Source organism: Altererythrobacter sp. TH136 (assembly GCF_007065885.1).
Taxonomy (GTDB): domain Bacteria; phylum Pseudomonadota; class Alphaproteobacteria; order Sphingomonadales; family Sphingomonadaceae; genus Tsuneonella.
The window spans coordinates 1397643-1455313 of the sequence record NZ_CP041409.1 but is presented as its reverse complement, the minus strand read 5'-3'; the positions used below and the strand labels follow the sequence as shown (position 1 = coordinate 1455313).

Annotated in this window: 40 protein-coding genes (2 of these 40 cut by a window edge); 28 read left to right on the top strand and 12 right to left on the bottom strand. The window is 62.8% G+C overall.

The window, feature by feature from the left end; all coding sequences use genetic code 11:
- The 6 genes from C0V74_RS07010 to brxL all read left to right on the top strand — a co-directional run.
- Positions 1 to 1737: the 3' portion of an AIPR family protein gene (locus tag C0V74_RS07010; protein WP_143251173.1), read on the top strand. Its footprint begins 159 nt before the window's first position; only the last 1737 of its 1896 coding nucleotides appear in the window; the start codon falls outside the window, past its left edge; its stop codon occupies positions 1735 to 1737.
- A 903-nt stretch (positions 1738 to 2640) separates the two neighbouring features.
- A complete protein-coding gene (locus C0V74_RS07005) occupies positions 2641 to 3186 on the top strand; it encodes a DUF1788 domain-containing protein (RefSeq protein WP_143251172.1) in 546 nt (181 codons plus the stop codon).
- Between the two features lie 6 nt (positions 3187 to 3192).
- Positions 3193 to 6618 (top strand): BREX system P-loop protein BrxC, encoded by a 3426-nt coding sequence (brxC, locus tag C0V74_RS07000; protein WP_143251171.1) that lies wholly within the window; start codon positions 3193 to 3195, stop codon positions 6616 to 6618.
- 2 nt (positions 6619 to 6620) lie between these two features.
- Positions 6621 to 9971: an SAM-dependent DNA methyltransferase gene (locus tag C0V74_RS06995; RefSeq protein WP_143251170.1), complete on the top strand. Its 3351-nt coding sequence runs from the start codon at positions 6621 to 6623 to the stop codon at positions 9969 to 9971.
- A gap of 10 nt (positions 9972 to 9981) precedes the next feature.
- The gene (pglZ, locus tag C0V74_RS06990) at positions 9982 to 12279 is read left to right on the top strand and encodes a BREX-1 system phosphatase PglZ type B (protein WP_168194176.1); all 2298 of its coding nucleotides are present in this window, start codon (positions 9982 to 9984) and stop codon (positions 12277 to 12279) included.
- Positions 12276 to 14324 carry a protease Lon-related BREX system protein BrxL gene (gene brxL / locus C0V74_RS06985; RefSeq protein ID WP_210413392.1) on the top strand — a complete coding sequence of 683 codons (2049 nt, stop codon included), beginning with the start codon at positions 12276 to 12278 and terminating at the stop codon, positions 14322 to 14324. Before pglZ ends, brxL begins: the two co-directional genes overlap by 4 nt.
- A gap of 1868 nt (positions 14325 to 16192) precedes the next feature.
- On the opposite strand, the gene C0V74_RS06970 is transcribed toward brxL, so the two are convergent.
- Positions 16193 to 18637 carry a TonB-dependent receptor gene (locus C0V74_RS06970; protein WP_143251165.1) on the bottom strand — a complete coding sequence of 815 codons (2445 nt, stop codon included), beginning with the start codon at positions 18635 to 18637 and terminating at the stop codon, positions 16193 to 16195.
- Between the two features lie 193 nt (positions 18638 to 18830).
- On the opposite strand from C0V74_RS06970, the gene C0V74_RS06965 reads away from it, so the two are divergent.
- Positions 18831 to 19577, top strand: a complete 747-nt coding sequence (locus C0V74_RS06965; protein WP_143251164.1) for a helix-turn-helix transcriptional regulator — start codon at positions 18831 to 18833, stop codon at positions 19575 to 19577.
- 12 nt (positions 19578 to 19589) lie between these two features.
- Complete coding sequence (locus C0V74_RS06960) at positions 19590 to 20762, top strand: acyl-CoA dehydrogenase family protein (RefSeq protein WP_246844788.1); 1173 nt, start codon at positions 19590 to 19592, stop codon at positions 20760 to 20762.
- Here the strand turns inward: C0V74_RS06960 and C0V74_RS06955 are convergent.
- The 3 genes from C0V74_RS06955 to C0V74_RS06945 form a co-directional block, all read right to left on the bottom strand.
- Positions 20759 to 21499 carry an acyl-CoA dehydrogenase family protein gene (locus C0V74_RS06955; RefSeq protein ID WP_168194175.1) on the bottom strand — a complete coding sequence of 247 codons (741 nt, stop codon included), beginning with the start codon at positions 21497 to 21499 and terminating at the stop codon, positions 20759 to 20761. The two genes, C0V74_RS06960 and C0V74_RS06955, sit on opposite strands and share 4 nt — an antisense overlap.
- 42 nt (positions 21500 to 21541) lie before the next feature.
- A complete protein-coding gene (locus C0V74_RS06950; RefSeq protein WP_143251162.1) occupies positions 21542 to 23101 on the bottom strand; it encodes a long-chain-fatty-acid--CoA ligase in 1560 nt (519 codons plus the stop codon).
- 229 nt (positions 23102 to 23330) lie between these two features.
- Positions 23331 to 24623 (bottom strand): GGDEF domain-containing protein, encoded by a 1293-nt coding sequence (locus C0V74_RS06945; protein WP_246844787.1) that lies wholly within the window; start codon positions 24621 to 24623, stop codon positions 23331 to 23333.
- Positions 24624 to 24994: 371 nt separating this feature from the next.
- Between C0V74_RS06945 and C0V74_RS06940 the strand changes: the two genes are divergently transcribed.
- Positions 24995 to 25552, top strand: coding sequence for a DUF305 domain-containing protein (locus C0V74_RS06940; RefSeq protein WP_143251161.1), 558 nt, complete (start codon positions 24995 to 24997; stop codon positions 25550 to 25552).
- A gap of 664 nt (positions 25553 to 26216) precedes the next feature.
- Here C0V74_RS06940 and C0V74_RS06930 read toward each other — a convergent pair.
- Both C0V74_RS06930 and C0V74_RS06925 read right to left on the bottom strand, forming a co-directional pair.
- Complete coding sequence (locus C0V74_RS06930; RefSeq protein WP_143251160.1) at positions 26217 to 27068, bottom strand: potassium channel family protein; 852 nt, start codon at positions 27066 to 27068, stop codon at positions 26217 to 26219.
- A gap of 329 nt (positions 27069 to 27397) precedes the next feature.
- Positions 27398 to 27811 (bottom strand): MerR family transcriptional regulator, encoded by a 414-nt coding sequence (locus C0V74_RS06925; RefSeq protein ID WP_143251159.1) that lies wholly within the window; start codon positions 27809 to 27811, stop codon positions 27398 to 27400.
- Between the two features lie 47 nt (positions 27812 to 27858).
- Here C0V74_RS06925 and C0V74_RS06920 point away from each other — a divergent pair, with 47 nt between their 5' ends.
- The 10 genes from C0V74_RS06920 (at position 27859) to C0V74_RS06875 (ending at position 37047) form a co-directional block, all read left to right on the top strand.
- Positions 27859 to 28650 (top strand): glutaredoxin family protein, encoded by a 792-nt coding sequence (locus C0V74_RS06920; protein ID WP_143251158.1) that lies wholly within the window; start codon positions 27859 to 27861, stop codon positions 28648 to 28650.
- Between the two features lie 608 nt (positions 28651 to 29258).
- Positions 29259 to 29567: a hypothetical protein gene (locus C0V74_RS06915; protein WP_143251157.1), complete on the top strand. Its 309-nt coding sequence runs from the start codon at positions 29259 to 29261 to the stop codon at positions 29565 to 29567.
- 84 nt (positions 29568 to 29651) lie between these two features.
- Positions 29652 to 31748 (top strand): copper resistance system multicopper oxidase, encoded by a 2097-nt coding sequence (locus C0V74_RS06910; protein WP_143251156.1) that lies wholly within the window; start codon positions 29652 to 29654, stop codon positions 31746 to 31748.
- 712 nt (positions 31749 to 32460) lie between these two features.
- The gene (locus tag C0V74_RS13150; RefSeq protein WP_246844786.1) at positions 32461 to 33180 is read left to right on the top strand and encodes a copper resistance protein B; all 720 of its coding nucleotides are present in this window, start codon (positions 32461 to 32463) and stop codon (positions 33178 to 33180) included.
- Positions 33180 to 33695: a nuclear transport factor 2 family protein gene (locus C0V74_RS06900; RefSeq protein ID WP_246844785.1), complete on the top strand. Its 516-nt coding sequence runs from the start codon at positions 33180 to 33182 to the stop codon at positions 33693 to 33695. Before C0V74_RS13150 ends, C0V74_RS06900 begins: the two co-directional genes overlap by 1 nt.
- Before the next feature lie 177 nt (positions 33696 to 33872).
- On the top strand, positions 33873 to 34352 hold the full coding sequence (locus C0V74_RS06895) for a DUF2231 domain-containing protein (RefSeq protein WP_143251154.1): 480 nt from the start codon (positions 33873 to 33875) through the stop codon (positions 34350 to 34352).
- Between the two features lie 11 nt (positions 34353 to 34363).
- Complete coding sequence (locus C0V74_RS06890; RefSeq protein ID WP_143251153.1) at positions 34364 to 34858, top strand: DUF305 domain-containing protein; 495 nt, start codon at positions 34364 to 34366, stop codon at positions 34856 to 34858.
- Positions 34855 to 35376: a DUF411 domain-containing protein gene (locus C0V74_RS06885; protein ID WP_246844784.1), complete on the top strand. Its 522-nt coding sequence runs from the start codon at positions 34855 to 34857 to the stop codon at positions 35374 to 35376. Before C0V74_RS06890 ends, C0V74_RS06885 begins: the two co-directional genes overlap by 4 nt.
- 10 nt (positions 35377 to 35386) lie before the next feature.
- Positions 35387 to 36160 carry a DUF4198 domain-containing protein gene (locus C0V74_RS06880; RefSeq protein WP_143251152.1) on the top strand — a complete coding sequence of 258 codons (774 nt, stop codon included), beginning with the start codon at positions 35387 to 35389 and terminating at the stop codon, positions 36158 to 36160.
- 44 nt (positions 36161 to 36204) lie between these two features.
- Entirely contained in the window at positions 36205 to 37047 is an 843-nt protein-coding gene (locus C0V74_RS06875; RefSeq protein WP_168194174.1) for a DUF305 domain-containing protein, read from the top strand.
- A gap of 146 nt (positions 37048 to 37193) precedes the next feature.
- On the opposite strand, the gene C0V74_RS06870 is transcribed toward C0V74_RS06875, so the two are convergent.
- Both C0V74_RS06870 and C0V74_RS06865 read right to left on the bottom strand, forming a co-directional pair.
- Positions 37194 to 37487, bottom strand: coding sequence for a hypothetical protein (locus C0V74_RS06870; protein ID WP_143251151.1), 294 nt, complete (start codon positions 37485 to 37487; stop codon positions 37194 to 37196).
- 78 nt (positions 37488 to 37565) lie between these two features.
- The gene (locus C0V74_RS06865) at positions 37566 to 38300 is read right to left on the bottom strand and encodes a PepSY domain-containing protein (RefSeq protein ID WP_143251150.1); all 735 of its coding nucleotides are present in this window, start codon (positions 38298 to 38300) and stop codon (positions 37566 to 37568) included.
- Positions 38301 to 38439: 139 nt separating this feature from the next.
- On the opposite strand from C0V74_RS06865, the gene C0V74_RS13145 reads away from it, so the two are divergent.
- From C0V74_RS13145 to C0V74_RS06840, 5 genes are all read left to right on the top strand, one after another.
- Entirely contained in the window at positions 38440 to 38769 is a 330-nt protein-coding gene (locus C0V74_RS13145; RefSeq protein ID WP_246845015.1) for a hypothetical protein, read from the top strand.
- Complete coding sequence (locus tag C0V74_RS06860) at positions 38667 to 39317, top strand: class I SAM-dependent methyltransferase (RefSeq protein ID WP_246844999.1); 651 nt, start codon at positions 38667 to 38669, stop codon at positions 39315 to 39317. The genes C0V74_RS13145 and C0V74_RS06860 overlap by 103 nt, the downstream gene beginning before the upstream one ends.
- A gap of 876 nt (positions 39318 to 40193) precedes the next feature.
- Positions 40194 to 43334 (top strand): amidohydrolase family protein, encoded by a 3141-nt coding sequence (locus C0V74_RS06855; protein WP_246844783.1) that lies wholly within the window; start codon positions 40194 to 40196, stop codon positions 43332 to 43334.
- Positions 43335 to 43431: 97 nt separating this feature from the next.
- A complete protein-coding gene (locus C0V74_RS06850) occupies positions 43432 to 45240 on the top strand; it encodes a DUF885 domain-containing protein (RefSeq protein WP_143251147.1) in 1809 nt (602 codons plus the stop codon).
- A 270-nt stretch (positions 45241 to 45510) separates the two neighbouring features.
- On the top strand, positions 45511 to 46206 hold the full coding sequence (locus C0V74_RS06840) for a cistern family PEP-CTERM protein (protein ID WP_143251145.1): 696 nt from the start codon (positions 45511 to 45513) through the stop codon (positions 46204 to 46206).
- A 49-nt stretch (positions 46207 to 46255) separates the two neighbouring features.
- Here the strand turns inward: C0V74_RS06840 and C0V74_RS06835 are convergent, their stop codons facing one another.
- Complete coding sequence (locus C0V74_RS06835; RefSeq protein ID WP_143251144.1) at positions 46256 to 47785, bottom strand: tetratricopeptide repeat protein; 1530 nt, start codon at positions 47783 to 47785, stop codon at positions 46256 to 46258.
- Between the two features lie 127 nt (positions 47786 to 47912).
- Here C0V74_RS06835 and C0V74_RS12875 point away from each other — a divergent pair, with 127 nt between their 5' ends.
- Both C0V74_RS12875 and rsgA read left to right on the top strand, forming a co-directional pair.
- Positions 47913 to 48062, top strand: coding sequence for a hypothetical protein (locus C0V74_RS12875; protein WP_168194173.1), 150 nt, complete (start codon positions 47913 to 47915; stop codon positions 48060 to 48062).
- The gene (gene rsgA, locus C0V74_RS06830) at positions 48059 to 49060 is read left to right on the top strand and encodes a ribosome small subunit-dependent GTPase A (protein WP_246844782.1); all 1002 of its coding nucleotides are present in this window, start codon (positions 48059 to 48061) and stop codon (positions 49058 to 49060) included. The genes C0V74_RS12875 and rsgA overlap by 4 nt, the downstream gene beginning before the upstream one ends.
- A 170-nt stretch (positions 49061 to 49230) precedes the next feature.
- Here rsgA and C0V74_RS06825 read toward each other — a convergent pair whose 3' ends face one another.
- From C0V74_RS06825 to C0V74_RS06815, 3 genes are read right to left on the bottom strand one after another with little or no spacing between them, the layout of a single operon-like run.
- Positions 49231 to 50682: an efflux transporter outer membrane subunit gene (locus tag C0V74_RS06825; protein ID WP_143251142.1), complete on the bottom strand. Its 1452-nt coding sequence runs from the start codon at positions 50680 to 50682 to the stop codon at positions 49231 to 49233.
- Positions 50679 to 53879, bottom strand: a complete 3201-nt coding sequence (locus C0V74_RS06820) for a multidrug efflux RND transporter permease subunit (RefSeq protein ID WP_143251141.1) — start codon at positions 53877 to 53879, stop codon at positions 50679 to 50681. Before C0V74_RS06820 ends, C0V74_RS06825 begins: the two co-directional genes overlap by 4 nt.
- Positions 53880 to 53883: 4 nt before the next feature.
- A complete protein-coding gene (locus C0V74_RS06815) occupies positions 53884 to 55083 on the bottom strand; it encodes an efflux RND transporter periplasmic adaptor subunit (RefSeq protein WP_246844781.1) in 1200 nt (399 codons plus the stop codon).
- A gap of 292 nt (positions 55084 to 55375) precedes the next feature.
- Here C0V74_RS06815 and C0V74_RS06810 point away from each other — a divergent pair, with 292 nt between their 5' ends.
- Positions 55376 to 57508, top strand: a complete 2133-nt coding sequence (locus C0V74_RS06810) for a prolyl oligopeptidase family serine peptidase (protein WP_143251140.1) — start codon at positions 55376 to 55378, stop codon at positions 57506 to 57508.
- 155 nt (positions 57509 to 57663) lie between these two features.
- A protein-coding gene (locus C0V74_RS06805; protein WP_207912278.1) for a PaaI family thioesterase crosses the window boundary here: on the top strand, positions 57664 to 57671 show its 5' end (the start). The gene runs 439 nt beyond the window's last position; only the first 8 of its 447 coding nucleotides appear in the window; its start codon is at positions 57664 to 57666; its stop codon lies off the right edge, out of view.

Sequence of the window (57671 nt, the reverse complement as noted above, 5' to 3'; positions counted from 1 at the left end):
GATGGAGCAGGCGACGGCGGTGTGGACCTCGCCATTCTCGACGTAGGTCCGGAAGACGAAAACGAGGGAGAGCAGGGTCATACTTGGTATCTTGTGCAGAGTAAGCACGGGAGCGCCTTTCAGGGCAGCGCCACCCTGATTATCGAGGCGCAGAAGGTGATCGACACCCTGGACGGACGGAGGACGAATTTAAACTCGCTCGCTGAGGGGCTGCTGGAGCGACTGACGATCTTCCGCTCACAAGCGGGGCCCAATGATAAAATCGTACTTGTTTTTGCAACAGAGCGCCCATTGGGTGAAGGCGAAAGGAAGACGCTAGATGACATCCGCGTGCTCGGAAGACAGCATCTTGGCGGAATGTTCGACGTGGAGTCAGTCTCTGTGGAGACTATCTTCATGCGGTTGGGCGATGACGTAGTCGACCCAGAGAGCTGCTTCGCTGTCACTCTTCGTTCCCACGCGGTTCCATCAGGCAGTGAGTTGCTCGTTGGCTCGACTACTTTGGTTGATCTTTATGAATTTCTCCTCGGATATCGCGATGCAACAGGGGACCTAGACCAGATATACGAGAAGAACGTGCGACGCTTTCTCGGAGGGCGAGGCAAGGTAAACAAAGGAATGCAAGACACTCTCCGGGACGCGCCCGAGCGGTTTGGACTTTATAACAATGGCATCACCATTGTTGCTTCTGACTGGAGCCAGGAGGGAGACGCTATAGATCTCGTCGATCCATATATCGTGAATGGGTGTCAAACCTCACGAACGATATGGGAAGTCTTTCACCGCCGTTACAGCGCTGGCGGGACTGGCGTAAATCCCGAAATCGAGGAGTGGAAGGCGCGGGCCGCTGATGGAGCTGTAGTCACCAAGATCGTCAAAGTGGGGGCCGCGGGAGAGCAGCTATTGCAGGCGATCACCCGTTACACGAACAGCCAAAACGCAGTCCGTGAAAAGGATTTCCTGGCACTCTCCAGCGACTTCCGGAGCTGGCAAGTCGGGATGGCAGAAAGCTACGGCATATACTTGGAGGTGCAACGTGGCGGCTGGGACTCTCAACGCGCACTTCAGAACGCCAATCCTTCAACCCATCAGTTTCAAAAACACGTCAATGCGGCCGATCTGATCAAGGTGTTTGGAGCAGGTTGGCTGGGCGAAGCCGGTACGGCCTTCGGCAAAAACCCACCTTTTCTTCCAGAGGGAGCTGTTTTCAAACGAATCGTTGCCGCGTCTGATGAAGGAAGTTCACCTTTCGGAATCGAGGATCTCTATTCTGCCTACCTGCTGCAGGAAGCGGCTGATGCTTACGGCTTTGGTCGGGGCGGACAGATCAGTCGCCGCCAGAGCCGCTTCTTGTTCTACATGGTCGCCGTTTACTTGTTGCGAGACGTGTTGAGTAAAACTGGCATGGCTACCGACAATAGAACTACCTCAGAAGCCATGGCCAAGGTACTCACCGACACGAGTGCGCGTGAAGCGCTGCTCCAAGAGGCTATCGAAGTGATCGATACCTACTTCACTCAGGGTGGCGACCAGAGCGTTTTTCAGGAACCCTCGCTAGTCAATACATTTAATAGTGATCTGAACTCCTTCCTCAAATCTGAGAAGCTGGGAAAGAGTATGGACTTCGCCCCGCGCTTATTCGAAGCGCTTGCGCTTGCCAAAATGGGGATGGGTAAGTCATTCGGCGGACAACCGTCCGCCCGCCAATCGATTAACTCAGCTCTCGCCAACGGATAGGCGATCTATGCATAATGGAGCGCTATTTGCCGCATATTTTATAAATCATTACAACGAAATATCTGAAGAACCATGTATAGAAGTAAAAAGTGATTGATTTGCTAGACCATAGCGGATGGTTTGCTAACATATCCCGCGTGAAGAACCTCGGGTTCCGACTTGTTGAGGGATCGATCCATACATCTCAGACCATACTCGCTGCTAATGCTGCGGCGTTGATCTCAGCTGTTGGAACAGAATCTGATCTATGGAGCAGGGAAAGAATTGCGGAAGTAATCGTTACTGACAATCTCTTCGGCAAGCGCACCGAGTCCGCGAAGTTGGGAAGCTTACGAGACATGGTGGCGTTATATGGTTTCGATCGGCCCCCACCCTTGACCCTCGCCTTGCTGGAGCTTTGGAAATCTTCGCGTAACCATCACCTGTTATTAGGGGTGGCAGGGGTAGCCCGCGATCCGGTCCTGCGATCTTCGGCCGCGGTGATCTTCGCCGCAGAGCCTGGGCAAAAAATCACATATCGCGAGATGGCTTCCTATTTGGAGACGAGATATCCAGGCCGCTTCAGTGCTGGCACTTTGCGCGCGGTAGGCGAAAGGTGCGTATCATCTTGGGCTCAGATGGGACACTTAACCGCCAGCCGGGCTCGCTGCAGGATCCCAGCAGAGCCTGATCCAGCGGTAGCGGCCTTTGGTGTTTTCCTTGCGATCTGCGCGGGTTACGCTGGAGTAGCGGTTCTATCGTCGAGCTGGCTCAGAATGCTCGACGTCGATTATGAGCAAGCCTTAAGCCTGCTTCGTCGTGCTGAGGCTATGGGCGACCTCCGCCTTCGCATGGCGGGACACGTGTTTGACATCGAATTAACCGGGCGACTCGCTACGATCGCAGCCCCAGCGGAGATGGCGGATGGCCTCCTTTGAAGAGATAATGAGTGCCTACCGCCGGCATCTGTCCCTGCCGTGGGCCAGCAATCTCTCAGATGCTGAGCGCACTTGGATACTGTGGTACGCTCCAGCCCTGGAACGCAGGATCACGGCCCAGGCCATCGAGTTCGAGCAGGCGGCTCGTGAGGCCGGCTACGGCTGGCGTCAGGTTGAGCTTTCCTCCTTGATCCCGTCATGGCTCGCGACCAACCGCCACGCACGGCGCCTGATGAAGCGGCCGAACGAGATCGCGGCGCTCTCGGGTGACCTGCTCTCGCACCTGACCCAAGCCATCAGGACCCAAGCTGAGGCACAGTCCGAGCGGGACATCTTGGCCCTGTTCGGGGCAGGCGCGCTTTTCGGCCTGGTGAGCGTCGCCTCGGTGATCGAGACGGCGGCGCCCTTCATCAGAGGCCGGCTGCTCGTAGCCTTCCCCGGCGTCTACGAAGGCGGCCGCTATCGCCTGTTGGACGCGCGCGACAGTTGGAACTATCACGCTACGCCTATTCCTCCGACCTCTTATCTTTGAGCGACTATGATCAATCGCGACGTTTTCGCCATCGACCCGGCCTCATACAAGCTGGCCAACCAGGGTGTCGCGAAGCTCTCATTCCCCCCCATAGGCGACGATTTCCGGACGCTTCAGGCCGAACTCAGCAGCTTTGTCTGCGACGGCGCTTATTCGACAGGGCTCGTGCGCATCTTGGAGGGCTTCAACCGCGCATCGGCGGCGCAGAGCGATATTCCCGGCGTATGGGTTTCCGGCTTCTTTGGATCGGGCAAATCGCACCTCGTCGCCATGCTCGGCGCGTTGTGGACGAACATCGGGTTCCCTGACGGGTCTACGGCCGAAGGGTTGATCCAGGAATTGCCGACGGAGGTAAGAGCCGCGCTGGCGGAGCTTAGGGCGGGAGCCCGTCGTTCCGGCGGAGTGCTCGCTGTCGGCGGAACTATGGGGCGCGGCGCCTCGGATCCGGCCGCCGCCATCGCTGGTTTCGTGCTGCGGGGCGTCGGCCTACCGGACGATCCGCGTGCTGCCGAGGTTGCTCTGTGGCTTGCCCGAGAAGGTTTGCTCGACTCCGTGAAGGCGCGACTCGGTGACGATTTCGACGCCGAGCTGCGGGCCTTCGTCCTTTCGGAGGAGCTCCAGGCCGCGATCCTGCAGGAGCGGCCGAGTCTTGCGGCGAACAACGATGCGCTGTCGGATAAGCTGGCAGCACAATTCCCGGACCGTTCCGGCCAGTCCATGTCCGTCGACGACATGGAGCGGCTGATTGGCGAAGCGCTGCGCCTGGGTCGCAAGGAGATCCCGCTAACCCTCGTCATCCTCGATGAGCTGCAGCAATTCCTCGGCCAGAACCAGGAACTCACGCTACGCGTGCAAACAATCGCGGAGCGTATGTCGCAAAAATTTGGCGGGCGCCTGCTCCTGGTTGCTACCGGCCAACAGGCCTTGACCCAGGTTCCCTACCTTCAGCGAATCCTGGACCGGTTCCCACTGCAGGTGCAGTTGCGAGAGACCGACATCGACTCGGTTATTCGGCAGACGGTTCTTGCCAAAAAAGCGGAGGCGCGGCCTGCGCTGGATGGAATGCTGGCAAGCGTCTCGGGCGAACTGCATCGTCAGTTGCAGGGTGCGAAGATCAAGCACAGCTCGAGCGACGACGCCGACGCTCCGCTGGATTGGCCGTTGCTGCCCGCGCGACGAAGGCTTTGGGAGACGATCCTGCGCGAGCTCGATTCTACCCGGATGCGGTCAAGCCTTCGCGGGCAACTGCGCACCACCCTCGACGCCGCCCGGGAATATGCCGAACGACCGCTCGGCCACGCGGTGCCGCTCGACTTCCTTTATCGCAGCATGGCAGCTGACGCGCTCAACGCAGGCGAGCTGCCACGCGAAACGTGGGAGCGGATCGAACGGCTCCACAATGGCGAGGCCGTAAGCAGGCTCAAGGCGCGGGTGCTGATGGTCGTGTTCCTTCTAGCCCGGATAAGCAAAACGGTTGAGATCCACGGAGTCGCCGCGCGGGCGGACGTGATCGCGGATCTGCTGGTGGAGGATCTTGGCGGCGAACACGCGTTGCGCGGACAGGTGCCGGAAACGCTGGCCCAGCTAGCCGCGGATGGCGCCGTAATCGAGATCGGCGGGGCGTATCGCCTCCAGACCAAGGAAAGCGCAGATTGGGATGCCGCGTTCAAGGGCGAGATGCGAGCGCGGGAGACCGATCCTTCCGCAATCGTCCGCGTCCGGCGTGAAATGATCGTGACCGGGCTGGACAGGAGCCTCGCCGAAGCAGGCAGCGTCACTCAGGGCGCCACCCGAGAAACCCGGTCCGTCCGGCGCATCGGAGCGGATGATCCGGCCCCCACCAACGCAATCGTCGTGCGTCAGCATATCGGCTATGACGTGAGTACGGCAGCGGCGATGAAGGAGATTGCGGCAGCCGCTCCGGCGGATCCTACGATCCACCTCATCGTCGAGGCTCTCGAGCAGGAGGCGCTCGCAACCGCGCTCAAGACCCGCGCGGCGGCGGAAGCGGTTCTGGCACAGCGCGGCCCGGCAGCGACCGAGGATGGCCGTGAAGCCCGGGCCGCGATGCAGGCCCGCCTGCAGGCGGCGGATCGCGACGCGGCTGAGATCGTGAACCGGGCCGTGCAGCGTGCGCGTATCCTCCTTGCTGGGGGCGCCGAGGTTGAGGGCGCAACGCCCGCCGCGGCCTTGAAGACTGCCGCAACACGAGCTGTGCAGCGGCTCTACATCAATTTCGACCAGGGCGACCATGCCGGCTGGCCCGCCGCCTACACGCGGGCAAAGGCGGGCGCTCCGGATGCCTTGAAAGCTGTCGATCACGCCGGTCCGCCGGAAACCCACGCGGTTGGGCAGGCAATCCTAAACGCCGTCGGCGCGGGGCGGCGCGGGATCGACATCAAAGCGGACCTCAATTCGCCGCCTCACGGCTGGTCCGACGATGCCATCGATGCCATGCTTCTTATGCTCGCCCGCGACCATCTGGTCGTTACCGGCGCAGACGGGCAGGCTGTCGCCACCCCCACGTCTCTGCCTCGCGCGACTTTCCGTGGCTGCTCCTTCCGGCGCAATACCCGGCCGGTAACGACGCCCGAGCGGCTTCGCGTCCGCAAGCTTCTTAGTGAAGCGGGCGTGCACTTCACCGCGGGACAAGAAGGGGACGCCCTGTCCGACCTTTTCCAACGCCTCGACTCGCTCGCTTCAAGTTCCGGAGGGGAGGCGCCGGCGCCTGCCGCTCCGCGCTTCGAAGGATTGGACGAGGTGCGTGCCCAAGGCGGCGCGGCCCGTCTAGGCGCAGTTGCCGACCATGCCGAGCAATGGCGGGCGATGGTACCCGCTTGCCGGGCGGACGCGGCGAAGATCGCGGCGCGGCGCCCGGTTTTCGCCTTGTTGAAGCGCCTCGTGGGCCAAGGTGCTGCGGACCAGCAGCCTGGGCTTGACGCGATCGTCGCCCAGCGCGCTCTGATTGCCGAGCCGGATTCAGTTTCTCCGTTGATCAACGCGGCGGCGGACGCGCTGCGCACCCATGTCAATAAAGATCAAGCGGCGTGGGCGGCAGCGTGGAACGGGGCCGAGCACGCGCTGCACAACGACCCAAATTGGTCGCGGCTCAGCCCCGATCAGCGACGCGACATCCGGCAACGCAATCGCTTGCTGCCGCTCGATCCGCCGAAGGTCGGAACCCCGCTAGAGGTGGCGGATTCGCTGGATCAATGCTCGCTTGCACAGCGCCGGGCAGAGACGTCGGCGATCAAGGGACGCGTAGAGGACGCGCTCCTGGAGGCGGCGCAGGTCTTCGCTCCCAAAGTGAGATCGGTCCCGCTCAGCCGGACGACCATCGAGGATGAGGCTGCGCTCGATGCCTGGCTCGTCAAGGTGCGTGCCGATCTGCTTGCGGCGCTGGCCGACGGCCCCGTCCGTCCGGGCTTCTGACGATGCCGACGCTGGCGCCCGCAGATCGCCGCACCTTGGAGCGTGCCGTAAAGGAAGCCAGGATCGTTGCTGAAGCTGCGATCCGCGAGGAGGTGGTCCGGCTCGGCATTATCGCCGACCGCGCACCGGACCATGTCCATGCCGATCGGGACCTCGCAGCGCTTCGCCGGGCGCTGCGCGAGCACGCCCGGGCCCTCGGGGACCGGGTGGCCGCCGACGGTTCGCTCGACCGCCTTACCGAGGCGGCAGCCTATCTGCGCTGGCACCGGCTGCTGTTCGTCGGCTTTCTCAATGCGCGCGGGCTGCTGCGCCACCCGGACGGCGACCCGCTGACCCTGGACGATTGCCATGCTCTTGCAGCGGAAGAGGGGGCAAGCGACGGCTGGTCGCTCGCGGCCCGCTACGCCGCCCACATTTTGCCGGCGGCCTTTGCGGAGAACGATCCGGCGGTGCAGCTGACGCTTGCGCCTGAGCATGAGGCGCGGCTGCGGCGGATCGTCGGCGAACTTCCCGCGGAAGTCTTTGCCGCGACGGACGCGCTTGGTTGGACCTACCAATATTGGCGCGCGGCGGAAAAGGACGCGATCAACGAGCGGAGCGTCAAGATCGGGGCCGACGAGCTGCCGGCGGTGACCCAGCTTTTCACCGAGCCCTACATGGTTGGCTTCCTGATCGACAACACCCTGGGCGCCTGGTGGGCGGGCAAGCGCTTCGCCGCCGATCCTGCGCTGGCGCAGGCGCCCGACGAAGAGACGCTGCGCGCGCGGCTGACGCTGCCTGGTGTGAATTGGGCGTGGCTGCGCTTCGTGCGCGAAGGGGAGGACGGGCCCTGGCGTCCGGCGGCGGGCACCTTCCCTGGTTGGCCGGAGCAGGCGGCGGCGATCAACATGCTTGATCCGTGCTGCGGATCGGGCCACTTCCTGACCGAAGCTCTGCCGGTCCTGGTAGCATTACGCTGCGCCGAGGACGAACGGCTGGACCCGGCATACGCGGTCGCGGCAGTGCTACGCGACAATCTCCACGGTTTGGAGATCGATGGTCGCTGTGTGCAGATCGCCGCCTTTGCGGTGGCGCTGGCCGCCTGGGACGTCGGCGGCTGGCAGAACCTGCCCAATCCGCACATAGCATGGGTCGGATCAATGCCGTCCTATACACGCCAGGAGTTCGAAGCGCTGGGCAACGGCGACTCCGACCTCCGGCGCTCGCTTGGTGCACTCTACGACCTCTTCCGCCAGGCGCCCTTGCTCGGCAGCCTTATCGAAGTAACCGGCAGCCTCGACCTCGTCGACCGCGCCAACCTTGACGGCGTCGGCGCCGCCATGGCCCGCCTCGCAGAACGGACGCGCGAGAGCCAACCGGGGCGAGCGGAGGGGGCCATCGCCGCGCGGGGCATGGCGGATGCGGCGGCTTTGCTGGCGCGAAGCTGGGTGCTGCAGCTTACCAACGTCCCGTATCTTGGGCGCGGGAAGCAGAATCCGGACTTAAAGGCGCACCTGGAGCGGCATTTTTCGGATGCCAAAAATGACTTAGCCACCGCAATGACGGTCCGCATGCTCAGGGGGGCCACGCCGGGCGGCAGCGTGGCAGCTGTGACGCCTCAAAACTGGTTGTTTTTAACAAGTTACAGGCGCCTGAGAGAGCGGTTGCTTGAACAAAGCACGCTGAACCTGCTCATCGGCTTGGGCTCTCGAGCTTTTGCGGCGATCAGCGGCGAGGTTGTGAATGCGGCGATGGTTGCTCTCACCGCCTCACGTCCAGGCGAGTTGACCTGTGCTTCAGCTATGGATTTGAACGATGCTAACAATCCCGAAGCCAAAGCTAGCCTCCTCCACGGGGGGCAGATCAACATCGTTGCTCAAGATGCCCAGCGCGGCAACCCGGACTCTCGCATATCCATGGAACAAGCGACGGTAAGTACACTGCTTGGAGCCCACGCGTTGAGTTATGCAGGCGTGAACTGTGGTGACGAGAGTCATTACGCGCGCACCTTCTGGGAGGTGACTGAATTTGGCTCAACCTGGTCACTGCAAGGGGGAGGTGCTGACAAGGTTTCTCCATGGTCAGGCTGCTCTTACGCACTGTTGTGGGAACGCAACCAGGGTAGACTCAGGGCCGAAGTTGAGGAGAAGCTGGGCATTGCCGGCGCTGCTGCTTGGCTGCGTGGAGCAGCAGGTTGGGGACGCCGCGGTGTGTTGGTTCGCCTAATGAGTGATCTCCCAGCCTGCCTTTACGAAGGGGACCTGTGGGACGGTAATTCGGGTGCTATCATTCCCGGTGATCCGCAGAACTTAGCCGCCATTTGGACCTTCTGTTCGTCTTCCGACTTTGAGCGGTCGGTGCGGCGGATAGACCGTAAGATGAACGTGACCCCAGCAACACTGGCGAAAGTCCCCTTTGACCTCGCCCATTGGAGCGCCGTCGCAGCGGAGCGCTACCCCAACGGCCTGCCCGAACCTTACTCTGACGACCCTACTCAGTGGCTGTTCCACGGACACCCTGCACAGGCGGAGACGGGGACTGGCCTCCACGTCGCGCTCGCCCGTCTCTGCGGCTATCGCTGGCCGGCGGAGAGCGATGCGGAGATGCGGCTGTCCGACGAGGCGCGGGGCTGGATTGCGCGGGCGGCGGAGCTTCCTGATGGTGATGCCGACGGGCTGCTGCCGCTGGTCGCCTGTGGGGGCGAGGCGCCGCTGGCCGACCGGTTGCGCGCCTATCTGCGGGCGGCGTTCGGCGCAGAGTGGTCCGCGGATCTCGAGACGAAGCTGGTCGTGGAGGCGGATGCCCAGCTTGGCGGCACGACCCGCCGTTCCGCCGCGACAATCGACGACTGGCTGCGCAACCGCGCCTTCGCCCAGCATGCAAAGCTGTTTCACCAGCGGCCCTTCCTTTGGCAGGTGTGGGACGGGCGTGAGGACGGCTTTTCCGCCTTTCTTCACTACCACCGCCTCGGCCGCGCCGCGCTCGAGAAGCTGACCTACACCCTGCTGGGCGACTGGACCGCCCGTTCCGATGCCGATGGCGAAGGCGGCCGGTCGGAAGCCGCGCGGGCGCTTCAGGCCAAGCTGCGCGCGATCTTGGAAGGCGAGGCGCCCTATGACGTCTTCGTGCGCTGGAAGCCGCTCGCGCGCCAGCCGCTCGGCTGGGAGCCGGACCTAGACGACGGCGTGCGGATGAACATCCGTCCCTTCGTAGCGGTGCAGGTGCTGCGCGCGCCGATCAACATCCACTGGCGGAAGGACCGCGGCACGGATGTCGCTTCCGCGCCCTGGTACGCCTTGCATGGAGGCGAGCGGATCAACGATCACCACACTACGCTCGCGGAGAAACGTGCAGCGCGCGCGCGGAGCGGCTAAGCCGCTTTCGATGACCATCAGAGCCCCCAATGCCGCGCCGCCCGGCGATCCCAGCGCGCTCGACGCTTTGGTCGAGGCGATCGCGACGGCATCGCGCTGGAACGATGCGGTGGAGGCGCGGCCTGCGGCCCTTCTCTGGTGCGATCCCAAAGGCGAATGCGCCCCGCTCCTTCCCTCGCTGCGCACGCGCCTGCCGCACCTGCTGAGCTTTGGCGCCTTCGACCCGGAAACGCGGACGGGCCCGGCGATCTGGCTTCGTGCGGCGGCGGCAGGCGCCTGGCCGGATGTGACGTTCGGCCCCGGCGCGGTGCCGGTGGTCTGGGCGCCCGAAATCGGACGCGACCAGCTTCGCGGGACGGAAGGGACACCACCGGCACTCGCGCCGCTCGTCTGGCTGGCCATCACCGGCAACGTCTGGGGCCACCGCAACGGCCGGGACTGGACGCTGCGGGCGCTGCTCCAGAGCGCACTGAAGCTGGACATCGCGGAGGATGGAGCGACTCGCCTCGCGCTGGCCCGGGCAGCGCCGCGCCTGCTGGCGAGGCCGCTCAGCGAGATCGGGCAGCGCCGCTGGGACGCCGACGCGCTGGACGGCCTGCTCACCCCCGATCTCGATGCGGACCTCCTTGACTGGATCGACGGCACGCTGGACGCCGTCACGGACCCGGAGCGTTTCGCCGCCTTCGCAGGCAAGGCGCAGCGAGAATTCGGCTTCGATCCGAGCACGCAGAGCCGGGACGCCGCGGCTCAACGGCTGGCTGAGCGGAGCGGAGCGTGGGGGCGCCTGTGGGACCGCTTCGGCAAGTCGCACGGATATGCCGGCGTCGTCCATCTTCTCATGGTGCGGGAGCCTCCTGCGGACTTTCTCGCGGACACAAGCGCCTATCCGAGAGCCAATGAGCGCGGCGAAGATCAATTGCGCAACGCTCTGAACGGGCTGAGCGCGCTGGACCTGCCGGCGGCACGCGCCCGCATCCTCGAGCTGGAAGATGCCCATGGCTTGCGGCGTGGATCGGTGTGGGCACAACGCGGCCTGGCGCCACTCGCCTGCGCGCTAGAGCATCTTGCGGCGATCGCGCGGGCCGCCGCCCTGCCGGGCGACGGCGCGGCGCCGCTGGCGGGCGCTTATGTCTCGTCAGGCTGGCGGGTCGACCGCGCCGCGCTCGCCGCGATTGCGGCAGCGCCGCGGGAAGTCGACCGCGCGGGCGTCGTGGCGGCGTTGCTGGCGATCTACAGGCCCTGGGTGGAAGACGGCGCCTGCGCTCTCCAAGCGATCGCCCGCCGGGGCGCGCTCCCATTCGCGCAGCCGGCGGCGTTCGACTCCGATTGCGATACGCTGATCTTCGTGGACGGGCTGCGCTTCGATCTCGCCGCCGAGCTTCACGCGCGCCTCACCTTGTCCGGGGTCGAAGCAACGCTCGGGTGGCGCTGGTCCGGCTGGCCGACGGTGACCGCGACGTGCAAGCCGCTCGCCACCCCTGTCGCCGAGCAGCTCTGCACGGGCCCCGCCGATCCGGCCTTCCGCCCGCTCTTGCCGAGCGGCAAGCCTGCCGACAAAGCGGGCGTGGATGCGCTAATGCGCGGCGCCGGATGGGTAATCGGAGGCTTTCCGCTGGGGGGAGAGCGCTGCTTCATCGAAACGGGGACGGTGGACGAAGACGGGCACAAGCTTGGCGCCCGCCTTGCCGACACGATCGAGCGGGCGCTGGACGACGCTCTCGGCGTAGTGCTCACGCACGTTCGGGCCGGGCGATCGGTGCGGGTCGTGACGGATCACGGGTGGCTGCTCATGCCCGACGGGCTGGAGACCGCGGCACTGCCCGCCGGGCTGGTGGAGCCCGATGGAAAGCGAACCCGCTGCGCCCTTGTCAAGGAAGGTGCAGAGGTGGGGCTGCCGCGCATCCCGTGGACCTGGAACGGCGACATTCATGTCGCCGCCGCTAGCGGCGCGCGCAGCTTCTACAAGGGATATGAATATGCCCATGGCGGGATCAGCCCGCAGGAATGCGTGCTTCCGGTCCTCGACATCGGTGCGGGATCTGCGCGGCGGCAGGCACGGGTCGCCGAGGCGGAGTGGACGGGCCTGAGGGTGCGGATCACGGTCGAGGATGGCGGCGAGCAGATCGTCGACCTGTGCGCCGAGAACGGCGCAAGCCTGCTCCCCGCGCGCCGCGGGTTGAACGCCGAAGGCAAGGCGTCTCTCGTCGTGCGGGACGACCATGAAGGAAAGCGCGCGCGGATCGTGGTGCTCGACGATGAAGGCCTTGAGCTGGCCGAACGGTGGACGGTGATCGGGGGAGCGGAATGAGCGGAATGAGCCTGGACGCGCTGGATGTGAAAGCGGCCGAAGCCTTTGAGGGGCTGCTGGTGCGAAAGGATTTGGTCCGCCGGTTCCGGGGACAGTTCCCCGTTCCGACCTACGTCGTCGAGTTCATGCTCGGCCGTTACTGCGCCTCCACCGACCCGGTAGAGATCGAGGAAGGGGCGGAGATCGTGCGCGAGCAGCTGGGTGCCCGCACGGTCCGCGCAGGAGAGGAGGAATTGCTTAAATCGAAGTCCCGCACGCAAGGATCGACGAAGCTGATCGATGTCGTCACGGCCCGGCTGGACGCGAAGACCGACAGCTTCCTCGCCTCTCTGCCCAGCCTCCAGCTCGCCGACGTGCGCATCGACGATTCAATCGTCCACGCTCACGAGCGGATGCTGACCGGCGGATTCTACGCCGAGGTCGAGCTGGGCTACGACGCCTCAATTGCCCAGGAGAAGAACGGCCGCCCGTTCGACATTCGGACGCTGCGCCCGATCCAGTTGTCGAGCCGCAACGTGCTGGACAGGCTCGCCGCCGGCCGGGCGAAGCTGACGACGGACGAATGGAAAAACCTTCTGATGCGCTCGGTCGGGCTTGAGCCGGAGATGCTGACGCAGCGCGCGCGCGACCTGATGCTGCTTCGCATGGTGCCGTTCGTGGAGCGCAACTACAATCTGGTGGAGCTCGGGCCGCGCGGGACGGGGAAGAGCCACCTCTTCCAGCAGGTCAGCCCCTACGCGCATCTGATCTCCGGCGGCAAGGCGACAGTGGCTCGGATGTTCGTCAACATGGCGAACGGGCAGCGCGGTCTCGTTTGCCAATATGACGTGGTCTGCTTCGACGAGGTGAGCGGCGTTTCCTTTGACCAAAAGGACGGCGTCAACATCATGAAGGGCTATATGGAGTCCGGCGAATTCTCGCGGGGACGCGAAAGCATCCGGGCAGAAGGTGGAATCGTGCTCGTTGGCAACTTCGACGTCGATGTTCAGCATCAGCAGCGAGTTGGGCATCTCTTCAGTCCGCTCCCACCGGAAATGCGTGACGACACCGCCTTTATGGATCGCATCCATGCTTATCTGCCAGGTTGGGACCTTCCGAAGGTTGATCGTTCGATCTTTACGGACCGGTTCGGATTGGTTTCTGATGTGCTTGCGGAAGCCTTCACCCGGCTTCGTGCACAATCCCGAGCGGACGCAGTCTCGGGCCGAGTATTCTATGGCGGCGCGCTTTCCGGCCGGGATCAGAATGCCGTCAACAAAACAATCTCGGGTTTGCTGAAGCTGATCCAGCCCGATTCAAATGCCTTGGTCTCCGACGACGAACTGGAGTGGGCCGTGAAGCTTGCCTTCGAGTGCCGCCGCCGGGTTAAGGAGCAGCAAAAGAGGATTGGATCGGCAGAATTTCGAACCACCCAGTTCAGCTACCAGCTTGGCCTTGACGGCGTCGAAACGTTTGTTGCGACGCCTGAGCTGCAGTCGGACACAATGATCAACGCAGACCCCTTGCCGCCGGGACAGGTATTCGCAATCGGGGAGGGCGGCGACGGTGCGGGGCTGTACCGCATTGAGGTGACGGAGACATCCGGCAGCGGTGTTCGGATCCTCAACCAGTCGCCGCCAGCACCCTTTCGCGAGTCGGTGAAAATCGCGGAGCAGAATCTTTACGCGCGTGCGAAGGAGCTGGTGAGCGATCGCGGACCCAAGGAACATGAGTTCTCGTTACAACTCCGTGCATTAGACAGCGCACGTTCGGGCGCTGCTCTGGGCGTGGGCGTCCTGCTTGCACTATGTTCCGCCCTCCTGGGGCAATCTTGCGTTGGCGGCCTCGCTGTGGTGGGCCACCTCACTCTCGGCGGATCACTCGAGCCGGTGCATAATCCCGTGGCTCTGGTCGAGCTGGCGCTGGAGAAGGGGGCCACTTTGGTTCTGGTTCCTGTATCAGCTAGGCGCCAGCTCCTGGACCTTTCCGACGATGTCGCGACGCGCGTACAGGTGGTCTACTACCTCGATGCGGTGGATGCCTTACGGAAGGTGATCTCCGGTTAGATCTTTTTCATTCGTCCTATCGAAGACGGGATGTCGAGGCCGCCTCCACAGGCATCATTCAATGGGCGTGGCCGTGCTTGCCTGGTGATTACCGCTCAACTCAGGAGCCGGGAGAGATAGGCTCATCCCACCTAGAAAACGACGCTGAACCAATGATTTAGGTGGTGGACGCTGTTGGGTTCGAACCAACGACCCGCTGATTAAGAGGTACCGGTCCCAGTCAATCCCTTGATTGCAGATCCAACTAAGCTGCACGCGGGGCCCCTAAAGGGGGCACTCCTGCGTCTGTCGGATTACTCGCGGGTGACGTTGGGAGTGCGGTAGTAGGACTCGAGTTGAGCATGACCGGTGGCTCACCTCAGACAATACTCGCCAATCAGCTACTTCTTACGGCGGAAGGACCAGACAAGCGTCGAGAGGGCGGTGCAGAGGGTAGCGATGGCGAGCACCATCTGGGGATCAAGGTACATAGCTGAGCCTCTCGAATCATCTTGACGGGCAGCTATATGTTCACACAATGTTCCATGTAGGAAAGCACTCAGTTGACGGAGGTGGTCTGTCGTAGTTGATCGTATCGTTCCGCGACCTGCCTCCACATCGCCACTCCGGCTGGGTCACCGGCTTTTGCCAGCCGCGCAACCTCCTGCGCGATGTGAGCCGGACCTTCGTCACCATGCGTTCTGTCGAGCCAGAGGGCGACGCCCCAGAGTTCTTGGTCACGTGTCATTTGAGCAGCCAGGTGAGTGCCTGCAACGCGGCAATCAGCATCAGCCCACCAAGAGTCCAAGCTTCGATACGAAGCCGCCGCTCTTTATCGAGGCGCATGATCTACTCCGTACATAAGACGGAGCATTGGCTAAGCATCAGTAGAAGCGCAATCCACGTGATCGCCGCTAGCTGCGTAAAGCTGGCTTCAATGTTTCAGGTTTAGCCTCAACCAGATGACCCGCGCACCTCTCTTCCTTCTGCTCGCGACCCTTCTTGCAGCCACCGGCCCGGCCCCGGTAATCGGCACAGCTCAAGTGGTCGACGGCGATACTTTGAGGATCGGCGACACCAAGGTCCGCCTGTTCGGGATTGATGCCCCGGAAACAAACCAGCAGTGCACTCGGGAAGGAGCGAGTTGGGGGTGTGGCGAAGCATCTGCGCGGCAGCTGCGCTCCCTTGTTGAAGGGCAGCAGGTCGCTTGTTTGGTGCGGGGGCTCGATAACTACGGCCGCAGCGTTGCCGTTTGCTCAGCACGGGGAACGGAGCTCAACCGCACCATGGTAGCCGCGGGTTAGGCGGTGGCTTTCCGCAGTTACAGCAGCGACTACGCTGCAGACGAGGTGCGCGCCAAGGCCGATCGTGCCGGCATCTGGAACTCCAGCTTCGTCCTGCCTCAAGATTATCGGCAAGCTGCAGCTTCCGCGGCCCAAGTGGCGCCCGTGGCGCGCGCGCGATCTCCCTCGGCGCGTGTTGCTCAAGCGCCAGCCGTGATGGGCCGCTGTGCAATCAAAGGCAATCACAACCGCAAAGGTCAGTGGATCTACCATGTCCCGGGAATGCCCTACTATGAAGCGACGCGTGCCGAGGAGATCTTCTGCAGTGAGGCGCAAGCTCTAGCCGCCGGGTACCGTCGCGCACTTGTGCGCTAATGTGCTTCCGCTCCTGGCCCGGTTGCAGACTGACTGCCTGCGTCGCGCTTGAGCGCTAGAACGGAAAATCAGCTTTCGACACATTGCAGACGGTGAGACAGACCCAAGCGGTCGGCTGCTTTGCACCCAAGACCGGCTGTTCCGTTCACCGAGTGGCTTTCCTCAAAGTGGCCGCTCGGTGAACTAGCTAGTGGAGGAGGCGCAGGAGGACTTGCGTACCCCCCCGCAGGCCTAGAAGCGAACCCGTCCGGTGACGCCATATCGCCGCGGCGCACCCAGGAAAGCGCCGTATGTGCCGGACTGCAGAGGCTGATCGACGATCACCTGGTAGTATTCGGAGTCGGTGAGATTCTGCGCGAAAAGCTCGAGTGACCACGCTTCGCTCACCGGCTCGATGCCGATCCGTGCATTAACGATGGCGAATGGCTCCTGGATTTTGAGAGGATCAAGGTTCGAGCCGGTGTTGTATCGGGAGGTCCACTTGATCGAAGCGGAAGTGGTCAGTTGGAAGTTGTCGCTGACTGGCTGCTTCGAGGTGAAGCCGCCGGTCACGTTCCACTTCGCCGCGTATGGCAGCCGACTGCCGGACAATCGCGTGAGATTGGGCAAGGGCGGCGGGAAGTCACCGAATCGGGTATCGGCGTATGTGACGCCTGCGTTCAGGGAGAGCCCCTGCACGCCGGTGTTCCATAGCAGATCAAGGTCGACACCCTTCGAAACCACCTTGGGGATGGAGGTGACCACGAAGCTCACGCCCGTGTAGGTGTTGAGCTGAAAATCGGTGTAGGTCTGATGGAACGCGGCAGCATTCGCGAGGACTCGGCGGTTGAACAGCGTCGTCTTTGTGCCGAGTTCGTAGCTCTCCACCTTCTCGGCTGCGAACGACGTATCGGGATTGATCACCCCGGGGCTGAAGCGCGCGCGATCAAGATTGAAGCCGCCCGATTTGAAGCCGTTGGCGTACGATGCGTAAGCCATCACTTCAGGCGAGAAGCGGTACTGGATCTTGGCCGAGCCGGAAAAGCGGCTCTCCGGCCGACGCTGGTTGGTTGTCACGTTGTTGAATGCACTATCGGCATTCGGGGCGCAGATTGCCGCCCGGGCGGCAGCCGGGATGGGCCGCGCCAGCGCCGCAGCGCAAGCGTTAGCCGGTGCGGTGTTGCTGTAGACCGACGTCACCTCTTTGACTTCATCGGTGTAGCGCAGCCCCAGCGACAGGTCCAAACCCTCTGCGATAGTAATGGTGTTGTCGGAGAACACCGCGAATGAGCGGGCTTTGTAGTCGTGGAAATCATTCTGACCGGTTCCGGCGACGAAATTCGTGCCGACTGGAAGACCCGTTAGAGCGGAGACAGTATTAGGATTCGCTCCGCCCGATAGAAGCAGGCCGAAGTACCGCTCGTATGCGGTGCCGAAGAAGGTGTTCTGCCGGCTCTTCAGCCGCTCGTCGGCGAAGAATGCGCCAAGGATCGAATTCAAACGGTCGCTACCGTATGCCAGACGGACTTCCTGACTGAAGACTTTGAACTGGTTCGAGTTACCTTCCCCTTCGCGATACCAAATATCAGCCGACGAATAGTCGATGTCGATGGCGTTGTTCGACTTGTAATAGCGGTAAGCGGTGATCGATGTGAGATCGATTGCCTCCGACAATTCCCAGTCCAGCTGTCCCGAAACACCGCGGTCGCGGATACGGAAGTCGGTCGGTCGGTTGGCATAGGTAAAGCGGTCGAATGGGTCGCCGCGCAGAGTGCCGGCGTCGCTTGCCAGAGCGTCGACGATGGCAGCGGTTGGGCCTGCGATCGAAGGCGCATTGACGCAGCAGTCCTCATCGCGCTCCGACCAGTCCCCGATGAGCTTGAAGTAGATCGTATCTGACGGTTGAAACAGCAGTTGGCCTCGGACGGTCCAATTGTCTTCGTTGTCGGACATGGTGCTCGTGCGCGGCCCAGAACCAGTGCTCAGATCCCAGTAGCCGTCGCGCTTGCGTTTCAGGGCAAAAATGCGGCCTGCAACGACATCGCCAATGATCGGGCCGGTTGCGGCCGCGGAGACGCTCCAAGCGTTGTAGTTGCCATAGCTACCGACGATTTCCGCCGAGGGACTGAAGCTGGGCGCAGCAGTGACGACGTTGATGACGCCGGCCGACATGTTCTTGCCGAACAACGTCGATTGCGGGCCCTTCAAGACCTCAATGCGTTCAAGCTCGCCCAAGTCTCCGAAAGCGACGCCGCTACGGGCACGGTAGACGCCGTCGACGATTGTGCCGACGGACGATTCCAGCCCTGGATTATCGCCCAATGTCCCCACGCCGCGGATGCGGATCGAGGTTTGCGCCGGGCTGGTCGATGAAGTGACGTTCAGACCAGGCGTGATGGTCTGAAGATCCTTGATGTCGCGCACCCCCGAAGCCTCGAGCTGCTGCGCATTCAATACCGACACAACGACCGGCACATCCTGCAAGCTCTGTTCGCGCTTTTGGGCGGTGACGATGATCCCCCCGACGCCATCATCGACGCCAGCGGGTGGCTCTCCCAGGCTTACGCCCGGGTTGCCGGGAGTAGCGGGCGTTTCGTTCTGACCAGGCCTGTCCGCGCTGGCAGCATCCTGAGCGGCCGCAGGCATTCCGATCGCAGATGCCAATGCAGCGATCGACACAGTGTGCAGAAACTTCATCAGGACAATCCTCCTTGGCACCTCTGCCCGCTGCGCGGCTTTGATGCCGCTTCAGCATGCTCGCCCGCGAGGTGGGCGTTGCACGAGCAGTCTAGCTCGCCGCGCGCCAGATAAACCACCTGTCAACAGTGACAGGCGGCGGGCTGAGGACGCGGCGTTGAGGAAAGGTGCGCAGCGTGGCACGATCAGCATCATGGCCGGACAAGAACTCTCGAGCTGGGACAACATCGACGCCCTGGCTCGCGCGGTTCGGGATGCCGGGCGGGCACTCGGCTTCCCCTTCGTGGCGGCGCAAAGCGACCTGGGCGACCCCCAGCCGATGTCGGACAGGAACTGCGAGCCCTATGCGGCTACCGTATTCGACTGGCCCGGTCACTCCGAAGCGTACTGGCAGGACCGCAGGTTGGCACTCAAGTCTTCGTTCCTGCACGCGGCGAGGATCTGCGCCGAGCCGATGTGGTACCATCGTGGGCAGATCGGCAGCTGGCGCCCGACCGTTTTGCTCGACCAGATCGACTGCTCCAAGGTCACCGCGCAGTTCGGGTTTACCGCAGCGATCATCGCGCCAACTCACTTGCCCGGCGGTCGCATCGGCGCGGTCGTATGGGTGACGCGCGAGGAGGTGGACCTGCCCACCATCTTCAGCCGGGAATCGGAGCGATTGTTCGCCCTCGCCTTTCGGTTCATCGCAGCCCATGCGGAAGCTTCGGCTCCACTTCGGGCTCACAGCGCCGTCGGCCAACTGACCGGGCGCGAGGTCCAATGCGTACGTTGGGCGGCAGCCGGCAAGACCAATACCGAGATCGGGATGATCCTGTCGCTGTCGGTGTCTACCGTGCGTTTTCATCTGCGAAACGCAGGTGCGAAACTGGGTGCAGCATCTCGCTCCCGGACCATTCAACTTGCGACCGGCCACGGCTTCCTGGGGGCGCGAACCTGACCATTCGGTCAGTTGGCGCACGGACGTGTTCGGGCGACACTTCTGATTATGGATCATCTACTGAGCGCCGACGACCGGGCCTTCCGGGACGAAGTACGCCAATTCCTGCAGACCGAGCTGTTGCCGGAAGCCCGCAGGGCCACTCGTCTCGCGACAAGCGTCTTCACGCATCCAGAAATCTCACTGCCATGGCAGGCAAAGCTCGCAGCGCGCGGCTGGGCGGCGCCGGACTGGCCTGAACAATTTGGAGGTCCGGGCTGGAGCGATGTGCAGCGGTTTATCTTCGCGGATGAATGCGCGCGCGCTCAGGCACCGACACTGGCGCCGATGGGGCTGAAAATGGTGGCGCCGGTGATCATGCACTACGGCAGCGAAGAGCAGCGAGAGACGCTGTTGCCGCGCATTATCTCGGGCGAGGATTATTGGTGTCAGGGTTATTCGGAGCCCGCGTCTGGATCAGACCTCGCTTCGCTGCGGCTAAGGGCCGACCGCGACGGCGATCACTACGTGCTGAACGGCTCGAAGATCTGGACCACGCATGCCCATTTCGCCAACCGGATGTTTTGCCTGGTTCGCACGAACTCCGAAGGTCGCCCGCAAAGCGGCATAACGTTTCTGCTCGTCGACATGACCACTCCGGGCATATCAGTGGCCCCCATAACCACGCTGGCAGGCGAACACGAGTTCAACCAGGTCTTCTTCGACGACGTTCGCGTTCCCGTAGGCGATCGGCTGGGCGCGGAGAACGATGGATGGACTGTCGCCAAGCACCTGCTGACGTTCGAGCGTTCGGGTCGTTACTCTCCAGGGCTGAGGGCGCATCTTGCGCTGATCCAGGAGGCGGCGGAGCAAACCGGCTGGATCGATCTACCTGGAAACCGCGAGCGGCTGGCGCGTGAGGCGATCGCCGCCGATGGCTTGCGCGCGATAGAACTTGCCGGCCTCTACGCGGATTCAGGCGGCGCTGGCGCGATACGTCCCTCCATGCTGAAAATCCTCGGCACTGAAGCCTCGCAGCGGCTCGATCTGCTGGCGCTCGAGATTGCTGCGGAGAGGGAGGTCGATGAAGTACTGCCGTCGGCCATGCCGCGGTTTCTCAACAACCGTGCTGCGACGATCTACGGCGGGTCGAACGAAATTCAGCGCGACATTCTGGCGCGCGCAGTGGTTGACGCTGCGCTTTAGCTGACCATGAGGCCGGCATAGCGGCGCAAGTGCGCCCGCCCCGTGCCGTCGCCTTGCGCCAATGATGAAGCGCGGCGAAACAAGCGGCCGATCCGCAACTCCTCGGTCAGCCCCATCGCGCCGTGAATCTGCACGGCACCGCCACCCACGATCCGGATGGCGTCTTCACAAAGGACCCGGGCTGCGCTGACGGCTTTTCGACGCGCCTCATCGTCGTCGTGATCGATTAGATCGATGGCGTAGCCGGCCATGGCGATCGCCTGTTCCAGCGCGAGCCGCATGTCCACCATGCGGTGCCGCAGCACCTGAAAGGAGGCAATAGTTACGCCGAACTGCCGTCGCTCTTTGGAAAAAGCGACCGTGTCAGCCAGCAACGTTTCGCAGAGACCCGACATTTCGGCGCAATGGACGATCGCCAGCGCATCTTCCGCCCAACCACTCCGTTGTTGCTGCCTGGCCTGGTTCGTCACGTGCGCAGCGGAAGTCGCCAGCGGTCCGGCATCGGCGACACAGGCGCCAAGCCGCGCGGCAACCCAGTGTTCGGCCCACGGCAGACATATGCCCGCCTGGCCAAGGGCTCGGGCGACGATCGCGGCTTCGCGCGTTCCCGTGCCGAGACCGCCGGTCTCTACGCTGCGGCCCAACCCTTCGAGGCCGAACGCCTCGATTGCTGTCTGCCAGCCGGGGGAGCCGTCCGTCGCCAGCCGTGCCAGGAAAGGGGTGAGGCCGGCGTCCATTGCGCGCTGGTCGTCAGTGATCGCAAAGGTCATCGGCTATTGTCAGTTCACGTTGCGGGCATAGCCTGCCCAGTACGGCTCACGCAGGGCGCGTCGCAGGATCTTGCCAGAGGGATTGCGCGGCAAGGTATCGACAAAGTCGATCGACTTGGGGCACTTGAAGCCGGCGATGCGCTCCCGCGCATGGGCGACGATCGAAGCGACATCCGGCTCCACACCTGGCACCGGCACGACGATTGCCTTTATTGCTTCGCCCCACCTGGGATCCGGTATGCCAATGACTGCAACGTCGAGGACATGCGGGTGGCCGTACAGCGCGCTTTCCACCTCTGCCGGGTAGACGTTCTCGGCGCCCGTGATGATCATGTCCTTCATCCGATCCTGGATGAACAGGTAGCCTTCATCGTCGAGGAGCCCGGCGTCCCCGGTACGCAGCCAGCCATCACCGATCAGCGCCAGGCCCGATTCTAACGGGCGCTTCCAGTATCCTGCCATCACGTTGGGAGAGCGGATCGCCACCTCGCCAACGGTATTCGCGGGGAGATCTTCAAGTTCAGGGCTGAGGATGCGCAGTTCTACGCCTGGCAGAGCCTTCCCGGCGGCAGACATCTTGTGGACCCGGTCAGGGCGATGATCTTCCGGCGGCAGAGCGACGACGGAACCCCAGGTTTCGGTCATTCCGTACACCTGGACGAATTCACACCCCATTCGCTCTACCCCCTGCTTCAGCAGGTCGAGCGGAATCGGGCTGGCGCCATAAGTGAAGGTCACCAGCGACGAGAAGTCGGCGTTCTCGGCAGCGGGATGTTGCAGCATCATTCCCAGCGCTGCGGGCACCAGGAACATCCTCTTGATCTGGTATTGGCGGATAGCCTCGATGACTGCGCCAGGCTCGAATTCCCGCTGGATGATCAAGGTCTGGCCGGCGTTCACGGCAAGGAATACGCCGCCGACACCGCCAATATGGCCATAGGGCATGGCAATGATGGTCGTGTCGCCGGGTTCTGCCAGGAGATAAGTGACGCCCGAGGCGATCTGATTGGCGCGTTGACGTATGCCATTGGCGTGAGTCAGCAGCACGCCTTTCGGCTTTCCCGTCGTGCCGGAGGTATAGAGCTGGAGGACCACGTCGTGCTCGTCCACAGTGACCTCAGGGGGCGTGCTGCTCTGCCGATCGCGCCAGGCAACAAAGCTCTCACCGTCGCCGCTCGCCTCGTCGATGATGATGCTGGTCACCCCCGGAGGAGCGCAGGTTTCGAACTCGGGTTCGAGGAACACGGCGCCGGGCGCTGCATCGGCGAGGATCCATGCCACTTCCGGTGTTGCCAAGCGCCAGATCACTGGCACGAAGACCATGCCAGCCTTTGCTACTCCGAATGCCAGTTCGATAGCATAGTCGCTGTTCTTGCCGACGTAGGCCACCCGATCTCCCGGCTTCAGCCCCAATTCCGCCAAGCCATTGGCAATCTGCTTCGCATGCTCTTCGAACGTCGCGTAATTGGTGACCCGGGTACCGAAGACGAGCGCCTCGTCATTTGGTCGCAATCGGGCGTGCTCGGCTAATGCTGCACCGAAAGTCTCAGGCAGTGTAGGTCGCTGCATACTCACCCCAGTCCGCGCCTCACGATCAAGTCGCCGGAGGCTGCCAAATGGTGGTTATCCTATGGTCGTGGGGAAGCGAAACTAACACCTCTGACAGGCGACGGCAGGCTCATGCCGATCGCCTCTACCTCGTGTTCGACGGGGTTCGGCACCAGCCGTGCGAACAGTCGGACCGCGCCGAGATCCGGTCGCGCAAGGTGATCTGGAGACTTAGTGGAGAAGGCGGAGCTTACACCGCACTAAAATTGTGGTGACTCCGCGTGTATTCGACCGATCCGGGTTGCGCCTGCCGCGCAATGAATTTCGTAGCAGGCGACGAACAAGGCGCTTCTTTCAGCGCAAGATGCACTCGGTCTCGGCCACCTGCCTTTGCTTTGCAGAGTGCGGTGTCAGAGCGGTGAGAGAGCTCGTACAGCGTGTCGTCCGATGCCATCTGCGCGACTCCGAACGACGCGGTAACCGTTTGGCCAATGCCCAACCCAAGGAGAGGCTGGGTCGATAGGGACTGGCGCAAAGCCTCGGCGAATCTGCGGCCAGCACTCAAGTCAGTTTTGGCAAGCAGCACGGCAAATTCTTCGCCACCAAGTCGAGCAACGATGCCGTCTTCCCCTGCCGCTTCACTCAGCCGTGCCGCGAATTGGACGATTACCTCGTCCCCCGCTGTGTGGCCAAAGGTGTCGTTCACCGCTTTGAAGTGATCGAGATCTGCGGTTATCAGCGTCAGTTGCTTACCCTGCCGTTGCGCCTCGGCAAGCATTTGGGCGCCATGCACCTCAAGTCCTCGCCGGTTCAGCACGCCTGACAGCGGGTCGGTTTGGGACTGGGCCGCCATCTCGGCCGTGGCATCTCTCATCATCACAAGCAGCAGGACGAGCGCCAATGCGATGAGCGTGACAGAGGCGGAACTTTGCGAGATGGCGGCATAGGTACTTGCCATGTAATCCTGCGGCGTGCGTGCGGTGCCAACGAACCAGGCAACAGCTGGCTTGAGCAGATAAAGCAAAGCCGCAAGGCTACTCAGTGCCATCAGCAGTAAATCGAGCGGCTGGCGCTGCCTTGAGCGGAAGATTACCCAGCCCACAAAAAACTGCATGACAGCGTAGGGGAGTTGGTAAAGCAGGGTTCTCAAGCCGGAGCCGTAGGGCAGGGTGAAAATTACCGGAGTGGTAACCAGGCTGGCAATCCAGATGGCGGTGATTGCCGCCCGCGGAGGCGACAGCCGGTAGTGCTGCGCAACGCCGATCAGGCAGCACGTTGTGGCCGCTAGAAATGCCAGGTATATTCCGATCGAGACCGGTACCGGATCCGCTTGCCAGCGCAGCTCAAACTCCAGCGCCACGTACACCATGCCCAATGCGTAGCCAGCCGCTAACCAGCCTGCGCCGCGGGCGGTGCGGTTCGTCGCCGAGACAACGCCGAACGCCACGGCGAAGATGGCGCCGATGAACATGTTGATGCCAAGGATGAAAGCGGCTGTCATCGACCCCTCGCCATGCGAAGGAGCGGCTTTGACCTGTTTCATCCCAACGTCTGGTTAAAGTGAGTCACGCAATCGTGCGGCTCGCAAATCCAATCACCAGCTGAGCAGAGCGCGGAGCGATCAGTGCATGTCTGCTCTTCAGCCGATTCCTAACAAAACCGGCCATTCCGCTTCCGGCCCAGCTCCGGACGTTCGGATCGACCAGCGGGAACGGCAGCAATTGGGCCGATTGCGGACTGGCAGCTCTTGGCTGCGAATCTCGGATAAGCTGCCGGCGAACTCACGGCTTGTAAGGTAGCCAACTGCCCGACCGTCATAGACTCCAGTCGCCTCGGAAGCGGCAGCCCGCAGCCGGTGAACCATTGCTCCAGCCGCTCGTTGCCTAAGACCAACAGGCCTTAAGGAGATCAGAGATGAACGGCGAAGACCATAGCATGAAGATGGGGTGGAGCCGTTTCGCGGCGATGATAATGACGTCGGTCGTGATCATGTTCTTGCTCATGTATCAGTTGGTCTACAGCAGCGAACACGTCACCTTCAGCCTCAATCGGCTGCTCTCTTCGGTCATCATGGGCGGCGTCATGACTGCCGTCATGCTGGGCTTCATGTGGAGGATGTATCAGCCAACTGCTGCGAAAATCGCGGTGCTGGCAATCGGCCTCGTGGCGGCTGGCGTACTGCTGGCGCTCAACCGGAGCCAGGCCCTTATCGACGACACCCGATTCATGAAGTCGATGATCCCGCACCACTCGATCGCGATCAACAATTCACGAAAGGCACAAATAAGCGATCCTCGCGTGCGGGAGCTGGCGGACAAGATAATCGAAAGCCAGGTCCGGGAGATAGCTGAGATGAAGATGCTGATCAGCGACATCGAGGCGAACGGCGAAAGAGGCCTTGAACCTCTTCCAGCACGTCCAGCGACGCTCACAGTTGAGATGAAGGCCGAAGCAAGACAGGCAATTCAGTAGCCCCGTCAAGCTGCAGGGAGTCTTCTCGCGATGTCGAGCCGCTTCATTTGAGCGAATACGAGCAGTTGCTAAAGGCATCGTTCTAGCTGGCACCTCGCTCCGTTCATCTCAGTCCAGAGCGCATGTTCGCATGAGTGGGAACATCTGTGGGCCCCTTGCCTTCGAGAAATAGCCTCACGGGCTCATCTAACCGACAGGAGAACACGATGCACCATATGCAAGAGATGATTGCCACCCACCCCAGCGTTCAGGGGAGCACGAATGACGCACTGATCCGCTGCCTCGAAGAATGTTACTCGTGCGCGCAGACCTGCATCTCCTGCGCTGATGCCTGCCTAGCGGAGGAGATGGTGGAGCAGCTGCGTCAGTGCATTCGCCTCAACCAGGACTGCGCCGATCTGTGTCTAGCTGCCGGCACCGTGGGCATCCGCCGCACGGGAAGCAACGAGCAAGTCATCGCCGCGGCTATGCAAGCGTGCGCAATTGCCTGCAGGGCGTGTGCAGCAGAGTGTGAGAAGCACGCCGAGATGCACGAGCACTGTCGCATTTGTGCAGAGCACTGCCGGCGCTGCGCCGAGTCATGCGATCAAGCGGCGCAGTCACTTAGCCGCTAATCTCCCGCACCCGCTGAGAGCGCTCCACGGGGCCGCTCTCAGCGGGTGACTCAGATGTCTTCAACTCCCCAGCCATGAGCAATCAGCAAACCGTGCAGCCGCTTACGGCGATCCTGCTCTGAACCGACCTCAATCGCAAACTCATCCTCCGGTACAACTGGCTGCCCCCGGGAGCGCAGTGCATCGAGTGATGGAATCGGAAGAGGGGCGCCCACTGGTTTTGTGAAGTGCTTTGGGAGCGCCTCAAGAACGTTCACAATCGCGGAGCGCGCCGAGTTAAGAATCACTTCTGGTGGTCGGAATCGGTCTGGTACACCGTGCGCTGCGATCATCAGAACTTGATCGAGCCGAGCCAGGCCGACGATCGGCGACTTCCCTGCCTCATCTGAATGGAAGTACTGGAAGACCGGGTAGGCCAGATACTGTTGGCTGAGTTTCGTCAGCTGGCTGGCGATGCTGTTTAAGGGCAGTGACAACCCTGAGTAGCTATTCCCATCCCACCCAGCGGCAACGGCCTCTGCCGGAGTGTTCCCTAGCCCTCGTACTTCAGCGGCAAAGGCGCGCGCAGAGACCGCTGCCGATATGACGGATATCAGATAAGTGATCGCGAGCGTCGCCGTGAACAGTCCGGTGCCTGACGCGAGAGCAGTAGCGACCTGCCAGCTCCCCCCGCTCGGGGAGAAGTCGCCGTTCCCTAAGGTAAAGATTGTGTATCCAACGAAGTAGATGCGGTCGCTGAAGTCTGCGACTGCTTCTGTCGAGCTACTCAGTAGCGACGGTGGGTATGACCAGAACACCAGGAACCACCCAGCCCACAACAGGGACAACCAGGTGGCCACAGTGATCGTTAAAACCAGCGGCCCGGCCATGATCATCAGTCGGTGTGAGTTGATCAAGCTCACGAGACGCCAAGCAAGATAGGAGGCGGCACGGGCTATCGGACCGGCGCCACCCCCGACCCAGAGGGTGGTCCAGATGGTATCGATTAGAGCCGCAATTACGACGACGACGCCTGCTGTGAGACAGAACCAATCCAACTTGTGACCTCCTTCCGCGCACTGCGGCGGCCCGGCATAGCGAATCGCCGGTCTAGCCCCATTCGTGACAGCTCTGCCGGAAGATCTTCTCGCAGAGCAAACCTTGCTTGAGCACCTCACGTTGCTGGGTGTGATGCCTCCCAACCGCGGCGTCGATCATCTCTTGGTCTTCACAGAAGAAACGATGCTTTGCGTCAATCGATCAGGCCATCGAAGGATCTCAGTATCGGACACGGGCCGGTGCTGCCTTCGCTGCACTTCTCTGCCAACGCGCGCAGAGCGTCCCTCGCCTTATTGAGCTCCGCCACCTTTCCGTCGAGTGCTTCGAGGCGCCCGAGCGCCAACTCGCGGGCACGGCTGCGATCCTGCGTTGAGTCGAGCGCTAGAAGCTCCTTGATCTGTTCAAGGGTGAACCCGGCCACCTGTGCCTGCTTGATGAACTGCAACCGACGCAGGTCATCGGCCCCATACCGGCGAATGCCCGTTTCCTGTGCGGGAACCTTGAGAAGCCCGCGCCGCTGATAGAAACGAACGGTTTCGACACCAACTCCACCGGCAGCAGCCAAACGCCCAATTGTCAGTGAAGATATCTCTTGACTCTGTACCATAGTACGCAACCTATATCGGTGCCGACGAGATCACAAGGAGACGTGAAATGTCGGACATGAGCGACCATCCGGCCCCCGTTAACAAGGCGGTCATTTACCGCATGGTGATGCCGAAACACACCTGCCCATATGGCCTGAAGGCGATCCATGTTCTGAAGCGCGCCGGCTACGAAGTGGAAGATCACCACCTCACCACACGCGAGGAAACGGACGCGTTCAAGGCCGACCATGGCGTTGCGACTACGCCGCAAGTCTTCATCGGCGGCCGGCGGATCGGCGGCTACGACGATCTGCGGCGGCACCTGGGCAAACCAGTCGCTGACCCTAAGGCGACGAGCTACCGTCCGGTCATCGCGCTGTTCACCATGACGGCGCTGATGGCGGGCGCCGCGAGTTTCGCCGTGACGGGCAGCCCCCTTACCCTCCGCGCGGCGGAGTGGTTCATCGCCTTCTCGATGATCGTGCTGGCGTTGCTCAAGCTGCAGAACATCGAGACTTTCGCGACGATGTTCCTCAACTACGACCTGCTTGCGAAGCGGTGGGTGCCTTACAGCTACATCTACCCTTATGCCGAAGGCCTCGCCGGAGTTCTCATGGCCGCGGGAGCGCTGACGTGGCTCTCCGCGCCGCTCGCGCTGTTCATCGCCACGATCGGCGCCGTCTCAGTGTTCAAGGCGGTCTACATCGACAAGCGTGAGCTCAAGTGTGCCTGCGTTGGCGGATCGAGCAATGTACCTCTCGGCTTCATCTCGCTGACCGAGAATCTGATGATGATCGCGATGGCCCTCTGGATGAGCTTCGGGGCGCTCGCGATGCTCCCGCTGAGCATGCACCCTTGATCGCTCGAATGGATTGGGTCGCAGGTTGGCTCACACAGTCAGCTCACGTACCGAAGCAGTTTAAGGTCTTCCGCAGCCGCCGTTGAGGCCTGTTTCCCACCATCGAAATGGCCTAGCGAGACCGGCAGTTGCTCCGTCTCAAAAACGGCTTGACTCTGTACTATAGTACATATGGTATTAGGGTCAGCACAATGACCACGCTTCGTTTCCGCGTCTACGTGCCGGAACCATCTTGCCAAGGTAGAGTTAGCGCCACAGGAAAATGATCATTCCGTCTTCCTGGACCCGCCTCCGAAGGCTTCTTGCGGTGTTTGCCGCGCTCACGCTTATGTGGGGGCCCTTGGCTGTTCAAAGCGGCGCCGCGATGGCGATGGCTCCATCGAGTCACCTCGAGCAGATGCAGAAGGGCGGGGAGTGCCACGACGAGAAGTCTGAGCCGAAAGGTCATGCTGGAGCCAAAGTGTGCTGCGCAGCGATGTGCTCTGCGCTCGCCGTGCCGCCGATTGCCTTAATGGTTGGCAGTAGCATAGTTTCCGCTGTTCCCCACACAGTGCTCAGTGAGAACGGGCCAAGCTTCATCATTCATTTGCCCACGCCGCCTCCGCGACGTGCGTGAAATCGACCTTCACGATTTCACGAAAGGCTTCAAGATGAACAAGATATTTGGTGCGATCGCCTTGACGATCGCTCTGCCGACTGTCGCTCACGCGCAAACACCTTCCGCTCCCGCAGCTGAAAAGGGCTGCTGCGCGAAGATGAAGGCCGAGGGCAAAGAATGCGGCTGCTGCAAGGGAATGGACCATTCAAAGATGGACCATTCCTCGATGGGCGACGCCGCTAAGCCTGCCGATCCCCATGCTGGCCACTCTGGCCCAGCTGCGGGTCAAGGCGCCGCACCGGCAGGCCACAAGCACTAGTCGCTGATGTTGCGCGGAGTGGTCTGAAAGGGCCGCTCCGCGCACTGGCGCGATTCTGCACTGTGTCTCCTTCGAGGAACCAAGATGATTGATAAGCTCGCTTTTGAGCGGCGGCAGTTTCTGCGCGCCGTGGCACTCGGCGGAGCCGGCGCTGGTTTTGCAGCCGCTCTGCCCGCATGGGCGCAATCCGGCAGCGCGGGACTCGTGGCGCCCCTGCCCACCGTCACCGGAACCGATATCGCCCTGACGATCGGTCCAGTGAACGTGCGCGTCGATGGTAAATCCGGCCGCGCGATCGGCGTAAATGGGACAGTTCCGGCGCCTCTTGTCAGGCTCAAAGAGGGCCAGCGCGTTCGGTTGAGGGTGCGCAATACGCTAGATGAAGAAAGCTCAATCCATTGGCACGGTCTGCTGGTGCCGTTCGCTATGGATGGGGTGCCGGGGGTAAGTTTCCCCGGGATCATGCCGCGCTCCACCTTCGACTACGAGTTTGATGTGATTCAGTCTGGTACCTACTGGTATCATTCGCACTCCGCCTATCAGGAGGAAGATGGTCTCTACGGGCCAATTGTAATCGATCCAGCCGGTCCTGACCCAGTCGCTTTCGACCGTGAGCATGTCCTGGTGTTGTCCGATCACAGCCCGCTTAGTGGGGCGACTATCTACAAGAAGCTCAAGCAGATGGGCGGCGGGTACTTCAACATGCAGCGTCTGACGCTTTCCGGGTTGCTGGCTGGTCGCGATCTCCCAGCTGAGGAGCGCCGCGAATGGGCAAAGATGCGCATGGACCCCGCCGACATCGCCGATGTCACGGGGTCGACATATACCTTCACGGTCAACGGCCACGGGCCCTTCGACAACTGGACCGCGCTGTTCCAGCCCGGCGAGCGGGTACGCCTGCGGATCATCAACGCGGCGGCCCAGACCAACTTCAATGTGCGAATTCCGGACCTCCCGATGACGGTGGTACAAGCTGACGGCCAAAACGTGCGGCCGGTCACCGTGGACGAGCTCCAGATCGGCGTCGCTGAAACATTCGACGTGGTCGTCAATCCACAGGACCGGGCCTACACCTTTGTAAGCGAGTCCATTGATCGCTCTGGCCTCGGCCGAGCGACCTTGGCCCCGCGCGAGGGCATGTCGGCTCCAGTACCTCCCCTCCGGCCACGGCCCCTGCTCACCATGAAGGACATGGGCATGGGCGACATGAGCGGGATGGAAGGGATGGACCACTCCAATATGGCGGGCATGGCGACGGATGGGCCGAACCAGCCCAACGTCGCCGTAGTGCGCGGTGTTGATCCATCCGCGGAGCAAAACGCTTCACGTAAGCTCTCGCAGCTCACCGGCTGGAGCGGGCCCACCGACCACGGGGCGATCGCAGCAGCAACAGGAGGAGTCGCAGCCGCGGCAGCGATGCCTGCGGCGGGCGCGGCTGCTATGACTGGAATGGATCATGCGGCAATGGGCCACTCGGCCGCGAGCGCAGGATCCGCCGCAACGGCAGCCACGCCAGTGGCGGGCGCGAGCATGGCTGGGATGGACCACAGCACTATGCCCGGGATGACTGGGCAGGGCGAAGCCATGGCCGGCATGGATCACGGTTCAATGAGCATGCGTGATTTCCGCAATGCTCCTCAGGTGGACAAGAACCCGGGCGTCCAGAGCATCTCGCCGATGCCGACGGACCGCACCGCGGAGCCGCCGCAGGGCCTTGAGGGGATGGATCACCGGGTCCTGACCTATAGGGATCTGCGCGCCCTAGATCGCAATCCAGACGTCCGGGCCCCCTCGCGCCAGCTCGAGGTGCACCTGACTGGCAATATGGAACGCTACATGTGGTCTTTCGACGGGGTGAAACTTAGTGAGCCCGCTGAGCCGATCCCCTTCCGCCTTAATGAGCGTGTTCGCGTGACATTGGTCAACGATACGATGATGCCGCACCCGATCCACCTTCACGGACATTTCTTCGAGCTGGTAACGGGCCACGGGGCATACGGGCCGCGCAAGCACACGGTGAACGTTCCACCCGGCGGCAAGATGACCTTCGACGTCACCGCCGATGCCGCGGGTGACTGGGCGTTCCACTGCCACAACCTCTACCACATGACTGCGGGAATGATGCGCGTCGTCACCGTCCGCCCCCTCCAGGGAGACACCCAAAATGACCTCGTTTCTTAAGCTCGCGCTGACGACTGCGGGGATGCTTTGGCTGGCTTCCCCGGTCGGTGCGCAGAGTGAAGTGTCGACTGCTCAACCCGCGGCGGCAGGCGCGACGTGCACGCCCGAGCACGCGGCGGCGGGACATTGCACCCCCGCACCATCGAACGCACGGCCGCCACAGTCTGCGCCACCCTCGCCGACATCCGCGGCAACGCCGGTAGCCGCTGCATGCCTTCCCGAGCACGCCGCCATGGGCCACTGCACGGCGGCGCCCGTCCAGAAAGCGCCTGCCGCGCCGGTCCCAACAACGGCGAGACCGGCTGCGACGGGGTTCCAGACCACTTGTTTGCCAGAGCACGCGGCGATGGGGCATTGCACAACGCCGGCCGCTCAGTCCTCTGCACCGGCTCAGCCGGCTTGTTTGCCGGAGCATGCCGCGATGGGGCATTGCGCTACTCCGGTCCCGAAGCGCGCCGCGCCAGTTCAGACCGCTTGCTTGCCTGAACATGCAGCCATGGGGCATTGTACGACCCGGCCTGCTCCGGCGCCCCCGCCGGCGTGTCTGCCGGAGCACGCGGCGATGGGGCATTGCACGCTTGCGTCTCCGGCGCCGCAAGCCCCCCAACAGCCCGCATGTCTGCCCGAGCACGCCGCGATGGGTCACTGCACACCTGCCGCGTCTCAGGCGCTGGAAGGCACCGATCTGCCTGCAGGAAATGCCCCGGCACCCATGGTGCCGGTCGCCAACGCTGCCGACGCTTTCTTTGGCACTCCGTCCATGGAGATGGGCCGTCATCACCTCAACGAATTCCATGGCGGCCAGAAGCTGTTCCAGGTGCTGGCGAACATCGCCGAGTATCGCGCGGTCAAGGGTGCTGACGGCTACGGCTGGGAAGTGGAAGGATGGTATGGCGGGGACATAAACCGCCTTTGGCTGAAGACCGAGGGCGAGGGAGCCTTCGGCGATAGTGTCGAGAGCGCCGAAGTGCAGGCTCTCTATAGCCACGCGATCGGTCCCTACTGGAACGTGCAGGGCGGCCTTCGCTACGACTTCAGGCCCAACCCCTCCCGGGTGTATGCGACGGTCCAGCTCGAAGGGCTCGCGCCGAGCTTTTTCGACCTTGAGGCGGCCTTGTTCCTGTCTAACAAGGGCGAGCTCATGGCCCGCGCTGGTGGCTATTACGATCAGCGGATCACCCAGCGGCTGATCCTGCAACCACGTTTCGAGTTCGACCTGGCGGCTCAGAACAGTCCAGAGATCGGCGTCGGAGCAGGCCTGTCGGAGGCCGAGCTGGGTGTACGCCTTCGGTACGACATCCGCCGCGAGTTCGCTCCGTATATCGGCGTTCAGTACCAACGTGCCTTCGGAAGGACCGCGCGATATTTGCGCGACGAAGGCGAGGATGTGGGCGGCTTCCAATTCCTCGTTGGCATTAGAACTTGGTTTTGATGGAGGTGACGATGCGATTTTCCTATTTTCTTTGTGCGGCTATGGCGGCGTCGAGCGTCGCAGCGTTCGCCCATCCAGGTCACGACGCCCAACCGCAACCGGCGTTGGTAGACCCCGTCGCCGCTGACAAAGCGGCGATCCAGACCGTCCTTTCGCGCTACAAGAGAGCCTTGGAGACGTTAGACGCACGCGGCACTGAGGACTTGTTCGCCCCGACTTCCGCAATCTACGAAACCGGCGGCGTCGAAGGCACCTATGCCAATTACCTCGCCCACCATCTCGGGCCCGAGCTGGCCGAGTTCAAGTCGTTCGGCTTTTCCGATTACAAGGTCGACGTGCATCTCCTTGGAAAGGAGGCTGCCCACGCCATCGAAACCTACAAATATCGTATCGAGACGAAGTCGGGCGAGGTCATCGACCGGCTCGGGGTCGCCACCAGCGTGTTGATCAAGGAGAACGATCAATGGAAAATCGTCATGATGCACAATTCCGGCCGGCGTCCCAAAGCGTCTTGAGTTACCTTCATCCGGCCAAGGCGCTGCAAGGACTTCGGACTTGGGCGCTCGTGCTGCTCGCAGCCGTGGCTATTTTTTCTGCACCGGCAGCGGCCCATAAGGATGAAGATCATTCCAAAGCGCAGGCAACCCAGCCTGCGGGATCACTGACCGCCCCGGGGGATCCGGCGGCCCCCAATGGCAACGATGGATCACGGCATAATGGGGGGCATGCAGATGGAGGACCCGTCGCAGATGCTGTTTGTCGAGCGGTTCTTTAATTGGCTCGGACGAATTCATCCGTTCCTCGTGCATTTTCCGATCGCCTTTTTCCCTGCGGCGCTGTTGACAGCCATCGTCGGCCGCCGACGGCCATCTTTCGCGGCACCGGTGCAGTTCCTGGTCATAGCAGGGGGCATATTGGCTCCCTTTTCGGCAGCTACTGGCTGGCTCGGCGGGTTGAGCGCGGACCCTGAGCCGATACTCGCATACCACCGGTGGCTCGGGCTCGCGATTGGGCTTGGCGGCTTGGGCCTAGCTATTTGGGCTTGGCGGCGTCCTTGGGAAGACCGCGGCGCAGGCATGATTCTCGCGCTGACAGTCATGACCGTCGCAATCGCGGTGCAAGGTTTTTTAGGTGCGGGCCTGACCCATGGGATTGAACATCTAATGTTCTGAGGAGACGTGCGATGCAGAAGACACAAGAACATGGTTCGATGAACCATCGCGATATGAAAAACGCCTACCCCATGCTCTGGGTAAACCTGATCCTGGGTGCTCTCATCATGTACCTCGGCATGTTCGCGATGATCTGGAGCGGGGGCGAGTTCGTTCAGAACATCAACTTCGTTTACATGGCGCTCATCATGTGGGCCCCAATGTCGGCCGTCATGCTGTGGACCATGCGGTCCATGTACCCCAAGCGCAGATTGAACCTCACCCTCTACGCGCTGTTTGTATTGGTGTTCGCTTTCTCGCTGTGGGGCATGCGCGACCAGGGCTTTGTCGGCGACCGCCAGTTCCTTCGCTCGATGATCCCGCATCACTCGGGCGCGATCCTGATGTGCGAGCGGTCAAGTCTCACGGACCCTGAAATCCGGTCCCTGTGTGATGGAATCGTGCGATCTCAAGCCGAGGAGATTGCCCGAATGAAAGCAATGCTCGCCCGAAAGCAGGGGTCGTGACCGTAACCTCCGAAAACACCCGCCGTAGCGTGCTTGCGGGCATTCCGGCGGCGGGCGCGCTGCTGATCTTTGGATGTGGGCCGGCAGAACGCGCCGAAGGCAGCAAGGCTTCGGGCGAGGGATCTAGTAGAGCCGCGATCAACGCGACCGCGATGACCGTCTATCGCGACCCCAATTGTGGGTGCTGTAAGTCGTGGGCGGAGAACGCCCGTCGTGCGGGATACAAGCCTACCGTCGTCGATCGCCAGGATATGCCTGCAATCAAGGTTAAGCTTGGCGTGCCGGCCGATCTCGCCTCGTGTCACACCACTTTGATTGCAGGTTATGTCGTGGAGGGGCACGTTCCGATGGCGGATGTGAAGCGCCTGGTTGCCGCGCGGCCAAGGGGCGTCAAAGGGATCGCAGTCCCAGGAATGCCGATCGGCTCGCCGGGCATGGAAGCGCCAGACGGGGCCACCGAAGACTTTACTGTCATGGCGTTCGACGAGGCGGGCCGCGCAGTGCCCTTTACAACCTAGGAGCCAGAAAATGAACGCAAAGAGTCTGATGGCGATCCTAATGAGTGGGGCGCTTGCGTCCGCTTCAGCTGCGGCAGCTCACGATTTTTTCCTGATACCTCAGCAATTCGAAGCGGGGACCACTGACCCTGTTCACATTCAAGCGACAATTGGATCGACCTTTCCGACGCCAGAGAATGTCGTTCCCGCCGACCGAGTCGAGTCGCTGCGTGCGATCGGCCCGGGAGACCCGCAGGTCGAAGTAGTCGGACAAGGGCCAAAGGCGCTGGAACTGCATTTGCGTGGCGCGAAGGACGGGGTCGTCGCGGTGGCCGTCACCTCCAAGCCGCGTGAAATCGAGTACAGCGAAGATCGAGTGCCCCTCATTCTTGAGGAGTACCGGGTCGCAGCGGCTGCTGTCGCCGCGGTGGACGCGCTTCCCCGCCCTCGGACCTGGCTCGTCACCTCCCGCCGCTTCGCAAAAACATTCCTATGTGTGCAGACGTGTCAGGATCGTGCGGCAGTCGATCGGGCGTTCGGAGCCGGATTGGAAATCGTGGGGCAAAGATCGTCGAATGACCACTTTCGCTTGTTGGCCGGCGGCCAGCCACTCGGCGAGTATCCGGTCGATCTGGTAACTTCAGACGGGAAGCGCCTGCACCTTATGACCGACAAGAAGGGCGACATTCACCTGCCATCCCAATCACGAGGCACAATGATGCTGTTTGCGGCAAAACTTGAACCGCCTGTAGGGCAAGGCCGTTTCACGCTCGACCTTACTTCGCTCACTTTCAAGCGGAGCTAAGGCGCCTGATCTGCTTTGCCGACTAAAGACCTTGGAGAATTGAGATGAAGAAGCATTTCCTTGCAGTTGCCTTGGCAAGCACGGGCTTACTACTGGCCTCTTGCGGCTCCAACGATGAAGGGGCCCCAGCGCCTGAGACTGAGTCGACGGACCAGGCCATGGCGGCTGACCCCAACAATCCGTTCGTTGAGGCCGAAATGGACATGAACGAAAAGATGATGGCCGCGGTGGGCACCGACGCCGGCGATAGCTGGGCCAAGAAGATGATCGTGCATCATCAGGGCGGGATCGACATGTCGCAAATCATGCTGGAGCAGAACCCGAACCCCGATGTCGAAAAAATGGCGCGAGAGGGGATCGCGAAACAGCAAAAGGATATCGAGGATATCCGCAAGCTGACGAAGGACGGCACGCCCGATCAGAAAAGCGCGGACCTTTACCGGCCGGCCATGATGGACATGCACGAGAAGATGATGGCCGCGAAGGGCGCCGATGCTTCCGAGACGTTCATGCGCAAGATGCTCGAGCATCATCGCGGTGCCGTCGCCATGTCAGACGTCGCCCTGCAAAACGGCGTCACCGGAGCCCTGCGCCAGCAAATCCAGAAAACCATGGACGAGAATCAGAAGGAAGCCGAGATGGTGGAGGCCATGCTTGCCGGAAAAAGCCACGCGGAAGCGATGGCTGCCTCAGGTGCGAAATCCGCAGCCCAGATGAAGGCGGAGCCGGCTCCGGCCGATAAGCCGAAGGCAGCCGCTCCCCGGCCGACGGTAGCCGCGGCCAAGCCCACGCCGAAGCCCACGAAGGCAGCTGGCGGGTCGAGCACCCCGACCCCTGCAGCGACCCCCACGTGCCTACCTGAGCACCGCGCTGCGGGCCATTGCTGAACGAAGGTGCCCTAGCCAGGCGATAAACAGCGGACCCTACTTAGCTAAACGAGAAAGGGCCGCCTGGGTGACCCAGGCGGCCCTTTCTTTAAAGGCGTATGACGTTCCGGCCAGATGGGGCAGACGCCGCGTGCGTTGTGGTACAATCACCAACCGCGATCGTGCTGCCGCTCATGGCGGTCTTCCAAGCGATGGTGGACGCGATGTTCTTGGCGTTCCAGGCGCCGGTGTAGCCGGCGATCCGCTTTCCGCGAGATGCCGTAGTAGTGGGCGGCAGCGTGTTGCTGTTCCAGTCGGTAATCTTCTCGCGCATGCTGGCGCTCTAGCTTCCGGTGCTGGCGGTACTCACGATCAGAGTAACCCTCGTCGTTGGCGACAGCCGGCACAGCCCCGGTGACGGCAATGGCGGAAAAAACGATCATCAGGACTGATTTGCGCATGACACTCTCCTTAAGCGGAGAGATATTGCGGCGAGGTGCCTGAACCGCCCGTGGATGAAGCGGACAGCCCAGATTGGGTCAACTACTGCGTCCTACCTCGCGGCTCTGTAGTCGGCGGCGGCGCCAAGCATTGTAGCCGAGCCTGCTGGGGAAAAGAACGATCCCAGTGAGGATTACGATGAGCCCGAGCGTTGTTGCGGCGATCAACAAAGGTGTATTGAAGTCCTCGTGGTTCTTGAAGTCCATGATGTGGAGCGACCACAGGAAATCAAATACGCGCCATAGCGTTGAGCGTCTCGCGGTGACCGCTCCAGTGTCCTGTGCAACGTAAATCGCCCGCGCAGCCTCGTCGTTGAAATCAATTCTCCACGCAGGAAGAGCGCCCCGGTATTCGGTCGACTCGGTGCTCACGAGGCTCACCTGAGCTGCCTTGTGGTCCCCGATGTAATCCGCATCCGCCACACGCATCGCAACGGACGCAGGAAGCGGGGAGATTTGCTGCCCAGATTTGAGATCATAAAGGCGAGCCCGTCCCTCATGCGGGGCGATCAGGGCGACCGGTTCTCCCAAGAGGGTTTTGATCTCAATCCGCGAACCAGGCTCGGCCCCAGATATTCGATCAAGGCCGTCCGCAGCTTCTTCGATGCGAACCACCGGTGGAGGCTTCATTGCCGTCACGTGTTCGGAACGAACGCGCTCGACCGGGGCGACCGCGAAGAATAGGCCGCTGATGAACCAGAACAGGATCTGGATCGCCATCAGGAAAGCAAGCCATTTATGGACTTTGCTTGCTACCCGTGCAGCCTTCGACATCCCCTGACCCCTTCATTCCCGTTCCTGGCTCGGCAAGCTGCTGTCTCAAGAGAGGCAGCATGGCAATGGGGAGTCCTTAGTTAACCGTCTGTTGGCATCCTCCTGTTACTTGAGTTGGAGGTCGGGCGAGAGCAAAGCGATGAGCGTCAGAGGCGAGATCTGTTATCGGATCAGCAAGGCCCTGATGCGCCCACCGGAAGTCAGCGGAACCCAAAAGGACCAGTACAGCGAATGGCGGGTCGAGGAGATGGTGCGCAGCTGGTCGCACTTCTCCAATCGTTCGATCGACGGCAAGGACGTCTTGGACTTCGGTTGGGCGATGGGCCCCTATCTCTTCACCTGGCCCAGACAGCGGCACCCAGCTCAATCGTTGGCGTCGACCTCGACGAACGCGCGATTGCCCGCGCACGCACCGCACTCACCACATCGCGTCGGGAAAATTGGTCCTGCATTCCCGAATTTCTCTTGAGCGAGCCAACCCGCGTTCCCGTGGACGATACCAGCGTGGACACGATCCTCGCCTTTGATTGCGTCGAACACATCATGGACCCTGAAACTATCATGGCCGAATGGCGGCGCGTTCTTCGACCAACTGGACGCGTTTTGATCGAATGGTGTCCCTTCAAAGGCCCTTGGGGGCCTCATATGCACAACCTGATCCCGATCCCGTGGGCCCACGTCCTTTTCGGCGAGCAGGCGCTCTTCGAGTGCGCCGAGCGCATTTACGAAGATCCACAGTACGTGCGGCGACACTGGGTCTTCGATGAAAACGGCACTCGGCGGCCGAACAGCTGGCGAACTCTGCGCCGCTTCTCGCAAGCTGGATACATCAATCAACTCGATGTATCGGGTTTTCAGCATATCGCCCGTGAGGCCGGGTTTTCGGTCGAGCGGTTTGACGCAAAGGGCATTGGTGCGGAAGGCATGAAGCGAGCCTTGGGCCAGGCCTTACTCGCCGTGCCTTGGGCTAAAGAATATGCGACAAGCTTCGTCGTATGCGAACTGGTCGCGGCTTGAGGGACTTCTCTGGCTGCACTGGCTACCTGGAAACGCAGGAACCTCAGTTTCTTGGGTTCGCCTCCTCTGACCAAGCTTCTAGCGTTGGCTGTCTGTTACGTCCGCCACGCCGAATACAGGGATATGGACCCGGCTGGAGTGGGAACGGCGCGACGGCGTGGTCTTCGGGCGGACAGGCCCGCTTAGCGAGGACCGCAAGGCCGCTTTCGGGAGCGTTCAACGAGTTCCGGAACGACCGATATTGGGCGCAAAGCAGTCATCCGTCCGATCGATTCGGCAGAGGGTTTTGGCGATACGGGACTCGCACCCTATTCACCTTTAGGGCAATGGGGCCACTGTCGGGGCTTCATCAAAATTTGGACCCGAATTAGTGACTATAATCAGATTTTTAGTTGACGAAAGCGAGTCCTCTTCTGGGCACCACTTGTTCTTCCGCCGGGATCCGTCGGCGGTGAGCACACCCTCTCGGTAATAGCACAGAAGTTTAGCCGCCTTGGTCGCTAGTGGGCGGCCCAAAGATACTTTGGCCGAAACGAGCCTTTGTCTGACGCCACTTGGGTGGCGGCTCGCGCTCGGCTGCAATTCCGAACACGGGATCAAGGGGTCGCTTGACCACTTTGTTCTACGTTCCCCTCAGCCATGTATTTTCGCGCAAAGCGCGCTAAAGCTGGCCCTTCACTGCGTGCAGGTCGAAGGGAAGATATGTCCAAGAAGTTCGCACTCGCATCTGTGTTGTTGGCAAGCGCTGCAGGCATTCAGGCCCAGGATCCTTCGCCCCCGACAGAGTCGCCGAGTGAAGCGGCCACGCAGCACGCCCCGCCTCCCGCGAGCGTTCAAGAGGCGGTTCGGGACAGTGACGCAGACGCCTGGGATGTCATGGCGCCGCGCGGACTGGAACTGCGCAAAGTGCCCATCAACACCAGCGAAGGCACCTGGATGAATGTGGACGTCTCGCCCGACGGGACACGCGTGGCGTTCGACATGCTGGGCGACATCTACGTCATGCCGATCACGGGCGGTTCTCCGACCCGTATTGCCGAAGGCCTGGCCTACGAGCAGCAGCCGCGCTGGTCGCCCGACGGCAGCCGCATCGCGTTCGTTTCGGACAGGGCCGGCGGCGACAACATCTGGATCATGCAAGCCGATGGCTCGGACAAGAAGCAGCTGACGAAGGAAGATTTCCGGCTGCTCAATCAGCCGAGCTGGAGTCCTGACGGTCGCTACATCGTGGCCAAGAAGCATTTCACCACCACCCGCTCGCTCGGAACGGGAGAGGTCTGGCTCTATCATGTCGACGGCGGCAGCGGCGTGCTGCTGGTCAAGCGGACCGACGAGAAATTCCAGAAGGAGCTGGGCGAACCGACCTTTTCCCCGAATGGCAAACACGTTTACTTCACCCGCAATATCACCCCGGGCGGGACGTTCGAGTACGCGCAGGATTCCAACCGGGGTCTGTTTGCGATCGAGCGATACGAGCTGGATTCAGGCGAAACCCACCGCGTAACGGGCGGCAACGGGGGCGCGGTCCGCCCGAACCCTTCGCCCGATGGCAAGCACCTCGCGTTTGTTCGGCGAGAGCGCGCCAAATCGAAGCTGTTCGTCCGCGAGCTCGCCAGTGGCAATGAACGCAAGCTCTTGGACCTGCCCGACCAAGACATGCAGGAGACCTGGGCGGTGACCGGGGTCTATCCGAACATGGACTGGACGGCGGACAGCAAGGACATCGTTCTCTGGTCCGGCGGAAAAATCCGACGTGTGCCGGTCGCAGGCGGACCGCCGCAAGATATTCCCTTCCAGATTGCCGACGACCGCGTGGTTGCGCGGTCGCTGCATCCGCAGGTGGAGGTGGCACCCGATACGTTCGACGCCAAGATGATCCGCTGGGCGCAGGTGTCCCCGACGGGCGATCAAGTCATCTACGAATCGCTCGGGAAGATCTGGTTGCGCCCTGTGAGCGGCGGACAGCCGCGCAGGTTGACCCGATCGGCGGCCGACCGGCTGGAAGCGTGGCCGAGCTGGTCGCGCGACGGACGCTCGATCGCATTCGTCGACTGGACCGATCAGGACCTGGGCCGGATCATGGTCGCACCCGTCGCCGGAGGCACCGCGCGCGTGGTGACGAGCGAACCCGGGCATTATGCGCGTCCCGTGTTCTCGCCCGACGGACGGACCATAGCATTCAGTGCCGGGTCCGGTGGTGGCATTACCGCTGACCGCTGGAATCGCGACGAGGGGAGCTACACGGTCCCGACGAGTGGAGGACGCCCGCGCCTCGTGAAGCGGGGGGCGGGGAACCCACAGTTCGGCGCGACCTCCGATCGTTTGTTCATGACCATGCGGGCAAGCGATAAGCTCCAGTTCGTGAGCACGGATCTGGCTGGTGAGGTGCAGAGGGTTCATGCCTCGGGCGACCTGACCAGCAGTTTCCAGGTTTCGCCCGACGGCCAGTACGCGGCGTTCCGCCAGAATTACGAAGCGTATCTGATGCCGCTGCTGCCCGGTGCTCAGGACGTGACGGCAGCCACGGAAAAAGGCGCGTTGCCGGCGGTTCGTCTCAGTCAGGGCGGCGGCGACTTCCTTCATTTTTCAGGCGGCGGGCAGCGCGTCCACTGGAGCATCGGACCCAAGGTCTACAGCGCTGATTCCCGGAACATCTTTCGCGGAAGCTACGAGGTTCCCACATCCGCTATCGATCTGTCGCGTACTATGCGGGCGGCCAAGCCGACCGGCAGCGTGGCCCTGACAGGCGCAAGGATCGTCACCATGCGCGGTGACGATGGAGGCATCATCGAAGATGGCGTGATCCTCGTCCGCGGGGACCGGATTGTGGCGGTCGGACCGCGCGGGCAGGTGACTGTGCCGGCAGACACTCCCACCGTCGATGTGGCCGGCAAGACGATCGTGCCCGGCTTCATCGACGCACATGCCCACGGTCCGCAGGGCGAGAACGGCCTGGTGCCCCAGCAAAACTGGTCGACCATGGCCAACCTGGCGCTGGGAACGACGACCATCCACGATCCGTCGAATAGCGCAGTCGAGATTTTCGCTGCCAGCGAGATGCAGCGCGCCGGCATGATCCTGGCGCCGCGCATCTTCTCGACCGGAGAGATCATCTACGGCGCAAAGGCGGCCGGGGTTTTCGCCGAGATTGGTAACTTCGAGGACGCGCTCGGGCACGTCCGTCGTTTGAAGGCCCAAGGGGCGATGAGCGTCAAGAACTACAACCAGCCGCGCCGCGAGCAGCGCCAGATGGTGGTGGCCGCAGCGCAGGCGGAAAACATGCTGGTCGTTCCCGAAGGGGGATCTTTGTTCAGCATGGACATGAGCCTGATCCAGGACGGCAACGCCACGGTCGAGCACAACGTGCCGGGCAGCGTGTTCTACCGGGACGTGCTGCAGATGTGGACGCAGACTGACGTCAACTACACCCCCACGCTGGTGGTGACTTATGGCGGACCCGGCGGCGATCCTTACTGGCGCGCCCGCACCAACCTGTGGGAGCATCCGCTGCTGACCGCGCATATCCCTCCAGGAACCCTCGCTGCCGCCGGCGCGCGCCGCGAGACCGCGCCTGAGGAGGACTATGCCGACACGTGGGCGGCGCGCGAAGCGCGCAAGCTGGCCGACCGGGGGGTCGAGGTGAGCATCGGCGCCCACGGGCAGCAGGACGGCATTGCCACGCACTGGGAGATCTGGAGTTTCGTCAAGGGCGGGTGGACGCCGCTTCAGGCGCTGCAGGCAGCCACGGTCAATCCGGCCCGCACGCTGGGCATGGAACGCGACCTCGGAACGCTGGAAGCCGGCAAGCTGGCCGACCTGGTGATCCTCGATGCCGATCCGCTCGAGAACATTCGCAATACGGAAAAGGTGAACAGCGTCATGCTGGGCGGGCGGCTGTTCGACTCCAGGACATTGAACGAAACGATCACTGGTGACCGCCGACGCCAACCTTACTGGTGGGAGGGCAGCAGCCAACCTCTACCTGGAAAAGAAAGCGCGGCTCAGCACGAGCATTAGGCTGCCCCCGTGACACTCGATTTGACCGCCTCGTCGGGGGTCATCTACCACCGTTTTCTCCAAAGAATTCTCGTCAGAAACAGTCAGGAGCCAATCGATGGTCCGCGTCATCCGCCTAGCCGCAATTTCAATGGGTGCGCTCGCTTTTTCTGCTTGCGTTGCGCAGCGCGAGGAAGTTGCGAGTGCGCCAGCCGCTACCCTGCCGCAAGTGCAGGACATCGATACGCTGTTCGCCACCTACGACCAGCGCCAGCTCGAACTGTCGCCGTTGTCCAAGGCTTATCGCGGTATCCGGGATGACGATTACGGGGACTGGGGCGACTTCTCGGATGCGGGCGAAATAGCGTCGCAGACGCTCCTGCAATCGACCGCGGCGACGATGCGGGCCAACTATTCCCCCGCTACCCTGGCGGCAGACGATGCGCTCAGCTATCGGTTGTTCGATGCGATGGCCCAGCGCAGCGCACGCGCATTCCCGTTTCGCGAATATGGCTACATCTTCGATCAGATGAACGGCGCGCAGAGCGATCTGCCCGCTTTCCTCATCAACATCCACTCGGTGGCGAATGCGGGTGAGGCTGCCGCCTACATCGAGCGGATCGAGGGAATTGGCCCGGTGCTCGACACGCTCACAACCGAATCTCGTGAGCGCGCCGGACGCGGCGTCATGCCGCCGAAGTGGGTCTATGCGTACGTGATCTCCGACATCCAGAACCTTCTTGAAGCAGGCGATAGCAACGCAATGCTGGAGGATTTTGCCGGTAAGGTCGGCAAGCTGAGCATCGCGCAAGCGGAGAAGACCGCGCTTGTGAACCGGGCGCAGTCGGCGTGGAACAATTCCACGCGTCCCGCCTACGAGCGCCTACTGGCGGAGATGAAGCGTCAGGAGGCGATCGCCGGCGCGACTGACGGGATCTGGCGGTTCCCGGAAGGCGCAGCTTATTACGGCGCGCTGCTGGCTAATTACACCACAACAGATCTGACCGCCGGTCAAATTCACGACATCGGCCTGCGCGAGGTCATGCGCATCCACGGCGAGATGCGCCAGATCATGCGCCAGGTCGAATTCGAAGGCACGCTTCAGCAGTTTTTCGAGTACGCGCGCACCGACCCGAAATTCTATTTCACCTCGCGCGAGGATTATCTCGCCGCGGTGCAGGCGGTGCAGGATAAGGTTGAACCCGCGTTGCCGCGCTACTTCAGCACCTTGTCGAAGGCGCCGCTGGTCGTGAAGCCGGTCGAAGCGTTCCGCGAGCAAAGTGCGGGTAAGGCATTCTACCAAAGCCCCGCACCCGACGGTTCACGGCCGGGCACCTATTACGTCAACCTCTACAGTTTGGAGGACATGAGCCGCAACGAGCTCGAAGCGCTCTTTTATCATGAAGGCTTGCCGGGCCACCACCTCCAGCGGGCGGTCCAGACCGAGCTGGGCGAAAACATCCCCGCGTTCCGCCGCTTTGGCGGGGTCACTGCATATACCGAAGGCTGGGGGCTTTATGCGGAGGAACTGGGCAAGGACATGGGGTTCTATACCGATCCTTATTCGGACTTCGGACGGCTGGGCATGGAATTGTGGCGAGCGGCACGTCTTGTGGTTGATACCGGCATCCACTCGAAGCGCTGGAGCCGTGAGCAGGCGATCGACTATCTGAAGCAGAACACTCCCAATCCCGACGGCGACATCCGCAAGGCGATCGAGCGCTATGTCGTGTATCCGGGACAGGCCACTGCCTACATGATCGGCAAGCTCAAGATCATGGAACTGCGTGAAAAGGCGCGGAGCGAGCTTGGCCCGGGCTTCGATATTCGCGAGTTTCATGATGTCGTACTGAGGTCCGGCCCGGTGCCACTCTCGATCCTGGAAGAGAACGTCGACAACTGGATCGCAGGCGAGCGACGCGAGTAAGCACGATTTCGCCCCTGCTGTTCGGTTTTAAGGGCGAGGTGATCGTCTCGGGCCCGTGGTGGGCGTGCTGGTCGAAGTGCCCGTGATGCTGTCTTTGGTCGCATTCGCCAATCGGTTTTTCGGGATAGCCCGTCAGAGTGGCGCGCGGCATGACCGTGCTGCGCTGAACCCTATGACGGCAGTTGCGTCCCAAGGTGGAACAGGGACGGCGGGGCGCTTGCGGATCGGTCATGGGCTGGCATTTGGTGGTCGAAGCAAGGGGAACGTCCGATGATCCGCAAGTATGCATTCGTTGCCGCCAGTGTGCTGGCACTCAGCGCCGCTCCGGCGCTTGCTGATCCGATCACCCTGGATGCGGGGGACGTGGGCACCAGCTTCACGCTGAACTACAACGGTTTCGCGGATGGCGCCGTGGTGGACGGCCTAACCGCATCGACCTCGTTCACGCTCAAGAGCGTCACCGATACGTCGTACAGCTTTGATTACACGGTCGCCAACACCACCAGCGGCGACTTGAGCTCGAGAGTGTCGAGCTTCGCGTTCGACACCAATCCCGACATTTCAAGCGCCACCAGCACCGGCACGTACAACTACACAGTTCTGGATTCCAATTACCCGAACGGCATCGGCAACGTTGACGTTTGCTTCAAGGGTGGCGCCAGCAACAGCTGTGCGGGCAACAGCGGCGGTGTGACGACGGGCGACCCCGGCACGGGCTCGCTGACGCTCAACTTCAGCGATCCGATCAGCGCGCTCACGCTCGACAATTTCTTCGTGCGCTACCAGTCGATCACAGGTGCGGGCAACATCACTTCGGCTAGCGGCGCGGTGACCAGCTCTTCGGGCGGAACTCCGGTGCCGGAGCCGGGAATGCTGGTCCTGTTCGGCATCGGCGCTGCAGCGGTCGCCTTTGGTCGCCGGCGCAAGGCGGCACCGGCGCGCGCGTTGCAGCCATCCTTCGCGTAAGCACGGGGCGGGCCCTTGCGCTCGACACCCGTTGATTTCGGTTCAGTGCTTAACTTCCTGCGCGATTGGCGGCCGCGAGGTGCCCGGCAATAACCTGATTGCCTGGCGCCAACCGCGCCGCCTTGCGCAGCAGGTCTCGCCCTTCTGACGGAGCGGCACCGCTTTCGATCATCAGCCAGCCGGCCGTGTCGAGCACCGAGGCATTTTGCGGCGCAAGAGCCAGCGCCTTGCGGGCCAGGCGCAGTGCCTGGTCCGCGTTGCCGAGCTTGCTCTCCGCAAAAGCCAGATTGTTCAGCACCATGACGTTGGTGCTGTCGGTGACTTCCAGAATTCGGCGATAAGCCTGGGCTGCCTGGCCCCAGTCTCCTCGCCTTAGTGCAGCATCGGCGATCGCGAGTCTGCCCCCGATCCCGCGCGCCGAATAATCGCGCGCCTGGGCCGCGTAGCGGCTTGCTTCCGGAAGGCCGGCTTTGTTCGCCGCGCTGGCGATGATCGCAAGATCTTCGGCGCCTGCAGTGCCACGCTCGACGAGCGGCTTCAGGGTCGCGACGGCTTTGCCTGGGTTGCCCGACTGCAGTTGCGCCGTCGCCAACAGACGATTGGCGAGGCGATGGCCCGGATCGTGTCGCAAGAACGCCGCCAGCTGAGTTGAGCCCTGATTATGCAGGCCCAGTTCGATCAGGGCCTGCCCGTAGAGGAGTTGCGCCTGGGGGAGCGCGGCCATCTTCCCTTCCAGCGGCTGGATCATGCGGCGGACGCCAGCCCAATCCTTGTTCGCCGCGGCGAGGCGCGCCTGGAGGTAGACCAGAGCGGGATCGCCAGGTGCGCGCTCGGCCGCCTGTTCAAGCAGCGGTGCCATGTCGGTGACGCGCCCGAGGTCTCCCAGCGACGCGATGCGTCCGATCAGCGCGGCGCGATTCTCGGGCCAGCGCGAATTGGCGGTTTCGTAAGTCGCCAAGGCATCGGCGAACCGTCCTTGCGATCCGGCCACTTGCCCCGCCGCCAGATGGGCTTCGAGCACATCGGCGTCTTCTGCCAGAGCGGCTTCCGCCAGGCGCCGGGCACCGGAACCGTCACCTCGCAGGAGCAGGAAACGGGCGTTCTCCGCCATGAGCCGCGCCTTCGGACCGTTGCTTTTGCTGCCGGCAGTGAAGGATTTCGCCGCCGCCGCCGCATCCCCATCGCGCATTGCGGCCAAGGCTCTCACGCGCCAGGCCTCCGCGGTGGCCTCACCCTGGACGGCGGCGCGCGCGGCCCGGGTGTTCCCCCGCAACAGCTCCGCCTCGGCCCGCAGGATCGGGGCATCTTGCGGCAGGGCCTTGAGCGCAGCCAGACGATCGAGCGCGCTCAGGGCGGCTTCACCGTCGCCAAGTTCCAATTGGGTGCGGGCCAGCAACGTGAGGGCTTTGGTGTCTTCCGGCGCAGCGTCGATCGCCGTGAGCAGATCCAGCCTTGCTTCGCCAAAGCGGTGGTCCGCAAAGCTATCGTCCGCACGTGCGAGACGTTCGGCGGGGCTGGGGCCGCAACTAGCGAGGAGGGCGATGACGGGGGCGCCGAGCAAATACCAATGGTGCTTCATGCGGCCCGCCTATGCCAACTCCCCAAACATTTCGTGAAACCGGCATCGCGAGATCGTCGGGCTTCCAACTGCTTCCGTCGTCGCGCCGCTTGTTGAGGTGATCGGTTGCTTCTACGGAATGTTCGACATGCCGATCGACGAAGATATCATCGAAACTCCCGACGGGCCGATGACCTGGGGCGAATGGAAAAAGCGCAACCCGGTGCAGATTCCGTCCCGGCGCACCAAGGGCAAGAAGCTCCCTGTGAAGGTCAAGCGCTTCACCGACGACCGTTGAACCGGCAATCGGATCTCGCCGCTCTCGGGTGGAAGGCGTTCTACGCCGATCAGGTCTCCCCGGAGGAGGCACGCCATTGTGTCCCGGTTCGGGTGATGGCTGTCCATCGCGGAGAGATTGCGATCGCAGGGGCGGGCCTCGAACAAACCGTTCCCTCGCACCTCGCCAGTTCGCGGGGAGAGGAAGACCGTCCGGCGGTCGGCGACTGGCTCCTAATCGACCATGAAACCCACGAGCCTCAGCGCATTCTTGACCGGGCAAGTCTGTTCAAGAGGCGATCGGCGGGAGCGCATCGTCGCGTTCAGCTGATCGCGGCGAATGTCGACACCGTGTTCATCGTCACGTCCTGCGACGACGATTTCAACGTGGCCCGGCTCGAACGCTTTCTCGTGCTCGCCGGTGAGGTGGGCGTGCGACCGGTGGTGGTTCTGACCAAGATCGATCTGACGGAAAGCGTAAGCGATTATCGAATTGCGGCAGAGAGTCTGCAGGACGGTCTGGAGGTGGTGACCGTCGACGCGCGCAATCCTGACCATGTGGCGCGGCTAGCGGCCCTGTGTGCCAAAGGTGAGACCGTCGCGCTCCTGGGTTCTTCCGGGGTGGGCAAATCCACTCTCGTGAATACGCTGCGGGGGTCGGACGACATCGCCACTCAAGCGGTAAGGGTGCATGACGGCAAGGGGATGCACACCACCACTGTACGGCAAATGCACCGTCTTGCGCACGGCGGGTGGCTGCTCGACACGCCCGGCATGCGGGAGTTTCAGATCGCCGACGCCGCGACGGGTCTGGCCGAGGTCTTTGACGACATCGTCAGCTTGGCCCGGCAGTGCCAGTTTCGAAATTGCCGCCACGGAACCGAACCCGGTTGTGCGATCAGCTCGGCGGTCAAGGCGGGAAAGCTGACCGCCCGCCGCCTGGAGCGGTGGCGCAAGCTAGCGGCCGAAGATGCGGACAACTCCCTGACCAGAAAAGAACGCCCCGGCGGTTACAGGTAAGCGGCAGGCTCCGGTGGGGGGTGAAGGGGTAAACCGGACGAGATTTTCTATACGGTTGATCGGCCGGAAAATTAGCGCGCGCTTCCGATTTTCAAACACACACTTTGCAGGTGCCTGAGACGCTACTGCTCCCGCTGCGTTTGCAGAAGTCAGTTGCATGATCTGGTATGTCAGGGCGTCAGTGCCGGGACGGATGCTGCTGCCGCCGACCCCTCTCCATCCGTTCCGAGCACGCGGTACAGGGTCACCTTGTTCTGCAGTTCGGCAAGCCGGATACCCACCTGCTGTTGGCGCGCAGCGAACAGGCTTCGCTGAGCGATAAGGCTGTCGAGAAAGCTGTCGATCCCGTTGCGGTAGCGCGCCTCGGTCAGGCGCGCGGTGGTGGCAGCGGCCGCGACGTTGTCGCTGGCAGCCTTTCCCCGCGCCAGCAGAGTGCCTTGATCGGCGAGTGCGTCGGCGGTTTCCCGGAAGGCTGTCTGGATGGTCCGCTCATAGACCGCGATCGCCGCCTCGCGCTGGGCTTCGCTGACCTCGACGTTGGCGCGGCGGCCGCCGGCGTCGAAGATGGAATAGGCCGCATCCGCACCGCCGGTAAGGTTGAAAGCGCCCCCAGTCAGCAGACTTCCCAGTGAACTGCTGGCGAGGCCGAGAATTCCGGTCAGTGAAACGGAGGGGAACAGTTGCGCCCGGGCAACTCCGATATCCGCATTGGCCGCGCGCAGCAGGAATTCCGCCTCGATGACATCGGGACGCCGCAGGAGGACGCGCGAATCGAGCCCCGCCGGGGCCGCGGCGAAGCTGGCGGTGATTTCATCGACGCCCGCCGGCAACAGCGCCGGGTCCACTTCGGCGCCCACCAGAAGTCGCAGCAGGTTCAAGTCCTGCGCCAATGCTGCCTGCTGCTCGGCGATCGCGCGTTCCGCGCCCGCGAGCACCTGCTGCGCCTGGCTCAAATCGGTTCGTGGAGCGACGCCACCCCGTAAGCGCAGCTCGGTCAGCCGCACGCTTTCGCGGGCATTAGCAGCGGTCGCTTCAGCGATCGCGAGGAGGTCGCGGTCAGCCGCGTATTCCGTCCAGGCTTGCGCGACATCGGCGATCAGGGCGATGCGGATCGTCCGTGACGCCGCCTCGGTGGCGAGAGCGCGGTCGCGCTGTGCCTCGGTCGCGTTGGCAAGCTTGCCGAACAGGTCGAGTTCGAAGGCCGATATCCCTCCCTGGACGGCGTATCGCGCCCGCGTGTCGCCGTCACCATTCTCGTCTCCCCCCGTTGATGCGGAGCCGCTGCGCGAAACGGTGACGCCTGTGTTCAGTCCCACCGAAGGGAACTGTCCGGAACGCACGACGCGCACCCTGGCCCGTGCGGCCGCAAGGTCGGCGAAGGCGATGCGAAGGTCGCGATTCTCGGACAGCGCCACTGAGATCAGTTGCTGCAGCCGCGGGTCGCGAAACACATCGGTGTAGAAGACCGCCGGAAGCGCCGCCTCGCTCTGCGCCAGATACGCGTCCCCGATCGGCCAGCTCAATGGGATTGGCGGCTGCGGGACCGACGCAGGCGGGGCGAGCGAACAAGCCGAAGCAAGCAGGCAGGCGCTTGCGGCAAGGGTGCGGATCGACGGGTTCATGTCGCCGGCGCCTCATTGGTCTCGGCCCGGCTTTGCAATCTGGCGCGCGCGGCGGCGATCCCGTCTCGCACGCCGCGCCGCACCATGACGAAGAAGAGCGGAATGTAGAATATCGCCAGCAGCGTTGCCGCCAGCATGCCGCCGATCACCGAAGTTCCGATCGCGATGCGGCTGTTGGCTCCAGCGCCGGTCGACAGCGCCAGCGGCAGCACGCCGAAGATGAACGCGAAGCTCGTCATCAAGATCGGACGAAGGCGGATGCGTGCCGCCTCCAGCGCCGCATCGATCACGCGCGCGCCCCGGCGTTCCGCCTGTTCGGCGAACTCGATCATCAGGATGGCGTTCTTGGCGGCGAGGCCCATTGTGGTGAGGAGCCCGATCTGCAGATAGACGTCGTTCTCAAGGCCTCGCAACGAGGCGAACAGCACTGCGCCGAGCAGGCCCAGCGGGATCACCAGCAGAACTGCCACCGGGATCGACCAGCTTTCGTAAAGCGCGGCGAGGCACAGGAACACTACCAGCAGCGACAGCGCGTAAAGCAGCGGCGCCTGGCTGGAGGCGTTCCGCTCTTCATAGGATGCGCCCGACCACGCCACGCTGGTGCCGGGGTATTTCCCGGCGAGCGCAGCGATCTCGTCCATCGCCTGGCCAGAACTGGTACCGGCGCCCGCCTGGCCGGAGAACTCATAAGTCGGGACGCCGTTAAATCGTGAAATGCTGGGAGGAGCGGACGACCAGTCAAGCTCGGCAAAAGCGGAGAACGGAGTCATCTGGCCGGATGCCCCGCGCACGAACCATTGGCCAAGGTCCGACGGCTGCGATCGGTAGGGCGCATCGCCCTGCACATAGACCTGCTTCACGCGGCCCTTGTCGATGAAATCGTTGACGTATCGCCCGCCCCACGCGGTCGATAGCGTGGAATTCACCGAATCCTGCGACAAGCCATAGGCGGCGAGCCGCTGGGCATCGATGTCGACTTTCAGCGTGGCAAGATCGGGCAGGTCGGACAGGCGCACCTGCTCCAACGTACCAGCGCCGTTGGCATCCGCCAGCAGGGCATCGCGTGAGGCCGCGAAGCGGTCGCGCGGCAGCCCGCCGGTATTGGTAAACTGCATCGAGAAACCGTTGGATGAGGACAAGCCGCGGATCGCTCCCGGCACGTTCACGAACACACGCGCATCGCGCAGGCCGCGCATGGCCGCGCTGGTGCGGTCAGCAATCGCCTGGGCAGTGTTTTCTTCGCCCGTCCGCTCGTCCCAGTGCTTCAGCCGCATGAAGCCGAAACCCTGGTTCTGGCCGCCGCCGCCGCGTCCGCCGCCCGCCACCATAAACAGCGTGGAGATGTTCGCGCCCTCAGTCTCCATCAGGTAATTCTCGATCGCCCTCGCGGTTTCCTGAGTCCGCGCGAGTGTGGCGCCCGGGGGGAGCTGGTAATTGATCGACACGCTGCCCTGATCCTCATTGGGCAGAAACCCGCTGGGCAGGCGCAGGAACAGTAAGGCCATGATCGCCACCAGCACCGCATAGATGCCGATGAACAGCCAGCGACGGTCGACGATCACGCTGATCGAATCGCGGTAGCGGTTGGACAGCCGCTCGAATCCGGAGTTGAAGCGCTCCTGAGCCCGCAGCAGCATTGCATGGGCGCGCCGGTGCCGCCGGGCCAGCCAGCCGCTCTGGTCGGTGTCCGCATCCTTGCGCTTCAGCAGATTGGCGGTGAGCGCCGGGCTTAGGATCAGTGCCACGAGCACTGAAAGGACCATGGCCGAAATGACGGTGATGGAGAACTGACGGTAGATCACACCGGTCGACCCGCCGAAAAAAGCCATCGGCAAGAAAACCGCCGAAAGCACGAGCGCGATGGCGATCAGCGCGACCTGAAGGTCCTTCATCGACTGGACGGTGGCCTCACGGGGGGTCATGCCCGGGTTTTCTTCCATCAGCCGCTCGACGTTTTCGACCACGACGATCGCGTCATCGACCAGCAAGCCGATCGCCAGCACCAGTCCGAACAGGGTGAGCGTGTTGATTGAAAAGCCCGCGATCGAGAAGACCGCGAACGTTCCAAGCAGGACGACCGGCACCGCGATCGCGGGGATCAGAGTGGCGCGCCAACTTTGCAGGAACACGAACATCACGATCACAACCAGGAGGATGGCCTCCAGCAGCGCCTTGACGACTTCGTTCACCGACAGGCGGATGAACGCGGTGGAATCGTTGGCGTAACTGATCACCAGCCCGTCGGGCATGCCCTGTTCAAGCCGTGAGACCTCGGCCTTGATCAACTCCGCGGTCTGCAGTGCGTCGGCGCCGGGGGCGAGCGAGATCGCTATGCCCGCACCGGGATGGCCGTTGACGCGGCGGTTCGAACTGTAACTCTGCGATCCCAGCTCGACGCGGGCCACGTCGCCAAGGCGCACGGTCGAGCCATCGGCCTCGGTCTTGAGAATGATGGTGCGAAATTCGTCTGCGGTCTGAAGCTTGGACAACGCCGTCACGGTCGCGGTCAGCATCTGCCGGTCGGGCGCAGGCAGGCCTCCGATCTCGCCGGCCGCGATTTCCGTGTTTTGATCCTGCACGGCGTCAATCACGTCGCTTGGCATCAGCGAAACCGCAGCCAACCGTTTGGGGTTCAGCCAGATGCGCATCGCGTTCGACGCGCCATAGACATTGACGTCGCCAACCCCGTCGATCCGCGACAGCGGGTCCTGAATGGTCGACGTCAGATAGTCCGAAACGGCATCGCTCGAGCGGGTCTCGGTCTCGTCGTAGACCACCACCAGCAGCAACTGATCGGGGCTGGACTTGGTGACCCGCACGCCCTGTTGCTGGACCTGCTGCGGCATGCGCGAGATCGCCGCTTGGACTTTGTTCTGGACTTGCACCTGCGCGATGTCGGGATCGGTGCCCTTGGCGAAGGTAGCGGTGATCGACGCGGCACCGTTGGAGGACGATTGGGAACTGAAGTAGAGCAGCCCGTCGAGACCGGTCAGTTGCTGTTCGATGATCTGCGTGACGCTGTTCTCGACCGTTTCGGCCGACGCGCCAGGGTACGTTGCCCGGATATTCACGTTGGTGGGGGCGATGTCCGGATATTGCTCGATCGGCAGCGTGTAGAGCGCGCCCAGTCCCCCGAGCATGACGATAATCGCCAGAACCCAGGCGAATATGGGCCGTTCGATGAAGATGCGGGACAAGCCGTCAGGTCCCGCGGCGATTGCCGCCGCCAGCCCCGGCGGGAGGCACGGCGATGCGTTGCGCTGAACCTGCCGCGACCGGCTTGACCTCGGTCCCGGATTTCAGGCCGTTGAGCCCCTGCACGATGACGCGTTCGCCGGCTTTCAGCCCGCCGGTGACGACCCAGTTCTGGCCGGACGTCCGTTCGGTTTGCACCACGCGGCGCATCGCCTTGCCGTCCCGGCCGACCACGAAGACAAAGGCGTCGCCGTTGAAATCGCGCTGGAGCGCAGCCTGCGGAACCAGGAATATCCCGGTCTCGACCGCCTGATCGAATTCGGCGGTCACGAACATGCCGGGCAACAGCAGGCCTTGAGGGTTGGGGAACCGCGCGCGCAAGGTGACGGTGCCGGTATCTTCGTTCACCGATACTTCGGAGAACTGCACGGTGCCGCTTGCCGGGTATAACGATCCATCGTCGAACTTCAGGCGCACGGTGGTGCTGCCGGCGGCGGTGCCACCATCGGCCGCCGCCAGCGCCCGTCGCAGGCGGGTGAGGTCGGCTGCAGACTGCTGCATGTCGACATAGACGCTGTCGGTGCGCTGGATCACGGCCAGGGGTTCGGCCTGGTTGCTGCTGACCAGCGCGCCCTGGGTAACGAGGGGGCGGCCAATGCGTCCGCTGATCGGCGCAGGGACGCTGGTGAAGCGCAGGTTGATTTGCGCGGTATCCAGGCTGGCCCGCTGCTGGGCGACCGCGGCACGGGCCGAGCCGGCCGCGGCGGCGGCGTCGTCGTATTCCTGTCTGGAGATCGCCTCCATTTCGGCGAGCGGCTTGAAGCGCGCGGCACGCGCGCTCGCGGCGCGGGCATTGGCTTCGGCGCTGGCAAGGGCGGCGCGCGCTTCGGCGGCGGCGGCACGGTACAGGCTGGCATCGATCTGGAACAACGGCTGGCCCGCGCGAACGAAACCGCCGGGCTGGAAATTGATCTGCCGGACCAGTCCGGTGATCTGCGGGCGAACCTCGCTCGTCTCCTGCGCGACCACGCGGCCTGCCGGCGTCGCCGGGATCGCGGCACTGCCCGGTTGGGCCACGATGATCCCCACCGTGGGCGCTGGGCGACCGCCGGCGTCGTCCTTTCCCCCACCCGAACATCCGGCAAGCGCGAGCGTGCAGCCCAGCATCAGCGACATGCGACGGCGGTTCGCCACGAATTCAGACATACTTGCTTCGCACCCGGTTCTTCTGGGCGTTTGCGGATGGCAGTCCTGCTTGCAAGCATGAAGGTGTATTAAAGTGCATCACGCGAGGTCTGCGGACGATCCTCGGATGCGGGCGCGGGAGAGTTGCAGCATCCGTGCAAACGCCCACGCGACCCTGACAAAGTATCCGCCCACCCGGTGGCAGCGCGCCGATGCATCATTGCTTCTTGCGGAAAAGACATGTCAGTGAGGGCGGCGTTTTATTTCGGAACATAGCGCAGTAGGAACCCGACCCTGACAAAGGAGATCACCATTGAAGCGCGCAGCCCTGTACGTTTTTTCATCCATTCTGGCGCTTTCTGCGGCGCCGACCGTTGCGCAGTCTTCGGCAGCTCCCGCCCAGGCGACGCCCGTGCCCGCTGAAGATCCGTTTATCTGGCTTGAGGAAACTCGCAGCGAACCGGCGCTCGCCTGGGTCCGATCGCAAAACGAGCGGGTCGATCAGACGCTGGCGCGCGATCCGCGCTACGCCCAGCTGCAGCGCGAGGCGCTGACGATCCTCGATGCGAAGGATCGTATCCCCGGCGTCAGCTTCACCCCTTATGGCCTGGTCAACTTCTGGCAGGACGCCGCCAACCCGCGCGGTCTGCTCCGGGTGACGACCCTGGAAAGCTATCGCACCGACAATCCATCGTGGGAGACGATCCTCGACGTCGATGCCCTTGCCAAGGCTGAGGGCCGCGAGTGGGTTTACAAGGGCATGACCTGCCTGCCGCCGGCGGGTACCCGCTGTCTGGTCGCGCTGTCGGACAGCGGCAAGGACGCGACCGAGCTGCGTGAATTCGACGTGACGACACGCACTTTCGTCAAGGACGGTTTCTTCCTGCCCGAAAGCCAGGGCGGGGCGCAGTGGGTCGACCAGGACACGTTGCTCGTCAGCCGAGATTTCGGTGGCGGCACCGTGACCGAAAGCCAGTATCCTTTCACCACGCGCGAATGGAAACGCGGCACCCGGATCGAGGATGCACCGGAAATCTATCGCGGCGATGCCAAGGATGTGTCGTCAGGCGCCAGTCTGCTGCGCGACGCGGCCGGCACCGTTCACGGCCGGCTGGCAACCCGCGGCACCTCGTTCTTCGAACGCGAATCCTATTTGTGGAGTGACGGGAAATGGGTGCGCCTCGATGTTCCGCTGAAGGCGGGCCTGGCCGGCATCGTCGATGGACGCGTCCTGTTCTCGACCGATGTGGAGTGGAAGACGGGCGGCAAGACCTTCCCTGCCGATTCCATCGTGTCGGCGGACCTGGAGGCCTTCAAGGCTGATCCGAACGGCGCGCCCAAGACGCTCGTGTGGGCGCCCGGGCCGCGCCAGACACTGCAGGGGAGCGCGATCACCCGCGACGCGCTGTTCGTGAGCTACCTCGACAACGTGCGTGGCCGGGTGATGCGGCTCGATTTCACGGGCGGCAAGTGGAACGCGGCGCCGATCGCCGCGCTGCCGACGAACGCCACAGTCGGCATCGCCAGCGCCTCCGATGAAACCGGCGAGGTGATGTTCTCTTCGACCGACTTCCTCACCCCCTCGCAGCTCTGGTATTCGGACGGCACTGCAGCGCCCACGGTCATCAAGACCAGCCCCTCCCGGTTCGATGCCGCGGGCCTGGAGATCGGCCAGTTCGAAGCGACCAGCAAGGACGGAACCAAGATTCCTTACTTCGTGGTCTCCAAGAAGGGCGTGAAGCTGGACGGCACGACGCCAACGCTGCTGTACGGCTACGGTGGTTTCCAGAACTCCAGCCTGCCGGTCTATTCGGGCACCATCGGCAAGCTGTGGCTCGAAAAGGGCGGCGCTTACGTTCTCGGCAACATGCGCGGCGGCGGTGAGTTCGGGCCGGAGTGGCACCAGACGGCCATGGGGGCGAACAAGCAGCGCACCTGGGACGATTTCATCGCGATCGGCGAGGATGTGGTGAAACGCGGCATCACCAGCCCCCGGCGCCTCGGCATCATGGGCGGCAGCCAGGGCGGCCTGTTGGTGGGAACAGCGTTCACCCAGCGCCCTGACCTGTTCAACGCGGCCATCGTGCAAATCCCCCTGTTCGACATGCTGCGGCTTACGGAAATCGGCCGCGGCGCTTCGTGGGTCGGCGAATACGGCGATCCGCGCATCCCGGAACAGCGCAAGTGGATCGAGGCATACTCGCCCTATCAAAAGCTGGTGAAAGGGGTGGACTTCCCCATGCCGTTCTTCTGGGCCAGCACGGCCGATGATCGCACTCACCCCAGCCACGCGCGCAAGGCGGCAGCCCGGATGAGCGCGAACGGCCAGCCTTATTACTATTATGAGGACATGACCGGTGGGCACTCGGGCGGGGTCGACAATGCGCAGCGCGCCAAGCTGCAGGCGCTGCAGTATGTGTACCTGATGCAGCGGCTGGTCGACTAACCCGAGTAAGGACAGGAGAATTGCGCCGGGAGCCGCCGGGCCTGAATTCGTGAGATCTCTTCCGGGGATCTTGCTTTGCAGGCCGCGACATTCGCTCCCGGCGCTCGCCGGCCAGGCACACCGGGGAACTGTGGTGCAGACAGAAGGATGACCGGGTGAACGA

Coding starts and splice junctions, on each gene's coding strand:
- C0V74_RS06920 (WP_143251158.1), top strand. CDS start 27,859: ATGTCGGACATGAGCGACCATCCGGCCCCCGTTAACAAGGCGGTCATT.
- C0V74_RS06880 (WP_143251152.1), top strand. CDS start 35,387: ATGAACGCAAAGAGTCTGATGGCGATCCTAATGAGTGGGGCGCTTGCG.
- C0V74_RS06995 (WP_143251170.1), top strand. CDS start 6,621: ATGCCGACGCTGGCGCCCGCAGATCGCCGCACCTTGGAGCGTGCCGTA.
- C0V74_RS06940 (WP_143251161.1), top strand. CDS start 24,995: ATGAACGGCGAAGACCATAGCATGAAGATGGGGTGGAGCCGTTTCGCG.
- C0V74_RS06815 (WP_246844781.1), bottom strand. CDS start 55,083: ATGTCTGAATTCGTGGCGAACCGCCGTCGCATGTCGCTGATGCTGGGC.
- C0V74_RS06970 (WP_143251165.1), bottom strand. CDS start 18,637: ATGAAGTTTCTGCACACTGTGTCGATCGCTGCATTGGCATCTGCGATC.
- C0V74_RS06870 (WP_143251151.1), bottom strand. CDS start 37,487: ATGCGCAAATCAGTCCTGATGATCGTTTTTTCCGCCATTGCCGTCACC.
- C0V74_RS06890 (WP_143251153.1), top strand. CDS start 34,364: ATGCAGAAGACACAAGAACATGGTTCGATGAACCATCGCGATATGAAA.
- C0V74_RS06835 (WP_143251144.1), bottom strand. CDS start 47,785: ATGAAGCACCATTGGTATTTGCTCGGCGCCCCCGTCATCGCCCTCCTC.
- C0V74_RS13145 (WP_246845015.1), top strand. CDS start 38,440: ATGAGCGTCAGAGGCGAGATCTGTTATCGGATCAGCAAGGCCCTGATG.
- C0V74_RS06910 (WP_143251156.1), top strand. CDS start 29,652: ATGATTGATAAGCTCGCTTTTGAGCGGCGGCAGTTTCTGCGCGCCGTG.
- C0V74_RS13150 (WP_246844786.1), top strand. CDS start 32,461: ATGGTGCCGGTCGCCAACGCTGCCGACGCTTTCTTTGGCACTCCGTCC.
- C0V74_RS06865 (WP_143251150.1), bottom strand. CDS start 38,300: ATGTCGAAGGCTGCACGGGTAGCAAGCAAAGTCCATAAATGGCTTGCT.
- C0V74_RS06965 (WP_143251164.1), top strand. CDS start 18,831: ATGGCCGGACAAGAACTCTCGAGCTGGGACAACATCGACGCCCTGGCT.
- C0V74_RS06875 (WP_168194174.1), top strand. CDS start 36,205: ATGAAGAAGCATTTCCTTGCAGTTGCCTTGGCAAGCACGGGCTTACTA.
- C0V74_RS06900 (WP_246844785.1), top strand. CDS start 33,180: ATGGAGGTGACGATGCGATTTTCCTATTTTCTTTGTGCGGCTATGGCG.
- C0V74_RS06850 (WP_143251147.1), top strand. CDS start 43,432: ATGGTCCGCGTCATCCGCCTAGCCGCAATTTCAATGGGTGCGCTCGCT.
- C0V74_RS06855 (WP_246844783.1), top strand. CDS start 40,194: ATGGCGCCGCGCGGACTGGAACTGCGCAAAGTGCCCATCAACACCAGC.
- C0V74_RS06825 (WP_143251142.1), bottom strand. CDS start 50,682: ATGAACCCGTCGATCCGCACCCTTGCCGCAAGCGCCTGCCTGCTTGCT.
- C0V74_RS06840 (WP_143251145.1), top strand. CDS start 45,511: ATGATCCGCAAGTATGCATTCGTTGCCGCCAGTGTGCTGGCACTCAGC.
- C0V74_RS06925 (WP_143251159.1), bottom strand. CDS start 27,811: ATGGTACAGAGTCAAGAGATATCTTCACTGACAATTGGGCGTTTGGCT.
- brxL (WP_210413392.1), top strand. CDS start 12,276: ATGAGCGGAATGAGCCTGGACGCGCTGGATGTGAAAGCGGCCGAAGCC.
- C0V74_RS12875 (WP_168194173.1), top strand. CDS start 47,913: ATGCCGATCGACGAAGATATCATCGAAACTCCCGACGGGCCGATGACC.
- brxC (WP_143251171.1), top strand. CDS start 3,193: ATGATCAATCGCGACGTTTTCGCCATCGACCCGGCCTCATACAAGCTG.
- C0V74_RS06950 (WP_143251162.1), bottom strand. CDS start 23,101: ATGCAGCGACCTACACTGCCTGAGACTTTCGGTGCAGCATTAGCCGAG.
- pglZ (WP_168194176.1), top strand. CDS start 9,982: ATGACCATCAGAGCCCCCAATGCCGCGCCGCCCGGCGATCCCAGCGCG.
- C0V74_RS06895 (WP_143251154.1), top strand. CDS start 33,873: ATGGCAACGATGGATCACGGCATAATGGGGGGCATGCAGATGGAGGAC.
- C0V74_RS06945 (WP_246844787.1), bottom strand. CDS start 24,623: ATGAAACAGGTCAAAGCCGCTCCTTCGCATGGCGAGGGGTCGATGACA.
- C0V74_RS06955 (WP_168194175.1), bottom strand. CDS start 21,499: ATGGACGCCGGCCTCACCCCTTTCCTGGCACGGCTGGCGACGGACGGC.
- C0V74_RS07005 (WP_143251172.1), top strand. CDS start 2,641: ATGGCCTCCTTTGAAGAGATAATGAGTGCCTACCGCCGGCATCTGTCC.